The sequence below is a fragment of the Bacillus sp. FSL R7-0646 genome (genome assembly GCF_037969865.1).
Classification (GTDB): domain Bacteria; phylum Bacillota; class Bacilli; order Bacillales; family Bacillaceae; genus Bacillus; species Bacillus licheniformis.
Genome location: NZ_CP150217.1, coordinates 4,125,542 through 4,183,212, shown reverse-complemented (window position 1 = coordinate 4,183,212; position 57,671 = coordinate 4,125,542). Strand labels below are relative to the sequence as shown.

51 protein-coding genes, 4 tRNA genes and 4 pseudogenes (2 of these 59 running past the window's edge) are annotated in these 57,671 nt (G+C 45.7%); 33 read left to right on the top strand and 26 right to left on the bottom strand.

Going from position 1 to position 57,671, the window contains the following annotated elements:
* Nucleotide 1: a 1-nt sliver of an MFS transporter gene (locus tag MKY62_RS21575; protein ID WP_009330030.1), read on the bottom strand. It extends 1,301 nt beyond the left edge of the window; only 1 of the gene's 1,302 nt is visible here; the start codon is cut by the window's left edge — 1 of its three bases falls inside, at nucleotide 1; its stop codon lies off the left edge, out of view.
* Between the two features lie 215 nt (nucleotides 2-216).
* Here MKY62_RS21575 and MKY62_RS21570 point away from each other — a divergent pair, with 215 nt between their 5' ends.
* Both MKY62_RS21570 and MKY62_RS21565 read left to right on the top strand, forming a co-directional pair.
* Nucleotides 217-1,683 carry a SulP family inorganic anion transporter gene (locus tag MKY62_RS21570; protein WP_003178015.1) on the top strand — a complete coding sequence of 489 codons (1,467 nt, stop codon included), beginning with the start codon at nucleotides 217-219 and terminating at the stop codon, nucleotides 1,681-1,683.
* A gap of 17 nt (nucleotides 1,684-1,700) precedes the next feature.
* Nucleotides 1,701-2,120 carry a universal stress protein gene (locus MKY62_RS21565; RefSeq protein ID WP_003178013.1) on the top strand — a complete coding sequence of 140 codons (420 nt, stop codon included), beginning with the start codon at nucleotides 1,701-1,703 and terminating at the stop codon, nucleotides 2,118-2,120.
* A gap of 42 nt (nucleotides 2,121-2,162) precedes the next feature.
* Here the strand turns inward: MKY62_RS21565 and MKY62_RS21560 are convergent, their stop codons facing one another.
* Nucleotides 2,163-2,639, bottom strand: coding sequence for a spore coat protein (locus MKY62_RS21560; RefSeq protein ID WP_009330029.1), 477 nt, complete (start codon nucleotides 2,637-2,639; stop codon nucleotides 2,163-2,165).
* A 157-nt stretch (nucleotides 2,640-2,796) separates the two neighbouring features.
* On the opposite strand from MKY62_RS21560, the gene MKY62_RS21555 reads away from it, so the two are divergent.
* From MKY62_RS21555 to rplI, 4 genes are all read left to right on the top strand, one after another.
* On the top strand, nucleotides 2,797-2,937 hold the full coding sequence (locus MKY62_RS21555; RefSeq protein WP_003178008.1) for a hypothetical protein: 141 nt from the start codon (nucleotides 2,797-2,799) through the stop codon (nucleotides 2,935-2,937).
* A 213-nt stretch (nucleotides 2,938-3,150) separates the two neighbouring features.
* Complete coding sequence (locus MKY62_RS21550; protein WP_009330028.1) at nucleotides 3,151-4,080, top strand: YybS family protein; 930 nt, start codon at nucleotides 3,151-3,153, stop codon at nucleotides 4,078-4,080.
* A gap of 35 nt (nucleotides 4,081-4,115) precedes the next feature.
* Nucleotides 4,116-6,098: a DHH family phosphoesterase gene (locus MKY62_RS21545; protein ID WP_009330027.1), complete on the top strand. Its 1,983-nt coding sequence runs from the start codon at nucleotides 4,116-4,118 to the stop codon at nucleotides 6,096-6,098.
* On the top strand, nucleotides 6,095-6,544 hold the full coding sequence (rplI, locus tag MKY62_RS21540; RefSeq protein ID WP_003178003.1) for a 50S ribosomal protein L9: 450 nt from the start codon (nucleotides 6,095-6,097) through the stop codon (nucleotides 6,542-6,544). The genes MKY62_RS21545 and rplI overlap by 4 nt, the downstream gene beginning before the upstream one ends.
* Before the next feature lie 36 nt (nucleotides 6,545-6,580).
* Here the strand turns inward: rplI and nagE are convergent, their stop codons facing one another.
* From nagE to MKY62_RS21505, 7 genes are all read right to left on the bottom strand, one after another.
* The gene (gene nagE, locus MKY62_RS21535) at nucleotides 6,581-7,954 is read right to left on the bottom strand and encodes an N-acetylglucosamine-specific PTS transporter subunit IIBC (protein WP_003178000.1); all 1,374 of its coding nucleotides are present in this window, start codon (nucleotides 7,952-7,954) and stop codon (nucleotides 6,581-6,583) included.
* 2 nt (nucleotides 7,955-7,956) lie between these two features.
* Nucleotides 7,957-8,853, bottom strand: a complete 897-nt coding sequence (gene murQ / locus MKY62_RS21530; RefSeq protein WP_009330026.1) for an N-acetylmuramic acid 6-phosphate etherase — start codon at nucleotides 8,851-8,853, stop codon at nucleotides 7,957-7,959.
* On the bottom strand, nucleotides 8,850-9,581 hold the full coding sequence (locus MKY62_RS21525; RefSeq protein WP_003177996.1) for a GntR family transcriptional regulator: 732 nt from the start codon (nucleotides 9,579-9,581) through the stop codon (nucleotides 8,850-8,852). The genes murQ and MKY62_RS21525 overlap by 4 nt, the downstream gene beginning before the upstream one ends.
* A complete protein-coding gene (nagB, locus tag MKY62_RS21520) occupies nucleotides 9,578-10,324 on the bottom strand; it encodes a glucosamine-6-phosphate deaminase (RefSeq protein WP_009330025.1) in 747 nt (248 codons plus the stop codon). The genes MKY62_RS21525 and nagB overlap by 4 nt, the downstream gene beginning before the upstream one ends.
* Nucleotides 10,321-11,571 carry an N-acetylglucosamine-6-phosphate deacetylase gene (gene nagA / locus MKY62_RS21515; protein WP_009330024.1) on the bottom strand — a complete coding sequence of 417 codons (1,251 nt, stop codon included), beginning with the start codon at nucleotides 11,569-11,571 and terminating at the stop codon, nucleotides 10,321-10,323. Before nagA ends, nagB begins: the two co-directional genes overlap by 4 nt.
* A gap of 132 nt (nucleotides 11,572-11,703) precedes the next feature.
* Complete coding sequence (locus tag MKY62_RS21510) at nucleotides 11,704-12,909, bottom strand: MFS transporter (protein ID WP_003177989.1); 1,206 nt, start codon at nucleotides 12,907-12,909, stop codon at nucleotides 11,704-11,706.
* 70 nt (nucleotides 12,910-12,979) lie between these two features.
* Complete coding sequence (locus MKY62_RS21505) at nucleotides 12,980-13,117, bottom strand: YycC family protein (RefSeq protein ID WP_009330022.1); 138 nt, start codon at nucleotides 13,115-13,117, stop codon at nucleotides 12,980-12,982.
* 94 nt (nucleotides 13,118-13,211) lie between these two features.
* Between MKY62_RS21505 and MKY62_RS21500 the strand changes: the two genes are divergently transcribed.
* Nucleotides 13,212-13,478 carry a hypothetical protein gene (locus MKY62_RS21500; protein ID WP_016886318.1) on the top strand — a complete coding sequence of 89 codons (267 nt, stop codon included), beginning with the start codon at nucleotides 13,212-13,214 and terminating at the stop codon, nucleotides 13,476-13,478.
* Between the two features lie 37 nt (nucleotides 13,479-13,515).
* On the opposite strand, the gene MKY62_RS21495 is transcribed toward MKY62_RS21500, so the two are convergent.
* Nucleotides 13,516-13,713, bottom strand: a complete 198-nt coding sequence (locus tag MKY62_RS21495) for a DUF2188 domain-containing protein (protein ID WP_003177982.1) — start codon at nucleotides 13,711-13,713, stop codon at nucleotides 13,516-13,518.
* 193 nt (nucleotides 13,714-13,906) lie between these two features.
* On the opposite strand from MKY62_RS21495, the gene dnaB reads away from it, so the two are divergent.
* Entirely contained in the window at nucleotides 13,907-15,271 is a 1,365-nt protein-coding gene (gene dnaB, locus MKY62_RS21490) for a replicative DNA helicase (RefSeq protein ID WP_003177980.1), read from the top strand.
* Between the two features lie 17 nt (nucleotides 15,272-15,288).
* Here dnaB and MKY62_RS21485 read toward each other — a convergent pair whose 3' ends face one another.
* Entirely contained in the window at nucleotides 15,289-15,555 is a 267-nt protein-coding gene (locus MKY62_RS21485) for a holin (protein WP_011198496.1), read from the bottom strand.
* Between the two features lie 264 nt (nucleotides 15,556-15,819).
* On the opposite strand from MKY62_RS21485, the gene MKY62_RS21480 reads away from it, so the two are divergent.
* From MKY62_RS21480 to rlmH, 18 genes are all read left to right on the top strand, one after another.
* Nucleotides 15,820-17,112 carry an adenylosuccinate synthase gene (locus MKY62_RS21480; protein WP_003177974.1) on the top strand — a complete coding sequence of 431 codons (1,293 nt, stop codon included), beginning with the start codon at nucleotides 15,820-15,822 and terminating at the stop codon, nucleotides 17,110-17,112.
* Between the two features lie 63 nt (nucleotides 17,113-17,175).
* Nucleotides 17,176-17,586 carry an NUDIX hydrolase gene (locus MKY62_RS21475; protein ID WP_011198495.1) on the top strand — a complete coding sequence of 137 codons (411 nt, stop codon included), beginning with the start codon at nucleotides 17,176-17,178 and terminating at the stop codon, nucleotides 17,584-17,586.
* Between the two features lie 215 nt (nucleotides 17,587-17,801).
* Nucleotides 17,802-17,877 (top strand) — tRNA-Lys (locus tag MKY62_RS21470).
* A gap of 7 nt (nucleotides 17,878-17,884) precedes the next feature.
* A tRNA-Glu gene (locus MKY62_RS21465) sits at nucleotides 17,885-17,956 on the top strand.
* 88 nt (nucleotides 17,957-18,044) lie between these two features.
* A tRNA-Asp gene (locus MKY62_RS21460) sits at nucleotides 18,045-18,121 on the top strand.
* A gap of 26 nt (nucleotides 18,122-18,147) precedes the next feature.
* A tRNA-Phe gene (locus MKY62_RS21455) sits at nucleotides 18,148-18,220 on the top strand.
* A 418-nt stretch (nucleotides 18,221-18,638) separates the two neighbouring features.
* Complete coding sequence (walR, locus tag MKY62_RS21450; RefSeq protein WP_003177967.1) at nucleotides 18,639-19,346, top strand: cell wall metabolism DNA-binding response regulator WalR; 708 nt, start codon at nucleotides 18,639-18,641, stop codon at nucleotides 19,344-19,346.
* Nucleotides 19,347-19,353: 7 nt separating this feature from the next.
* On the top strand, nucleotides 19,354-21,198 hold the full coding sequence (gene walK / locus MKY62_RS21445; protein WP_009330019.1) for a cell wall metabolism sensor histidine kinase WalK: 1,845 nt from the start codon (nucleotides 19,354-19,356) through the stop codon (nucleotides 21,196-21,198).
* Complete coding sequence (yycH, locus tag MKY62_RS21440) at nucleotides 21,188-22,552, top strand: two-component system activity regulator YycH (RefSeq protein ID WP_003177963.1); 1,365 nt, start codon at nucleotides 21,188-21,190, stop codon at nucleotides 22,550-22,552. Before walK ends, yycH begins: the two co-directional genes overlap by 11 nt.
* On the top strand, nucleotides 22,539-23,387 hold the full coding sequence (gene yycI / locus MKY62_RS21435) for a two-component system regulatory protein YycI (protein ID WP_011198494.1): 849 nt from the start codon (nucleotides 22,539-22,541) through the stop codon (nucleotides 23,385-23,387). Before yycH ends, yycI begins: the two co-directional genes overlap by 14 nt.
* Nucleotides 23,388-23,401: 14 nt before the next feature.
* On the top strand, nucleotides 23,402-24,196 hold the full coding sequence (locus MKY62_RS21430; RefSeq protein ID WP_003177960.1) for an MBL fold metallo-hydrolase: 795 nt from the start codon (nucleotides 23,402-23,404) through the stop codon (nucleotides 24,194-24,196).
* A gap of 82 nt (nucleotides 24,197-24,278) precedes the next feature.
* Nucleotides 24,279-25,490, top strand: coding sequence for a trypsin-like peptidase domain-containing protein (locus MKY62_RS21425; RefSeq protein ID WP_003177958.1), 1,212 nt, complete (start codon nucleotides 24,279-24,281; stop codon nucleotides 25,488-25,490).
* A 296-nt stretch (nucleotides 25,491-25,786) separates the two neighbouring features.
* The gene (locus MKY62_RS21420; protein WP_016886319.1) at nucleotides 25,787-26,632 is read left to right on the top strand and encodes an S-adenosyl-l-methionine hydroxide adenosyltransferase family protein; all 846 of its coding nucleotides are present in this window, start codon (nucleotides 25,787-25,789) and stop codon (nucleotides 26,630-26,632) included.
* Nucleotides 26,633-26,887: 255 nt separating this feature from the next.
* Nucleotides 26,888-27,358 carry a membrane protein gene (locus MKY62_RS21415; protein WP_003177954.1) on the top strand — a complete coding sequence of 157 codons (471 nt, stop codon included), beginning with the start codon at nucleotides 26,888-26,890 and terminating at the stop codon, nucleotides 27,356-27,358.
* A 30-nt stretch (nucleotides 27,359-27,388) separates the two neighbouring features.
* Entirely contained in the window at nucleotides 27,389-27,907 is a 519-nt protein-coding gene (locus MKY62_RS21410) for a GNAT family N-acetyltransferase (RefSeq protein ID WP_011201784.1), read from the top strand.
* Between the two features lie 430 nt (nucleotides 27,908-28,337).
* The gene (locus MKY62_RS21405) at nucleotides 28,338-28,820 is read left to right on the top strand and encodes a DUF4234 domain-containing protein (RefSeq protein WP_009330015.1); all 483 of its coding nucleotides are present in this window, start codon (nucleotides 28,338-28,340) and stop codon (nucleotides 28,818-28,820) included.
* 198 nt (nucleotides 28,821-29,018) lie between these two features.
* Complete coding sequence (locus tag MKY62_RS21400; RefSeq protein ID WP_003177948.1) at nucleotides 29,019-29,177, top strand: CxxH/CxxC protein; 159 nt, start codon at nucleotides 29,019-29,021, stop codon at nucleotides 29,175-29,177.
* An 80-nt stretch (nucleotides 29,178-29,257) separates the two neighbouring features.
* Nucleotides 29,258-29,737 carry a 23S rRNA (pseudouridine(1915)-N(3))-methyltransferase RlmH gene (rlmH, locus tag MKY62_RS21395; protein WP_003177946.1) on the top strand — a complete coding sequence of 160 codons (480 nt, stop codon included), beginning with the start codon at nucleotides 29,258-29,260 and terminating at the stop codon, nucleotides 29,735-29,737.
* Between the two features lie 727 nt (nucleotides 29,738-30,464).
* Here the strand turns inward: rlmH and MKY62_RS21390 are convergent.
* The gene (locus tag MKY62_RS21390; protein ID WP_009330014.1) at nucleotides 30,465-30,623 is read right to left on the bottom strand and encodes a hypothetical protein; all 159 of its coding nucleotides are present in this window, start codon (nucleotides 30,621-30,623) and stop codon (nucleotides 30,465-30,467) included.
* 781 nt (nucleotides 30,624-31,404) lie between these two features.
* Between MKY62_RS21390 and MKY62_RS21385 the strand changes: the two genes are divergently transcribed.
* The 4 genes from MKY62_RS21385 to MKY62_RS21370 all read left to right on the top strand — a co-directional run bounded on the left by MKY62_RS21385 (nucleotide 31,405) and on the right by MKY62_RS21370 (nucleotide 36,116).
* Complete coding sequence (locus tag MKY62_RS21385; protein WP_003177941.1) at nucleotides 31,405-31,785, top strand: lactococcin 972 family bacteriocin; 381 nt, start codon at nucleotides 31,405-31,407, stop codon at nucleotides 31,783-31,785.
* 962 nt (nucleotides 31,786-32,747) lie between these two features.
* On the top strand, nucleotides 32,748-33,443 hold the full coding sequence (locus MKY62_RS21380; protein ID WP_003177927.1) for an ATP-binding cassette domain-containing protein: 696 nt from the start codon (nucleotides 32,748-32,750) through the stop codon (nucleotides 33,441-33,443).
* Nucleotides 33,440-33,796 (top strand): hypothetical protein, encoded by a 357-nt coding sequence (locus tag MKY62_RS21375; protein ID WP_009330012.1) that lies wholly within the window; start codon nucleotides 33,440-33,442, stop codon nucleotides 33,794-33,796. The genes MKY62_RS21380 and MKY62_RS21375 overlap by 4 nt, the downstream gene beginning before the upstream one ends.
* Nucleotides 33,797-34,142: 346 nt before the next feature.
* Complete coding sequence (locus tag MKY62_RS21370; RefSeq protein WP_016886320.1) at nucleotides 34,143-36,116, top strand: hypothetical protein; 1,974 nt, start codon at nucleotides 34,143-34,145, stop codon at nucleotides 36,114-36,116.
* 645 nt (nucleotides 36,117-36,761) lie between these two features.
* On the opposite strand, the gene MKY62_RS21365 is transcribed toward MKY62_RS21370, so the two are convergent.
* From MKY62_RS21365 to MKY62_RS21340, 6 genes and pseudogenes are all read right to left on the bottom strand, one after another.
* Nucleotides 36,762-37,364: a response regulator transcription factor gene (locus MKY62_RS21365; protein WP_011198470.1), complete on the bottom strand. Its 603-nt coding sequence runs from the start codon at nucleotides 37,362-37,364 to the stop codon at nucleotides 36,762-36,764.
* Nucleotides 37,361-38,504: pseudogene (locus MKY62_RS21360) on the bottom strand (sensor histidine kinase). The gene MKY62_RS21365 and the pseudogene MKY62_RS21360 overlap by 4 nt, the downstream one beginning before the upstream one ends.
* A 6-nt stretch (nucleotides 38,505-38,510) precedes the next feature.
* A pseudogene (locus MKY62_RS21355) lies at nucleotides 38,511-39,243 on the bottom strand (ABC transporter permease).
* 1 nt (nucleotide 39,244) lies between these two features.
* Complete coding sequence (locus tag MKY62_RS21350) at nucleotides 39,245-40,141, bottom strand: ABC transporter ATP-binding protein (RefSeq protein ID WP_009330007.1); 897 nt, start codon at nucleotides 40,139-40,141, stop codon at nucleotides 39,245-39,247.
* A gap of 281 nt (nucleotides 40,142-40,422) precedes the next feature.
* A pseudogene (locus tag MKY62_RS21345) lies at nucleotides 40,423-40,732 on the bottom strand (nucleotide pyrophosphohydrolase).
* A pseudogene (locus tag MKY62_RS21340) lies at nucleotides 40,729-42,371 on the bottom strand (DUF2075 domain-containing protein). Before MKY62_RS21340 ends, MKY62_RS21345 begins: the two co-directional pseudogenes overlap by 4 nt.
* A 184-nt stretch (nucleotides 42,372-42,555) precedes the next feature.
* On the opposite strand from MKY62_RS21340, the gene MKY62_RS21335 reads away from it, so the two are divergent.
* Nucleotides 42,556-43,572 (top strand): hypothetical protein, encoded by a 1,017-nt coding sequence (locus MKY62_RS21335; protein ID WP_009330005.1) that lies wholly within the window; start codon nucleotides 42,556-42,558, stop codon nucleotides 43,570-43,572.
* A gap of 67 nt (nucleotides 43,573-43,639) precedes the next feature.
* On the top strand, nucleotides 43,640-44,269 hold the full coding sequence (locus tag MKY62_RS21330; RefSeq protein WP_011198468.1) for a hypothetical protein: 630 nt from the start codon (nucleotides 43,640-43,642) through the stop codon (nucleotides 44,267-44,269).
* A 569-nt stretch (nucleotides 44,270-44,838) separates the two neighbouring features.
* Here MKY62_RS21330 and ahpF read toward each other — a convergent pair.
* The 7 genes from ahpF to MKY62_RS21295 all read right to left on the bottom strand — a co-directional run bounded on the left by ahpF (nucleotide 44,839) and on the right by MKY62_RS21295 (nucleotide 55,354).
* Entirely contained in the window at nucleotides 44,839-46,368 is a 1,530-nt protein-coding gene (gene ahpF / locus MKY62_RS21325; RefSeq protein ID WP_011198467.1) for an alkyl hydroperoxide reductase subunit F, read from the bottom strand.
* Between the two features lie 13 nt (nucleotides 46,369-46,381).
* Nucleotides 46,382-46,945 (bottom strand): alkyl hydroperoxide reductase subunit C, encoded by a 564-nt coding sequence (gene ahpC / locus MKY62_RS21320; RefSeq protein WP_003177913.1) that lies wholly within the window; start codon nucleotides 46,943-46,945, stop codon nucleotides 46,382-46,384.
* Nucleotides 46,946-47,409: 464 nt separating this feature from the next.
* Complete coding sequence (gene adhE / locus MKY62_RS21315) at nucleotides 47,410-50,013, bottom strand: bifunctional acetaldehyde-CoA/alcohol dehydrogenase (protein ID WP_011198466.1); 2,604 nt, start codon at nucleotides 50,011-50,013, stop codon at nucleotides 47,410-47,412.
* A gap of 273 nt (nucleotides 50,014-50,286) precedes the next feature.
* Nucleotides 50,287-51,690 carry a decarboxylating NADP(+)-dependent phosphogluconate dehydrogenase gene (gene gnd / locus MKY62_RS21310; protein WP_003177908.1) on the bottom strand — a complete coding sequence of 468 codons (1,404 nt, stop codon included), beginning with the start codon at nucleotides 51,688-51,690 and terminating at the stop codon, nucleotides 50,287-50,289.
* Between the two features lie 29 nt (nucleotides 51,691-51,719).
* A complete protein-coding gene (locus MKY62_RS21305) occupies nucleotides 51,720-53,066 on the bottom strand; it encodes a GntP family permease (protein WP_003177906.1) in 1,347 nt (448 codons plus the stop codon).
* A 22-nt stretch (nucleotides 53,067-53,088) separates the two neighbouring features.
* Entirely contained in the window at nucleotides 53,089-54,630 is a 1,542-nt protein-coding gene (gntK, locus tag MKY62_RS21300; protein ID WP_009329998.1) for a gluconokinase, read from the bottom strand.
* A complete protein-coding gene (locus MKY62_RS21295; RefSeq protein WP_003177902.1) occupies nucleotides 54,623-55,354 on the bottom strand; it encodes a GntR family transcriptional regulator in 732 nt (243 codons plus the stop codon). Before MKY62_RS21295 ends, gntK begins: the two co-directional genes overlap by 8 nt.
* Nucleotides 55,355-55,669: 315 nt before the next feature.
* Between MKY62_RS21295 and MKY62_RS21290 the strand changes: the two genes are divergently transcribed.
* Nucleotides 55,670-56,842 (top strand): ROK family transcriptional regulator, encoded by a 1,173-nt coding sequence (locus MKY62_RS21290; protein ID WP_017474422.1) that lies wholly within the window; start codon nucleotides 55,670-55,672, stop codon nucleotides 56,840-56,842.
* 36 nt (nucleotides 56,843-56,878) lie between these two features.
* Here the strand turns inward: MKY62_RS21290 and galT are convergent, their stop codons facing one another.
* Nucleotides 56,879-57,671, bottom strand: partial view of a UDP-glucose--hexose-1-phosphate uridylyltransferase gene (gene galT / locus MKY62_RS21285; protein ID WP_003177897.1) — the 3' portion only. It continues 695 nt past the right edge of the window; the window shows 793 of its 1,488 coding nt (coding positions 696-1,488); the start codon falls outside the window, past its right edge; it ends in the stop codon at nucleotides 56,879-56,881.

Below are 57,671 nucleotides of genomic sequence, written 5' to 3'. Positions count from 1 at the left end.
TGTTGAAACCCCCTCTAATCCTTAGATTGGACTCTTTTCAAAATTACATTCTTAATTTCTTCGTGTTTATTTCCACGGGAGTGCGGGGAGTAAACGGCCGCGGCAAAAAAAACCATATAGACATTTTGATACAGGTTTGCTAAAGTGAAACATGTTAAAAACAGATGGCTTCTATGAGAGTTAGAAGCAAATGATCACGAACGAGGTGTTGAATCTTTGAATGTTAAACAATTAAATAGCGAATGGTTTTCTAATGTACGGGGGGATATCCTTTCGGGTATCGTCGTAGCGCTTGCTCTCATTCCTGAAGCCATAGCGTTCTCCATCATTGCGGGTGTAGACCCGATGGTAGGTTTGTACGCATCTTTTTGTATCGCCGTTGTCATTTCCTTTACGGGCGGCCGTCCGGCGATGATATCAGCCGCGACCGGGGCGATGGCTCTTTTGATGGGAACTTTGGTCAGAGATCACGGGCTTGATTATTTATTTGCTGCTACGATTTTAACGGGAATCATCCAATTAATATTTGGGGTGCTGAAGATTGCGCGCTTTATGAAATTTATTCCGCGGTCGGTTATGGTAGGTTTCGTAAATGCGCTGGCCATTTTAATCTTTATGGCGCAGGTTCCTCATTTTGTTGGAGTTTCGAATATGACGTATGTTGTGGCCGGTATTACGTTGTTGATTATCTATGTTCTTCCCCGCTTTACAAAAGCCGTTCCATCTGCACTTGTTGCCATTATTGCGATGACTGTATTTGCCATTTTCGGTCATTTTGATCTGCGCACTGTCGGTGATTTGGGAGAAATGAAGCAATCATTGCCTGCCTTTATGATTCCCAATATTCCTTTCAATTTTGAGACATTGGCCATTATTTTTCCAACAGCCTTTGCGCTTTCCATCGTTGGCTTGCTTGAGTCATTATTAACCTCTTCTATTGTTGATGATATGACGGATACGGAAAGCGACAAAAACAGGGAAAGCCGCGGACAGGGCATCGCCAACATTGTCGCCGGTTTTTTCGGAGGCATGGCGGGATGCGCGATGATCGGCCAGTCTGTGATCAATGTAAAATCAGGAGGAAGAGGCCGCTTGTCCACCTTTGTTGCCGGTGTCTTCTTAATGTTTTTAATCATGGTGCTGGGCGACTGGGTCGTACAAATTCCGATGGCAGCTTTGGCTGGCGTGATGATTATGGTATCGATCGGGACGTTTGACTGGTCTTCGTTTAGCATGTTAAGAAAGGTGCCGCTGACGGATTCCATTGTCATGATTGTAACCGTCGTTACCGTTGTGGCCACCCACGATTTATCAAAAGGGGTTTTCGCCGGCGTGATTTTAAGCGCAATCTTCTTCGTAGCGAAAATCTCCAAACTAAAAATTGAAGAAAAGTCAGAAGAAAACGCGGTCAAGTACATCATCAAAGGACAAGTTTTCTTTGCATCGGTTCAAGATTTCGTAAACTCCTTTAAAACGGGAGAGCAAACGAAAAAGGTCATTCTTGATTTTTCTGAGGCCCATATATGGGATGATTCCGCTGTGGCGGCTATCGATAAAGTCGTTTTGAAAATGAAAGAGCAAGGAATAGATGTTGACTTGATTGGATTAAATGAATCCAGCTGGAAGCTGGTCGAAAAATTAGCAACCTATGATCAACCTCATCGTTCAGTGTCAAATCACTAAGAAACGGGTGATGAAGGGTGTATAGACATATACTGCTGGCTGCTGACGGTTCCAAGCATTCTGAAAGAGCTGCCGATCATGCGATTCATCTGGCTTCCATGTCAAACGAAGCGGTCGTCGACATGATTTATGTATTGGATTATGCGAGAGCAAAACATGAAGTCCTGCATAGCGAAAACCGTACAGAACTCGAACGCGAACGGCGCAGCAGGCTGCTGTCGATAGAAAATAAATTAAAACAGGCGGCCGTTCCCTATCAAATGACGATGCAGCACGGGGATCCGGGCCCGGCCATTGTATCGTACGCCAACCATCATGATGTTGATATCGTGATTATCGGAAGCAGGGGGCTGAACACTTTGCAGGAAATGGTGCTCGGAAGTGTCAGCCATAAAGTGGCGAAAAGAGTGAAGTGTCCGGTTTTAATCGTAAAATAGCAAAAAACAGAGCCAGTGAGGATTCTATCCTCGCTGGCTTTTTTATCTCATCGATATCGCTTTTTGCGCATGCATGGCGTCGCCTTTTAGCAGGTCGACGAGGTTATAGGCGGGATATAAGCCTCTTTGGTACATAAAATAAAAAACTTGTTCATGCAACTTAATGGCCGCATTGATTTGTTTAACAAGCACTCTCCTGAGCTCGGGCGTCGCCGTTTCCGTGATCGCAATCGCATAGTTTCGAACGGTCGTTTTCGCCAGCACCAACAGATCACCCGCATCAAAATACAAGTCAGCCCGTTCATCCTCCCGCTGAAATGCTGGAGCTTTTGGCAAAAAGGGAAGAAGCTCTCTTAAATTTTGCTCCAATGCTTTTGCTGACACGCTGTAAAGCTGTCTTAACTGAGGGTCGCTGATTTTCTTCATGCTTTTCTTGATCTTCACCAATCCGACAGACTGTGCCGCGATTAGTTCATGCAACTCCAACGTTTCATGCCAAGCCAATGTTTTTGTTGTCATTCATATTCTCCTTTATTGCTTTTTCTTAGTCAGCATATGCCCATTACCGTCTAAAGGTTAAGAAGAATCTGAGGGACGTTTTAGACCGTTTTGGAAAGGGGAAGTCAAATAATACGGGATTTTTGCATCTAAGTGACAACAGTGAGAGGTGATCAATGTGTTGGATATGTTGAAGGACTTTTTTCTATTTTTGAGCGGAGGGCTTCGCGTGACGCTTCTGGTCGCAGTTTTGATTATATTGTTGCTGATCAGAAAGGCGAGAAAGAAAAATAAAGAAAAATCGGGGTTTCTCGACTGACACTGTTTCACATGGAACATTCGCTCGCTTTCAAGCCTTATGATCGTTTTACTTGCGATTTGACCTTATGTTAGAATAAAGAAACAATGAGAGAAGGCCGAGACCTGCTCATCTCATCGTCTTTATTTGAAAATGAAATTGCGACGTTAGAAAAGAGCAGTCGTCTATGCTGCTCTTTTTGATTCATGACATTTCAACATACGAGGTGAACAAGTGAAACAAACAAGAGCTTTAGTAGAAGGCGCTATCATGGTCAGTATTTTTGCCGTTTTGCTGATGATCAGCCTCTATATTCCTTTCATCGGAACCATTCTTTTATTGACGCTGCCGCTGCCTGCAATGGTTCAAACGATCAGGCACGGTCTAAAGCCGGGGATTTCGGTGGGGTTGGTCAGTTTACCCGTTTCATTGATTGCCGGTTCCTTAGGCGGACTGATGTTTGCTATTCCAGTAAGTGCCGCGGGCGTGATCATGGGCTTTTACTACAGAAGAAAAGAGCCGGCCCAAGCGATTGCTGCAGCAGCCGTTACATATATGGTTTCGTTCGTCCTGCTGCTTATCATCAGCGTTCAGTTTCTTGGATTAAACTTAATAGAGACGGCCAATCAAGCATATAATGAAACATTCAAAACCTTTGAATCGAGTATCAAACAGTTTGGAAATGATAAAGAAGTGGCTAAGCAGATTGAATTGTTAAATGAGCAATTCAAACAGGCGCAATATTTATATCCAACGGCCATTGTGATATTTTCCGGAATCACTGCGTTTTTGAATCATCTGCTCGCAAAGCCGGTGCTTCGGCGCATCATACAAATACCGTCTCTGAAACCGTTCAGGGATATGAGACTTCCGCAAAGCATTATTTGGATCTATTTGTTGACGATTCTTCTGTCGCTGGCTCCCGTTGAAGAGGGCAGTGTATATTACTCTGTTCTGTTAAATGCGAGTCTCATCATGGGCTTTGTCTTGGTCATCCAAGGGTTTTCATTTGTGTTTTACTTTTGCCATGCCAAGAAACTGCCAACTGTCCTGCCGGTTCTTTTTTTAATTATCGGGTTGTTTTCGCCCCTGCTGTACCTTGTTCGCATCTTAGGTATAATTGATATAGGCTTTAACTTGAGAGAAAGAGTGAAAAAATCGTAGCCGCGATGTTCTCCAATGGTGAGGAGTTGATTTGAGTGCCAAGTTTTTATGAAAAACCGTTATTTCGATATCCCATATATTCTTTAATCGTCGTCACAATCATTTCTGTCCTCATCAACATTTATTTTAATTGGGTGGCAGGGGCGGCCGGCGTTCTGATTCTGGGTGTCATTTTGTACTTTTTGAAGCGGGCCGACTCCCAAATCAGAAAAGAGCTGGACGATTATATATCGACGCTGTCTTATCGTCTGAAAAAAGTCGGAGAAGAGGCGCTGCTTGAAATGCCGATCGGGATCATGCTGTTTAACGATCAGTACTATATCGAGTGGGCCAATCCTTTTATGGCGTCATGCTTTAATGAAAATACGCTCGTCGGCCGGTCGCTTTATGATACTTGTGAATCTGTCGTCCCTTTGATTAAGCAGGAAGTGGACACAGAAACGATTACGCTGAATGAGCGGAAATTTAATGTGGTCATCAAACGGGAAGAAAAGCTGCTTTATTTCTTTGATGTCACAGAGCAGACGCAGATTGAAAAACAATACGAAAATGAAAGAACGGTTCTTGCCTACATCTTTCTCGATAATTACGACGATGTGACGCAAGGGCTTGATGACCAGACCAGAAGCTCGATAAACAGTGAAGTAACATCGCTTTTGAACCAGTGGGCCCAAGAGTACGGCATTTTCTTAAAACGGGTTTCCTCTGAGCGGTTCATCGGCGTATTAAACGAACATATTTTAAGCGAGCTAGAAGCATCAAAGTTTTCGATTCTTGATGAAGTTCGGGAGAAGACATCCGTTCATACCATTTCCTTGACGTTAAGCATCGGAATCGGTGCATCTGTTGCCTCGTTGAAAGAGCTCGGCGATTTGGCGCAATCCAGCCTTGACTTGGCGCTGGGACGCGGAGGAGATCAGGTGGCAATCAAGCAGCCGAACGGGAAAGTGAAGTTTTACGGCGGTAAGACGAATCCTATGGAAAAACGGACGCGCGTCAGAGCCCGGGTCATTTCACACGCGCTCAAGGAGATTGTCTCTGAAAGCAGCAATGTGATAATCATGGGTCATAAGTTTCCCGATATGGATTCGATCGGATCAGCCATCGGGATTTTGAAGGTCGCACAGGCAAACGGCAAAGACGGCTTTGTCGTGATCGACTCCAATCAGATCGGTTCAAGTGTTCAAAGACTGATCGGGGAGATTAAAAAATACGAAGAACTGTGGTCCAGGTTTATTACGCCGGAAGAGGCGCTTGAGATCGCAAAAGACGACACGCTGCTCGTGATCGTTGATACGCATAAGCCTTCTTTTGTCATTGAAGAAAGGCTGGTCAATAAAATTGAAAATATCGTCGTTATCGATCATCATAGAAGAGGGGAAGAGTTTATTAAAGACCCGCTGCTTGTCTATATGGAGCCGTACGCTTCATCTACAGCGGAGCTTGTGACAGAGCTGCTCGAATACCAGCCGAAGCGCTTAAAAATCAACATGATCGAAGCAACAGCTCTTTTGGCCGGGATTATTGTCGATACGAAGAGCTTCTCGCTGCGCACCGGCTCCCGTACGTTCGATGCGGCGTCTTATCTGCGCGCAAAAGGCGCTGACACTGTATTGGTGCAAAAGTTTTTAAAAGAAACGGCCGATCATTATATTAAAAGGGCGAAGCTTATCCAGCATACCGTTTTTTATCAAAACGGCATCGCCATTGCATCGCTGCCGGACGATGAGGCGGACGAATACTTTGACCAGGTTATCATTGCACAAGCCGCGGATTCTCTTCTGTCTATGAGCGATGTCGAAGCGTCATTTGCTGTGGCGAGAAGAGACGAGAACACGGTATGTATCAGCGCAAGATCGCTCGGCGAAGTAAATGTTCAAATCATTATGGAAGCGCTCGAGGGCGGCGGTCATTTAACCAATGCTGCGACACAGCTGACCGATATCACGGTTGAAGAAACGCTCCGCCGACTGAAAGAAGCGATTGACGAGTATTTCGAAGGAGGCATTCAGAAATGAAGGTAATTTTCTTACAGGATGTTAAAGGCAAAGGGAAAAAAGGCGAAGTGAAAAATGTAGCGGATGGATACGCGCACAACTTTTTGATCAAAAAAGGGCTGGCTGTTGAAGCGACATCCGCCAATATCAGCGCGCTTGAAGGTCAGAAGAAAAAAGAGAAGAAAGAAGCGGCTGAAGAACTGAAATCTGCGAAAGAGCTGAAAAAACAGCTTGAGGAGATTACGGTGGAGCTTTCAGCCAAGTCCGGAGAAGGCGGCCGTTTATTCGGCTCCGTGACAAGCAAACAAATTGCAGATGCGCTGCAAAAAGGCCATCAGTTAAAAGTCGACAAACGCAAAATCGAATTAAACGATGCGATTCGCTCATTGGGATATACGAATGTTCCCGTGAAGCTCCATCCGGAAGTACAAGCAACACTGAAAGTTCACGTGAAAGAGCAATCATAAAGTAACAAAGCCCCTTCCTCAGAAGGGGCTTATCTTTTATTCCGTACGTTTTCTCATTTCATTCGCCAAGAATTCGACGTCTGTACCGATGATCACCTGCACCTCGTGCTGATTGAGCTTGACGAATCCCTTCGCTCCCATGGATTTCATCGCGCTTTCATCCAGCTTGGAAGCATCGCGGACCTTGAGGCGGAGGCGGGTCACGCAGTTGTTCAGCGTCTCGATGTTTTCTTTTCCGCCAAGCGCTTCGATGTATTTGTCCGCAAGGGTTTCGTATTTAGACGATCCTGTGTCAGGGCTGACAGCGGTGTTTTCCTGCTCATCGTCATCTTCTCGTCCAGGCGTTTTCAAATTGAGCTTCGTTATCAAGAAATAAAAGATGATGAAATAAATAATGCCGTAAACAAGACCAAGCGGAAGCAAGAGCAGCGGCTTTGTGGCGATTCCAAAGTTTAAGAGATAGTCGATCGTCCCGGCTGAAAAGGTAAAGCCGTGATGGATGCCGAGCATATTGGTCACGGTCATGGCGCTTGCGGTTAACAAGGCATGAATACCGAAGAGAAGCGGCGACAGGAACATGAATGTGAACTCAATCGGCTCTGTGATTCCGGTTAAAAATGATGTGAACGCCAATCCGATCAGCAACCCGGCCGTTGCTTTGCGGCGATGCTTTTTCGCAGCGGCAATCATCGCCAGACACGCCGCAGGAAGACCGAACATCATGATCGGGAAGAACCCTGTCATAAAGGCGCCGGCGCTTGGATCTCCGGCAAAGAACCGGTTCATGTCACCCGTTTTGCCTGCAAATTCTCCAAAGACCATCCAGACCATGTTGTTTAAGATGTGATGAAGGCCGAGCGGCAAAAGCAGCCTGTTTAAAAGACCGAATATCCCGACCCCTAATGCCCCCGCATGAATGATCCATCCTCCAATGGCGTCAATTGCCTGCTGTGCATAAATCCAGACGAAGCCGAAAATGCCTGCAAGAATGATGGAACAGAAGGCTGTCATAATCGGAACACTGCGTTTTCCGCCGAAGAAACCGAGCCAGTCAGGCAGCTTTGCATCTTTAAAGCGGTTATACATGACGGCGGCGACAACGCCTGCAATAATCCCGCCGAGAACTCCCATGTTCAGGTCCTTATTGATGGCTGCTAAGCCGCCTGTCAGGACAAAATAACCGATGGCTCCGGACAGAGCGGCGGCCCCGTGGCCATCCTTTGACAATCCGATCGCAACGCCTATCGCAAAGATAATCGGAAGTTGGTCAAGAATTGATTGTCCTGAAGCAGCGATAAACGGAATGTTTAACAGGTCTTCCCGTCCCAGTGCGAGCAGGAGGCCCGCAGCAGGAAGAACGGCAATCGGCAGCATGAGCGCGCGGCCGATATTTTGAAGAAATCCCAACATAGTTAAAACCCCTTTCGATGATATTGAATCGCTTTTTTCAAATGTCCATTTTCATGGGATAAACAGCGGCGGGCAACTTCAAGCGTTCCGTTTGTCAACGTCATAAAGATCGCTGCCTTGATGTCATTGCCGCTTTCTTTTAAAGCTTGCAGAGCCTCATCCTCCGATAACCCGGTGGTATTCATCAGAATGGTGACAGCGCGCCCGGCTAATTTTTGATTGAGCAGCCTCATATTCACCATCTCGTTTTGATAGACGCGGCCAAGCCTCACCATTGCCGCTGTTGACAGCATGTTCAAGATCATTTTCTGAGCGGTTCCTGCTTTCAGCCGCGTTGAACCGCGGATAATTTCCGGTCCTGTTTGAACCTCAATCGCGATATCGCTTAATTTGCCCGCTTCTGTATCCGCGTTGCAGCTGATCGAAACAGAAGCGGCTCCGATCTGTTTGGCATAGGATAAAGCGCCGAGGACATAAGGGGTCGAACCGCTCGCAGTGACTCCGATTAAGACGTCATCTTTCGAGAATGATTGCGCTTTCAGGTCAGCGACGATTTTTTCACGGTCATCTTCATTTTCTTCAAGAGGCATCCACATTGCGTCATATCCGCCGGCGATCAGGCCGGTCCAACGGCTCTCGTCAATAGAGAAGGTCGGCGGCAGTTCCGCGGCATCAAGAACTGCGATTCTGCCGCTTGTGCCGGCGCCTGCGGTAAACACTCTTCCGCCTTGCTCAAAACGGCTGACAATCGTCTCCGCCGCTTCAGCGATCAGGGGAAGGCAGGGCGTAATGGCGCGAGGGACTGTGTGATCCTCCTCATTCATCAAGGTGACGATATCTAAAGCATTCATTTCATCAAGTGCTGTGCTTTTGTCGTTCGTATTCTCTGTCTTCCTCATTGGTCTTTCCTCTTCATATCAATGACGAATTTATAGCGGTCGCCTCTGTAAACGGATTTGACCACTTCAAACGGTCTGCCGTCGTCCAAATAGCTCAAGCGTTCAATGAGCAGGACTGGTGCGCCTTCCTCTATGTCGAGAGGCTCGCTCTCTGCCTGAGAGGCAATCGCCGGTTCTAGTGTTTGCGCGGCCCGGTCGATCGTAAGGGAGAGCGTATTTTCGACATAGTCGTACAAAGATGCGCTCATAATGTCTTCGGTCAGGCCGTTAATGAAGTCGGCGGGCAAATAGGAGATTTCATAAGCCATCGGGATGTCATCGGCGAGGCGGATCCGTTTGACTTCATAGACGGAAGCCCCTTCACGTATCTCCAGTTTGCGCGCTGTGCTCTGGTCGCACGGGATGACGCCGAAGCCGAGCATTTTCGTGCCGGGCCTCATGCCCCTTGATTTCATGTCCTCGGAAAAGCTTGTCAATCCTTTGAGAGGCTGCTCAATTTTTGGCTCGGCAATAAATGTCCCTTTTCCCCGCTGCCGGACGAGAATGCCTTCATTGACGAGATTGTTAACCGCCTGTCGAACGGTCATCCTGCTCACCTCATATTTTTCTGCGAACTCTCTTTCAGAAGGAATGAGGTCGCCGGGTTTCAAATCTTTTGTTTCGGCAAGCTTTTTAATTTCGGTCTCAATCTGATAGTAAATCGGAATGTGGGAATCTTTTTTGATCAAAAGGCCATACCCCTTTCTTTCACGATTGATAAAGCATCGCTGTCCGCTATGATGACGACGTCTTGGTGCGTTTTTAAGACGGAAGCGGGGGTGTCTTCATTTGGTTCTTCAGTGAGCAGCTTCGCCAAGATGCCGGCTTTTTTCTCTCCTGAAACGAGCAGCAGGATCTGCTTGCTTTTCATGATCGTGGAAATGCCCATCGTTATTGCTTGCGACGGGACGGCGTCATAGGAATCAAAATAGCGGGCATTGGCTTCTTTCGTTGATTGTGTCAGTTCAACCGTATGCGTTTTCGATGAAAATGGGGTGCCCGGCTCGTTAAATCCGATGTGGCCGTTCAAGCCGAGGCCGAGCACTTGAAGATCAATGCCTCCAAGCCGCTCGATCAGCGCTTCATAGCGGCTGCATTCGGCATCCAGGTCACAAGCCATCCCGTTCGGAAGATGGGTGTGGCTGAGCGGGATGTCAATGTGATCGAAAAGCTGTTTTTTCATATAGAATGTATAGCTGTTTTCATGATCCGGGGAAACGCCGACATACTCGTCTAAGTTAACAGTATAGACGTGCTTGTAAGTCGTTTTATTACGCGCATGATCTTCCCTTAAAACCTGATATGTGCCGAGAGGCGTTCCTCCGGTTGCAAGGCCGAGAACAGGTGCAGATAAGCGATTCACTTGCTCGATGATGAATCGGGCGGCTGATTGGCTCATGTCCTGATAATCTTTAGCTTCAATGATCTTCATGGTGAAACCTCCCTTTTGCTGAAAGCAATCACGCCTTTGCAAAGCGTCATCACAACTTCATTTTTTTCATTTAAAATGATCAAATCGGCATCTTTCCCGCTCCGTATGCTGCCTTTCCGGTCATAAATATGAAGCTGTCTGGCAGGATTGACTGCTGTCATGTAGACGATATCTTCGAGTGAACATCCCGTAAAATCCATCATGTTCAGTGCAGCCTGGTTCATCTTCAAGATGCTGCCGGCAAGCGTACCATCCCGTAAAACGGCTTTATCGCCTTTTACGAACACCTCCTGTCCGCCTAATGTATAGGTTCCATTTTTCAAGCATTTTGCGCGCATGGCATCCGTAATTAAAATGATGCCTTCTTTCTGTTTTTGCTGAAATGCCAGCTTGATGACGGCAGGGTGAACATGGATGCCGTCGGCAATGACTTCAGCCTTCAGTTCATCATGCAGAAGAGCGCTACCGGCAGTCCCCGGCTCGCGGTGGTGCAGCCCCCGCATGCCGTTGAACAAATGGGTGACATGGGAGAGGCCGGCCTTAATCCCGGCTTCCATCTCTTTGAGTCCGGCGTCGGAATGGCCTGCGGATGCGATGACCCCTGTTTCCTTCAAAAAGGAAATTAGTTCCAAAGACCCTTCCAGCTCTGGCGCAAGTGTGACTAATTTAATGTTATTCCCTGAGATGCGCTGCCATTCTTTAAATAACGAAAGATCCGGCGCTATAATGTCATCCGGCGGCTGGGCGCCGCACCGCTTTTCTGAAATAAAAGGGCCCTCTAAGTGAACGCCTAATACTTCGGCTGTTCCGGGCCGTCCGCCGGCTTCCTTATACCGGTGAACGTTTGCCAGCGCATGCTCGATCGTGGCTTTATCTTGGGTCATCGTCGTCGCCAGGAAGCTTGTCGTTCCTTCTTTCGGCAGGGCTTCAGCCATTGTTTGCAAAGCCTCGGCTGTTCCGTCCATGACATCTGCGCCGTTTGCCCCGTGAATGTGGACATCGATCATGCCCGGCAGCACTTTGAAGTTCTCCGGAAATGTCAGCTGTTCTGCCGTTTGTGCGGAAGCTGGAATATCAGCCATTGGTCCGTAAGCCTCGATTTTTTCTCCATTCGTCAGAAGAAAACCGTCTTCTATCATTCCATTTTCACTGTAAATATGAAGATGTTTAAAAATATAGCGTTGAGATGGTTTGGTTTTCACAGTCAAAAGTCCTTTCTTGAAAACGTTATCATCAGTATAGAACATTACAACTCTAGTTGTCTAGACCAATAAGTGAATTATTTTTGTCAAATCTGATCATACGGCATCACGGTTTATTTGGCCGCTGGTTTGTCAGGTTATATTCCAAAAAAAAAGCCGGCTTATCTGCCGGCTTCGTTATGCTGCTTTAGCATAGATATATTGATTTCTTCCCGCACCGAGTCCTGCACCGATCAAAGCGACCAGCGCGCCGATGAACAGTAAAATCGGTCCGTTCCATGAGTGCATGTGATCGTAAAGAAAACCGACAAAGCTTGGACCAATCGCTGCCAGCAAATATCCGGCGGATTGCGACATCCCTGATAATGCCGCGGCTTGATCGGCATTTTCGCTTCTCAGCCCGATTAAAGTCAAGGCTAAACTGATGCTGGACCCTTGTCCAATTCCGATTAAAATGACCCATAGCGTCAGCATCGCTGTACTGCCTCCGTACAATAGCCCTGACATCCCCGCCAAGTATAGGATGCCGAGGGCGAGCACGATGCTTTTCTGGTTTTGAAACCGCCCGGCGAGAACCGGAGTCAAAAATGTCGACGGGAGGCTGGCAAACTGCATCAGCGACAGCATCCAGCCGGCAAGCGACATGCTCATCCCGTGCGAGCGGAGAATTTCAGGCAGCCAGGCGATCGTGCAGTAAAACAAAAACGACTGTATGCCCATAAAGAATGTGACCTGCCAGGCAATTTTCGAGCGCCAGACCGTTTGGCCGTCTGCCTTTAAGCTGACCGTGCGGTTTCCCGTATCATGATAGCGGAGCTGGGGAACCCAGATCAAAATCGCAACAAACGCGAGGCCCGCCCAAACCATGAGCGACGCGCTCCATCCCCACGCTAAGCCGTGCGACAACGGAATGCTGATCCCTGATGCGAGCGCCGCAAAAATCGACATGGCTGTTGTATAGAAACTTGTCATAATTCCCGCTTTGTCAGGAAATTTATGTTTGATCAGGCTGGGCAGCAGCACATTGCAGATTGCGATGCCGACTCCGATCAATGCGGTTCCTGCAAATAATGTAATAGATTCTCCGTAAGAGCGCAGCAAAATTCCGATCAATAAGATGACCAATCCGACCCAGAGGGTTCTCTCATTGCCAAGCTTCTGTCCGAGCTTAGGGGCGACCGGGGACAGGACGGCGAACGATAACAGCGGCAGCGTCGTCAAGAAGCCGGCCATGCCGTTCGTCAAATCCATATCCGAGCGGATCGAACTGATCAATGGCCCGACAGCTGTAATAGCCGGTCTTAAATTAAAAGCGATAAATATGATTCCTGCAATCAAAAAGATATTGTTCAAACGGGCGCGTCGAGCGTCAATGTAATGCATGCTGTATTCTCCTTTGCTTCCAGGTGGAAAAGTGACATGAAAAAGAAACCCGGACCATCATCCAAGGTTACTATTGATCTTTCTTCTGAATTTCGGCAATTTTCGCAAGCAGGATATGCTGCGGCAAATGCATGATTTGTTCAAGAGGAAGATTTAAGGTTTCCGAAAGTTTTTGCGCCGTTTCGGCAGAAATTTGTAAAGGTTTCATAAAGTCCTCCATTTTATATTGTACCCCAGCGCGCAGAGTACGCAACAGTGAATATTGACTCCAATATATATTGTAACATCATATGACAAGTGAGTTGGAAGAAAAAGAAAAAAGCGATATAAATAAAGCGGAGGTGATCGTCTTGAAATCGACGATATCGGAGCTGAAAAAGAAATTGTATGAACAGCAGATCAGAGCAAAAGGGCTTTACACATTTGAAGAGTACAAAGATATGCGCAATGTGCTGCAAACGCTGCGGATGAAATTTGCGGCCTATGAAGAATGGGATTTGTACCAACATGCGACCGATTTGATGGTCAGCATTCCCTTGAAAAACAGTTGGAACAGCCGGGTGGATTAATTGTGGAATCTTTAAAAAAACACCTCGGCCGAGGTGTTTAATAAGACCGTTCGTCTTCTTTGTTGTCCTGCCGGTCATAGATGACAAGCTTCGCAGGACGGTTCTCTTTCGCCATCTCTTCTCCTTTTTCCACGGCCTCTGTCCTTGTATCATAAAGCTCAACAGGCGCCGTATCTTCCAGTTTCAAAAACCACCCGTCTGTCTCGGCATTTGGTGATACCGTATAAACCTTCATGAAAAACAACCTCCCGAAACTTGTTTACTGATTTGTTTCCCGTATAGATCAGGGAAGCAAACATTCCGACAGCTGTTCTCCCTTTCTATGAAAATATTTCTACAACATGCGATTCTGCAAGAGTCTATTTTTTTTCTGTAAAAATGGTAAAATAGACGTTGGGTTATTTTTAAATGGGAGGACGGTGCTTAACATGACAGATCTTCTGAATGACAGGCTGCCGCCGCAAAATATCGAAGCCGAACAGGCCGTGTTAGGTGCTGTTTTTTTAGAACCATCAGCTTTAACTTTGGCGTCAGAAGTCTTGATTCCAGATGATTTTTACAGAATGTCGCACCAAAAAATATTTAACGCCATGCTTGTTCTTGGAGACCGCGGCGAGCCTGTAGACCTGGTGACGGTGACATCAGAGCTTGCGAACACGGACCTTTTGGAAGAGGTTGGCGGCATTTCTTATTTGACGGATATTGCAAATTCTGTGCCGACTGCGGCTAATATAGAGTATTATGCAAAAATCGTGGAAGAAAAATCGATTCTCCGCCGCTTGATCCGTACAGCAACGACGATTGCCCAAGACGGATATACAAGGGAGGATGAAGTCGAAGACCTCTTAAGCGAAGCAGAAAAAACGATTATGGAAGTCGCCCAGCGCAAAAACTCCGGGGCCTTTCAAAATATTAAAGATGTTCTCGTTCAAACCTACGATAATATTGAACAGCTCCACAACAGAAAAGGGGACATCACCGGGATTCCGACAGGTTTTACCGAGCTTGACAGGATGACGGCGGGCTTTCAAAGAAACGATTTGATCATCGTAGCCGCCCGTCCGTCAGTCGGCAAAACCGCTTTTGCCTTAAACATCGCCCAAAACGTGGCGACGAAAACCGATGAAAGCGTCGCGATCTTCAGCCTTGAGATGGGCGCCGAGCAGCTGGTCATGCGGATGCTCTGTGCGGAAGGCAACATCAACGCCCAGAATCTCCGGACCGGAAACCTGACGGAAGAGGATTGGGGCAAGCTGACAATGGCGATGGGAAGCTTATCAAACAGCGGAATTTTCATCGATGACACACCGGGAATCCGCGTCAGCGAAATCCGTTCCAAGTGCAGACGTTTAAAGCAGGAGAACGGCCTCGGCATGATTTTGATCGACTACCTGCAGCTGATCCAAGGAAGCGGCAGATCAAGTGACAACCGCCAGCAGGAAGTATCGGAAATATCCCGTGCGCTGAAAGCGCTGGCGAGGGAGCTTGAAGTTCCGGTCATCGCCCTTTCACAGCTTTCCCGGGGCGTCGAACAGCGCCAGGATAAGCGTCCGATGATGTCGGACATCCGGGAATCGGGAAGTATCGAGCAGGACGCCGATATCGTTGCGTTCCTGTACCGTGATGATTACTATGACAAAGAATCTGAGAATAAAAACATCATTGAAATCATTATTGCAAAACAAAGGAACGGCCCGGTCGGGACCGTCTCACTCGCTTTTGTAAAAGAATATAATAAGTTCGTCAACCTGGAACGCCGGTTTGATGACGCGGGTGTTGCGCCTGGTGCATAAATCCCTGAGACATGTTCTCAGGGATTTTTCTTTTTTCTTGCATTGCGGTTTTTACCGATTTCAAATAAACCCGTCGCTGTTAATCCGGCCAGTCCTCCTGACCATAAACGGAGCACCAGTTCAAGGTCTGTAAAAGGATATGCTGCGGCACCGATCAGCAAACCTATCAAGAGTGAAACGAGCGGAATCAAATTTTTCGGCATTTTGACCGTCTTCTTCACCAATTCGACCAAAGCCAAAATGATCGGCGATAAAACTGATGCAAAAATTAATACCGTCTCCATCGGCATCTCCCTCCTTACTTATTGAATATTTGCGTTGTCGGTTTTTTATGTATCTTTGTCCAAGAAAAACGGTTTTTTTAAGATTTGACTTACAGACTGTCTATTAAAAAGAAAATATATGAAATTCGCTTTATAATAACGAACAAAAATGTTCAACGTTAAAATTAATGTTCGGATTTACAATTGACTTTACGGGATGACACTGATAAACTGAATGTGTTTGATATTGATATCGTTTGAAAAGGTTAACGGAGGTGCACGGATATGTCTTCAGTAGTTGTTGTAGGTACGCAGTGGGGTGACGAAGGAAAAGGCAAAATCACCGATTTCCTTTCCGAAAATGCAGAGGTAATCGCACGGTACCAAGGCGGAAATAACGCAGGACATACGATTAAATTCAACGGGGTAACGTACAAACTGCATTTGATTCCATCCGGTATTTTTTATAAGGATAAAACGTGTGTGATCGGCAACGGAATGGTTGTTGATCCGAAAGCATTGGTAACGGAGCTGGCTTATCTTCATGAGCGGAACGTCAGCACGGACAACTTGAGAATCTCCAACAGGGCCCATGTCATTCTGCCGTATCACTTAAAGCTTGATGCGGTCGAAGAAGAGCGGAAAGGGGCCAATAAAATCGGCACGACGAAAAAAGGAATCGGCCCGGCTTATATGGATAAAGCCGCTCGCGTCGGAATCCGGATCGCCGATCTGTTGGACAGGGACGTTTTCGAAGAAAAGCTCGCCCGCAATTTGGAAGAAAAAAACCGTCTGCTAGAAAAAATGTATGATGCGGAAGGATTTAAAATAGAAGACATTTTAGACGAATACTATGAGTACGGCCAGCAGATCAAACAATATGTCTGCGATACGTCCGTCGTCTTAAACGACGCACTTGATGACGGCCGCCGCGTCTTATTCGAAGGGGCGCAAGGAGTTATGCTTGATATCGACCAAGGGACATATCCGTTTGTCACGTCTTCAAACCCTGTCGCCGGCGGCGTGACGATCGGCTCAGGTGTAGGACCGACAAAAATCCAGCACGTCGTTGGTGTGTCGAAAGCTTACACAACGCGTGTCGGAGACGGTCCGTTCCCAACAGAGCTGAACAATGAGATCGGAGACCAAATCCGTGAGGTCGGCCGCGAATACGGAACAACTACAGGTCGGCCGCGCCGCGTCGGCTGGTTTGACAGCGTGGTTGTCCGCCATGCCCGCCGCGTCAGCGGAATTACCGACCTTTCATTAAATTCAATTGACGTATTGACCGGTATTGAAACATTGAAAATCTGTGTCGCTTACAAATACCGCGGCGAGATCCTGGAAGAGTTCCCGGCAAGCTTAAAAGCGCTCGCTGAATGTGAGCCTGTCTATGAAGAAATGCCGGGTTGGACCGAAGATATCACGGGCGCGAAAAGCTTGAGCGACCTGCCTGAAAATGCCCGCCATTACCTTGAGCGAGTTTCTCAGCTGACAGGCATTCCGCTTTCCATTTTCTCAGTCGGTCCTGACCGCTCTCAAACAAATGTGGTGAGAAGCGTTTATCGTCCGAACTAAATTCTAGAAGAGCCTCTGCAGTCCGCAGGGGCTTTGTTTTTCAATGACAAGGAGGGCAAACGGATGGAACGTGTCGATGTTGTATATTCATTCGCGGAAGAGAACAACATTCTGATGGTGAAAAACAAGAAAAATCAATCATGGACATTGCCGGGCGGCAAGGTGGAAGCTGGAGAATCGCTGACGGAAGCTGCGGCGAGAGAAATGAAGGAAGAAACTGGCTATGGAATTCAGCCTCTTGATATTTTAGCCGTAAATGAAGCGGTGATCAGCAGCGAGCATGTATATTTCATCGTCTTTAGAGCACGGATCACCGACCGTCCGGATGCCATCACGTTTGACGAGAACATTGTTGAAGCCAAGTGGGTGCCGCTTCATGAAGCTGACCGGCTGTTGTCTGTATTCCATCCGAATGGAATCATGCACTGGCTGAACCGCGAAGGGGCGGAGTATCATCACGAAGGGAAAAAATAATAGAAAAAAATAAAAAAATATATTGCCACTTCTGTTCGTTCTATGATAATATAAATCTCGTTGTTGCGAAAACAACGAGACGAGCCATTAGCTCAGTTGGTAGAGCACGTCCGAATACGCTTCGGAGAATTCGCTTCAGCGTACACATCGAGAGACATCCCGAAAAAGCTTCCTGAGATGTGGACGTCGTTATTTTAAGGGTGTCATTTAATCTTGAGCCATTAGCTCAGTTGGTAGAGCATCTGACTTTTAATCAGAGGGTCGAAGGTTCGAGTCCTTCATGGCTCACCATTTCCCTGGCCCGTTGGTCAAGTGGTTAAGACACCGCCCTTTCACGGCGGTAACACGGGTTCGAATCCCGTACGGGTCATTGATTTACTTTAGCGTTATTGCTAAATCCCCGCTTGCTCCGGAGGAGACCACGATTCTTCTCCGCAGCAGGTACTGTAATCATGCAAGGTCCGGTAGTTCAGTTGGTTAGAATGCCTGCCTGTCACGCAGGAGGTCGCGGGTTCGAGTCCCGTCCGGACCGCCATTTTATAAAAAGTTACATACATACCCGGCTCGGTAGCTCAGTTGGTAGAGCAACGGACTGAAAATCCGTGTGTCGGCGGTTCGATTCCGTCCCGAGCCACTCTAAAAAGCGCGTCTGTTTTTAAGCAGATGCGTTTTCTTTTAGCTGAAATCAATGAAATAAAAATGCTGAAGGAATGAAAAGGAGAAAAAAAGGGAGGCCGGTAACCCGGCCGAAGAAGAAGACGTTACTATATAGACGGCTTTGAAGCATAAAATGTTTCATTTTTCAGTAAAAAAAGTCACAAAAATTTAATTGTTGTGATAAAAGCGGAAAAATAAAGCGTGGATTTAATTTCCAAACGTTTTCCTTTGAACTATTTTTTTAACTTTTGCTTCATAAACGTTATAATGTATAAGAAATCTATTTCGATTTCTAGAAAGTGTTTTTTTAATGATGACATGCAGTGTACTTTGATATAAAACATAGACAGCCATCCGCTGGCTGTATCCAAACTCTGAACCAGGAGGAATGAATAATGGAAAAAAAGATACTAGTTGTAGATGATGAAAAGCCGATTGCTGATATTTTAGAGTTTAATCTGAAAAAAGAGGGCTATGAAGTCCATTGCGCATACGACGGCAATGAAGCGCTTCAGATGGTTGAGGATCTCAACCCTGATATGATTCTGCTCGACATCATGCTTCCGAATAAAGACGGTGTGGAAGTGTGCCGTGAAGTCCGCAAAAAATATGATATGCCCATCATTATGCTGACAGCAAAGGATTCGGAAATCGATAAAGTCATCGGCCTTGAACTGGGCGCTGACGATTATGTGACAAAACCGTTCAGCACCCGCGAACTGCTGGCGCGTGTCAAAGCGAACCTGAGAAGACAGAACACAGCGGCTCCTGCCGAAGAAGAATCGTCTTCAAACGAAATTCAAATCGGATCGCTCGTCATTTTTCCGGATGCCTATGTCGTTTCAAAACGCGACGAGACAATCGAGCTGACACATCGGGAATTCGAACTGCTGCATTACCTTGCAAAACATATCGGGCAAGTCATGACGCGTGAACATCTTCTGCAAACCGTGTGGGGATACGACTACTTTGGGGATGTCCGGACAGTTGACGTTACGGTTAGACGCCTTCGCGAAAAAATCGAGGATAATCCGAGTCACCCAAGCTGGATCGTTACAAGGCGCGGTGTCGGCTACTATTTGAGAAATCCGGAACAGGACTAATACACAAATGAATAAAGTAAGTTTTTTTCGCTCGATTCATTTTAAGTTTACCTTAATATACGTTCTGCTGATTATCGTCGCCATGCAGATTATCGGCGTCTACTTTGTCAATGAGATGGAGAAGTCACTTCTTAAATCATATAATGACTCTCTTGATCAGCGGGTGAACAACCTATCGTATTATCTGGAACAGGAAATGACGAAGGATAGAAGCACATCTTCCTCGTCTACCTTGAAGGAAGATGCAGAGCGGATTCTAAATGATTTCAGCAAAGAAGGCGAAATTCTCGAAGTCAGTCTGATTGATAAAAGCTATGAAGTCATCGCGACCTCCAATCCTTATAACCGGGAGGTGGCGGGGAAAAAGACAACAGAGGGCATTATCAAAAGGACGCTGCTTGTCGGCATTCCATACGAAAATAAATTTTTCGACCCGGAGCGGGACAGCAAAGTGCGGATTTCGGTCACACCGATTAAAAAATCGAATCAAGAGACAATCGGGGCCATTTACGTCGTGGCATCGATGGATAATGTCTACAATCAAATCCGGACGATCAACACCATTTTAGCGTCTGGAACTTTTATTGCGCTTGGAATCACTGCTTTTCTCGGGATTTTTGTCGCGCGAACGATTACACATCCGCTGTCAGATATGAGAAAACAGGCCATTGAACTGGCGAAAGGAAATTTCTCAAGAAAAGTCAGGAAGTACGGAAACGACGAAATCGGCCAGCTGGCCACAACGTTTAATTATTTAACAAGAGAGCTGAAAGAAGCTCAGTCCATGACAGAAGGCGAACGAAAAAAACTATCTTCTGTTATTGCGTATATGACAGACGGAGTTATCGCGACTAACCGAAATGGCGCGATTATTTTGCTTAATACGCCGGCGCTGGAGCTTCTAAATGTTTCACGTGAAACGGCTCTTGAAATGCCGATCACTTCGCTGCTCGGCCTTGAAGACGAATACACGTTTGAAGATTTGGTTGAACAGCAGGATTCCCTGCTTCTTGAAATTGAACAGGAAGAACGGACGTCTGTGCTCCGCGTCAATTTCTCGGTCATCCAAAAAGAACACGGAAAGATCGACGGATTGATTGCGGTCATTTACGATGTCACAGAACAAGAGCAGATCGATCAAGAGCGGAGAGAGTTTGTTGCAAATGTCTCCCACGAGCTCAGAACGCCGCTCACAACGATGCGAAGCTACCTAGAAGCGCTTGCGGAAGGGGCATGGCAGGATCCAAACATTGCGCCGCGCTTCTTGAATGTGACACAGAATGAAACAGAGCGCATGATCAGGCTTGTCAACGACCTGCTGCAGCTTTCAAAGTTTGATAGCAAAGATTATCAATTCAATAAAGAATGGATTCATTTTATCCGTTTCTTCTCATTGATTATTGAACGCTTTGAAATGACGAAAGAGCAGCATGTTGAGTTTATCAGCAATCTGCCGGATAGAGAATTGTATGTTGAAATCGATCCGGACAAGATTACGCAAGTGCTGGATAATATCATTTCAAATGCATTGAAATATTCCCCTGAAGGAGGCCATATCACGTTCTCTGTTGATGTAAATGAAGAAGAAGAGCTTCTTTATGTCAGTGTCAAAGACGAAGGTGTCGGCATTCCGAGAAAAGACGTGGAGAAGATCTTCGAGCGGTTCTACCGTGTAGATAAAGCCAGAACAAGAAGACTCGGCGGTACGGGACTCGGTCTTGCGATCGCAAAAGAAATGGTACAAGCCCATAGCGGCGACATCTGGGCCGACAGCATCGAAGGAAAAGGAACAACGATCACATTTACCCTGCCGTATAAAGAAGAACAAGAGGATGATTGGGATGAAGCGTGAAACAATTAAAACGATAATACTGTCCCTTTTGGTTTTGATCAGTCTTCTTTTTACTTTTAATATTTGGGGATTTCAGGGGAATTACGAAAAAGTTGAAGACTCACAGGCTCAGGTCAGCGACAAACAGCCGATTACAAACCAGACAAAGTTGTTAAATGAAGCCGTCAAACCGCAGCAAATGTTCATTCATGAGAATGGACAGCATTATTTGCTGAATGACACGACGCTCTATTCTCAGCTCTGGGATGACATGGGACGATGGGAAGTCAAATCGTTAAAGGATATCTCGGACAAATTTGACAGGCAGCAGTTCAAAAACTGGCTATACGCTAAAAATAAAGACTCCAAATTGGATCTCGTCTTCAGCGACAACATTCCGATCGATGTGCTGCAGCCGCTTTTCAAATGGTCCGCCAATTCTTATGAATACAACTCTTTTGACAGAATCGTTCTTCCTTTCAATGAAGGACGGGGCATGAAGAAGATCTATTTTGTATCCTTCAGCAAAGAGACGGTTGTTGAAGCGGTGATTGAATCGGCAAATTACCGCAACATCCTTTCAGACATTGAAAAAGAAAAGTCGCAGATGCCTCTTTATGAGGATTTTGCAATCAATTCGCGCAGAGATGTCTTGCTTCCGGTTAATCGGCTGAAGCTGTCTGAAAAAGAGTATTTTACAGAAACGATCAGCCCGACGCGTTTTAAAAAAGCTTTATTTGATGATCCGCAAACCGTGCGGCAGGAAACCAACTTAAACAGACCGGTATATACGGATGGAACAAGCCTTTTGGAGATCTACTCGAACAACAGACAGATTAAGTTCCAGCACCGCAACCTGGAACCGAGTACTTCTTATCAAAATGGAGAGCTGATCAATAAAAGCTTCAAATATTTAAACGACACGGGAAGCTGGACGGATGATTATCAATTTTTCGGTTTGAATGAAAATCAGCAGATCAACTTTAATCTGTTTATGGATCAGCTGCCGGTCGTTAACAGCCAAAACCAGCCTTTCGGAACGACATCGATTGAACTTCGCTGGGCAAACAACGACATATTGGACTATAAACACCCGACATATGTCTTGGGCGCAAACGCAAATCCGGTCAGCAAAAAGGATAAAGAAATCATGAGCGGAGAAGAATTGATTCAGTTCCTGCAAGACAATGAAGAGTATGACTTTGATAAGATTGAGCAAATTTTCCCCGCCTATGAAATGGTCTCAGTATCAGAGGAACAAGACCCTCTTGTCAAACTTGTGCCGACATGGTGCATTAAAATAAACGGTACGGTAAAGCCGGTATCAAAGAAGGATTCAGCGGTGAAGGAGGGCATAGAAAATGGAGTGGAATAGAACAAAAACAATCTTCATTATCGTCTTCCTCATCCTTGATATCTTTTTGGCCTTTCAATACTTTAATAAGCGCAGCAACAATCAGTTTCCGATTTTAGAAAAATCAACGCTGCAGGAGGATATGAAAGCAGACCATATTTCATACGGCAATTTGTCTAAAGAGACGTCAAAAGGCTCCTCAATCTCTGCACAAAAGCGAGTCTTTAAGCAAAGCGAGATTAAATCGTTAAAAGGGCAAAAGCCGAAGGCGTTAATGAATACCGCAAAAGAGAACGCTTTGACAGAAATAGAAATGGAGTTTGAAACACCCATTGCGCTTCCGAAAACGGATATGAAGACAAAAGCAAGGGAAATCGTGAATGAAGAGATTATCGACGGCAATAAGTACAAGCTTTGGAAGGTCGATAAGTCCGGAAAACAGATCGTTTTCTTCCAAACCTATAATGGGAATTACATTTTTCAGGACCGGCAAAATGATGATAACAACGAGATGGGCGAAGTCGTTCTGTACCTGAATAATAAAAACGAAGTCGTGTCTTATAAGCAGTCAATGCTGCAGGATATTAAAGAAGTCAAAACGGAAAATCTGATCTCTGCAGTCGGCGCGGTTGAAGCTTTATACTACCCGGATTATTTGAAGAAGTACAGCAAAATTAAATCAGCCGAGCTTGGCTATTTCACGCAGTATCCGCTGGCAAGCGCTCAAATTTTCGTGCCCGTTTGGCGGATCGAAGTGGAGCGCAAAACGGACGATAAAACCATTCACGAAGAATTTATCGTGGATGCACGGGACGGAGCGCTTCTTCAATCACAAGAGAAAAAGGAAAAATCATAATGGAGTGAGAAACCATGAGCCTGCAATTTAGCGTACTTGCGAGCGGGAGTACCGGTAATGCTTTATATTTGGAAACCGATGACCACGCTTTTTTAGTTGACGCAGGACTTAGCGGGAAGGCGATGGAAGGGCTGATGGCGCAAATTGATCGAAAGCTTGATCAGCTCGACGGCATCTTTGTTACACATGAGCACAGTGACCATATAAAAGGGCTTGGCGTGCTGGCAAGAAAATATGAGCTGCCCGTTTACGCCAATGAAAAAACGTGGAAGGCGATGGAAGGGCATATCGGCAAAATGGATAACGGCCAAAAGTTCGTTTTTCCAATGGAAACCGTCAAGTCATTCGGCTCCCTTGATGTCGAATCGTTCGGGGTATCCCATGATGCCGCAGAGCCGATGTTTTACGTTTTTCATTACAATGGCCGAAAGCTCGCTTTGATTACGGATACGGGCTATGTCAGCGACAGAATGAAAGGCATCATCCGCTCGGCAAACGCTTTTGTTTTTGAAAGCAATCATGATGTCGGCATGCTGCAAATGGGCCGCTATCCGTGGAACATCAAGCGCCGGATTCTAAGCGACGTCGGACACGTATCCAATGAGGACGCGGCACTCGCAATGACCGATGTAATCGGCGATGAGACATCGAGAATTTATTTGGCTCATTTAAGCCAGGACAACAACATGAAAGAGCTGGCGAGAATGTCTGTGCAGCAAACGCTGGCTGCCAAAGGATTTGCGGCAGGAGAAACGTTTGACTTATATGATACCGATCCTAAGAAACCGACGCCTCTCGTAGCGGTGTAAATTTTCCTGATTGAATGATTAATCTGCAGGCAGATGATCCACACTATATACATATATCGTTCCTTGAAAGGATTTGAATATAGTGGAGTTTAATCATGATGAGGAAAAATTCGTTCGGGAAAAGCCGGTGAGAAGTTGGAGAAGCTTTTTGTTTTCAAGCCTGGTCGGCGCCGTCATCGGCGCTCTTTTAACAGTGTTTGCCTTGCCGTATCTCTCGCAGCAGGGATGGCTGCCGTATAATCTGCAAGTCATCGAAGCGCGCGGCGGCCAAGGAGCACAGCAGGGCGGGACGGTCCGCAATGTATCCGTCAACGTGAATAATGAAGTCACGCAAGTGGTCTCTAAGGTTTCTGATTCTGTTGTCGGCGTTATCAACATCCAAAAGACAGGTGTATGGGATGGTGACAGCGAAGCGGGAACAGGCTCGGGCGTTATTTATAAAAAGGACGGCAACACATCCCACATTGTGACAAACCACCATGTCATTGAAGGGGCGTCCCAAATAGAAATCAGCCTGAATGACGGAACACGGATTCCGGCAAAACTGATCGGCAGCGATAAGCTGATGGATCTGGCCGTCCTGCAAGTCAACAGCAACAAAATAAAAGCAGCTGCCGAATTTGGAGATTCTGATAAAGTGAAGACAGGCGAGCCTGTCATCGCGATTGGAAACCCGCTCGGCCTGCAGTTTTCAGGATCTGTTACACAAGGAATCATCTCAGGAACCGAACGCGCTGTTCCGGTCGATTCCAACGGAGACGGACAGCCGGACTGGAACGCCGAAGTACTGCAGACGGATGCTGCCATTAACCCGGGTAACAGCGGAGGCGGGCTGTTTAATATTGATGGAAAAGTCATCGGCATTAATTCGATGAAAATCGCTGAATCAGCCGTCGAAGGCATCGGTCTGAGCATTCCGGCCAACCTTGCCATTCCGGTTATCGAAGATTTGGAAACGTACGGTGAAGTGAGACGGCCGTATCTCGGAATTGAGATGAAATCACTTGGCGATATCGCAAGCTATCACTGGCAGGAAACGCTTAAACTGCCGAAAAACGTAACATCAGGCGTAGTTGTGATGGGTGTTCAGCCGGTATCTCCTGCAGGCAGAGCCGGTCTGAAAGAGCTCGATGTCATCGTCGAATTTAACGGTGACCGTGTTTACGATATCGTTGATCTGCGTAAAAAGCTTTACACCAAAAACGTCGGCGACAAGGTAAAAATCAAATACCTGCGGGGCGGAAAAGAAAAGACAACAGAAGTAAAGCTGACCCGATCCCAATTAGGAAGCTGATAAAGACAGTCTGGCCGGTACGGCCGGGCTGTTTTTTTATTATGAAGCGCCCAACGAATGATCGTCAAAAGGAAAAAATGTGATTTTTGGAGAGTGAAATGAGATTTTTTCTGAGTGAATAATCGAATTTTTGGGTGTGAATTCCAAGTTTTTGCCCTGCAAAAATTATAGTTTGTAAAAAATGGACAAAGCATCATATTGCGTTTCAATTTTGCGTACGATATGATGACTTTAATATTCTGACAAATGGCCGATTTAATGCAGGATTTAAAGATCAGGGCGGAAAGGGAGATAGGATGAGTCAGCATGCACTTGTATTACAATCTGATTTTGGCCTTGATGACGGGGCGGTAAATGCGATGTACGGTGTGGCTTATTCGGTTGACAGTTCAATTCGGATTTTTGATTTGACGCACAACATTCCCGTTTTTCACATTTGGGAAGCTTCCTATCGGCTGCTGCAGTCCGTTTCTTATTGGCCTGAAGGCACTGTCTTCGTGTCGGTCGTCGATCCAGGGGTCGGCTCAGAACGCCGCAGCGTCGCAGTCAGAACCTCTTCCAATCAATATATCATCACACCAGACAACGGAACACTCACCCACATCAGCCGGCAAAATGGAATTGCCGAGGCGCGCTATCTTGATGAAGCGCAAAACAGGCTTCCAAAATCAGGCGAATCACATACATTCCATGGACGCGACATTTACGCCTACACCGGGGCAATACTGGCAGCCGGCGCTCTCAGCTTCGACAGGATCGGTCCGGAAGTTTCTATAGATTCCATCGTCAAACTGCCGGTCATGGAAGCGTACATCGAAAATGATTGGATAACCGGAACGATCGATATTTTAGATGTCCGGTTTGGAAACCTTTGGACGAATATCAGCCGGACGCTCTTCAAGTCACTTGATGTTCAATACGGAGATCCAGTAGAAGTCGTCATCAAGCATGAAGACACAAAAGTCTATCAGCAAACGTTGGCATTTGGCCGGTCGTTTGCCGATATGCCTGTAGGCAAGCCGGTTGTTTATATCAATTCATTAGACCGCTTGGGCATTGCCCTCAACCAAGGATCATTTGCTAAAACATACCATATTGGCACAGGCATCAACTGGCGGATTTCTCTTCGAAAAAGTATATAGCGTTAGACAAAAGAGCCTGATTTTCCAGTCAGGCTCTTGCTTTTGTGTCATTCTTATGACATAAAAACGGTTGTCACACATTTTTCAGCTAATCGTGAAGACAGCAACCTCTTCAAAAATGGTTCTTTTGTCACATTGGTACCTAAGTCATATTGTCTAAAACAAGAGAAAAGAATATATTGAGGGGGTGTGCCGCTGCTATGAAAAAATTCATTCAATTCATTTGTTTGGAAAACGAGTGTCCGGAGGAATGATATGAACGACAATGTGCAGGCTGCGTTGAAAACGCTGTCTAATGTAAAGAGCAGAAGTATCTTGTCCGTTTTTGTGCTATGTCTGATCACACTGGGGGTTTACATACCATACTGGTTTCTATCCAGGAAAAAAAGCTTCGATTTGCTGCCTTATCATGATATTCCCTACACCACGTTAAAAGCTATCATATTTTATCATTTATTTTCTATTCCAATTAGAATATCAGCAAAAATCGCTTTTCCTGACATGCATTACAGCCTTTATATGCTGCTCGACCGCGTGATTTTGATTCTGTCCGCAGGTGTTTTGATATACTGCGCACTGGTGGTGACTGCTTCATTAAACAAGCTTTCAGGCAAAGAACCTGCGAATGGATCGATTTTTGCCTTCCTTTTGAATATCATTTACATTCAGCACAGAATCAATAAACTTTCCGAGCCGAAAAGCGAATGGCTGAGCAAAGCATCATGATCTATAAACAAGGAAGTGAAGTACAATTTGATGTTGAAATCGAAAATTAAAATTGACTTGAACAAACCGAGAAAAAAGCCGGAAATCCGTTTGACGCCAATGACGGAAGAGGACTTTAAGATATACCAGACCTATTCCATCCAGCATTACGCCATGGAGAAAGTAAAAGCGGGCACATGGACAGTGGCGGAAGCGATGGAGAAAGCAGAAGAGCAGTTTGCGGCCCTTTTGCCAAACGGCATTGAAACGATCAACCATTATCTATGGTCAATCATGAACGACAGCGGGAACGCCGCAGGCTGGGTTTGGATCTACGCTGATCCGCACCACCCTCAAAAGGAAGCGTTTATTTACGATTTCGGGCTTTATGAAGCGTACCGCGGCCAGGGAATCGGCCAGCAGGCTTTAGCCGTCTTAGAAGAGGAGGCAAAGCAATTAGGAGTCAAAAAGCTGTCCCTGCATGTATTCGCCCATAATAAAAAAGCGAAGCGACTATATGAAAAAATGAATTTCGAGACGACAGATTTGCATATGAGCAAGAGACTGTAAGATCAAAGCTGTGAAAGCTTTGATCTTTTTTCATATCCAATGTTCCACATGGAACATAGCGTGTCATTATTCCTAGTTGAGAGATACGAAAAATAACGAAAAAAAGACAAAATGATTCGATAGAACCCCTTTATGTTGCGTAATGACAGATTGCATATTACAAAGGTAAAAATATGACGAATAATGTCCTATTGATTGTCGAATTTCTGCAGATGAACACGAAATAAGGAACGGGCAAAAGGATATAGTTTTTTTATTCTAGTCAAAAAAAAGAATCCATATACCTAAGAAAATCCCAATTTAACACTTCAATGGATTTTGATTTATTGGATTCAATATAGTACATTTTGATATGGAAAGTGGAAAAGTATAGATGACAAGGATAAAAAGACCTGGAAGAACAGTTTTAAGGAAAGAAGAGTGTTTCAGCATGAGTAAGGAATTAGAGGAATTTCCGAAAATAAAACCCTTATATGCGGTGTTATTAACGATCATAACGTCCGGCATATACATCCCGTATTGGTTTCTCTCAAGAAGAAAGAATTTAGAACGATGCCAAATTAAGCTCCCGTATGTCGCCATTAAAGTGACGCTGCTGTTAAGCGTCTTTTCAATTTTGGAGCCTTTTTGGACTTTTTATTCAATCACATTTCAAAGTGAAGACCTGCTGCCATACAGCAACAGCATTTTGCTTCTCCCGCTGCGCCCCGGACACAGCTTTCTCCCGCAGCTCTCATTCCTCCTTTTTTGGACGGTAAATTTATATAGTGCATTTAAGGTTAGAAAAGCGTTTATTGGGCTGTCGGAAAAGCAGGTTAACGGGTTTTGGACTTTCATTCTTAACGTTTCATATTTGCAGTATATTACAAATCAGCATTCTTTAGTTGTTCAGGAAAAAAGAGAAGCAGTATAAAAACAAGATTAAAGCATCAGCGAGATTGGCTGGTGTTTTTTATTTGGAGAGAACAGAGTTATCCAGAGGAATATAAAAGCTTGTGGATAACCGCGTGAAGTCATGCTAAAACCTACTAACATGTGCATAAATAGGGTATATTGAATAAGGAGCTTTTTTATAAAAGAGCCCAATGATACAGATATTGGAGGGACTTTTATGAAGTCTTGCGAAGAGCATATTGAAACGGTCATTGACATGTATGTGGATGAGGAAGAATTGGCCCCGGAAATCAGAAAAATCGAACATACACACAGTTTATCCACAACCTGTGAATTGTGTGATAAGCCTGCAGTATATATAGTGGGGAACGAATGATCGGACACTAAATACACAACCTTTATCCACAATTGTGGATAATGCATCTGAATAACTTGTTCTTAAAGTGGGGATGACCTGTGAATATATCAATCGTAGCAATCGGAAAACTAAAAGAAAAATATTTAAAACAAGGAATCGATGAATACATAAAACGGCTTTCGGCATACGCAAAAGTCGACATCATCGAACTTCCGGACGAAAAAGCACCGGAAAACCTAAGCGACCAGGACATGAAAATCGTCAAAGACAAAGAAGGCGAACGAATTCTCTCCAAAATCAGCCCAGACGCCCACGTCATCGCCCTGGCGATCGAAGGAAAAATGAAAAGTTCGGAAGAATTAGCCGATAATATGGATAGACTCGCCACATATGGAAAGAGCAAGGTAACCTTCGTCATCGGCGGCTCGCTCGGCTTAAGCGACGCCGTCCTGAAGCGCGCAGATGAGAAGCTGTCGTTTTCACGGATGACATTTCCGCATCAGCTGATGAGGCTGATTTTGCTCGAGCAGGTTTATCGGGCTTTTAGGATTAATCGAGGGGAGCCTTATCATAAATGATGGAAAATTTTAATTTGAACTTATCCATATTACCTTAAGAATAGGAGAAACACACAATTACTCAGGAGACAAGCAATTAGGCTTGTCTTTTTTTACACCTCTCAAATGCAAATAGAAAATCCCCAACAATTTGCTACATTAAGAATACATTAAAACAGTCTACAATTTTCTGAATCGGTTAAGCATTTAAAGGAAGATGGGAATTTAAGTTTTCATTTTTATATAACAAAAAGGGAAAATAATCTAAATATCCATTCTGATACCCTCTAAGAGTTTTATACATTAGCAAATCTAATACATTTTGACCAAAATTTTTAAAAAATCAGGAAACCTCTTGAATCAGTTTTGTTTTACAATTATTATAAAATTAGTTAATTTGAGTTAAAGAGAGTTGGTGTTAGGGTCCCCGGACCCAAATAAAAACTGCTTTTGTCATATGGATTCTTCGTTTATTTGCTCTCATTTAGGTATCTTGTTTGATTTGTTTCTTTGGCAGGATGTTTTCAGGACTATAGTGTTTGGCATCCGCAGTAGTTGTTTGGCGTTTCACCTGTTTTGTCTCTATATTATCCAGGACACTGTCCCAAATCATCCGGAAGCTTCTGCTGTTATTCTTTTCTAGGCCAAATCATATGCCTTCAACACCGACTTGTGAATTATAGGCTTTTTGAGACAGGATATGGGACGCTAATCATCAGTAAAATTGATTTGATCTTTGTAGCGTTGGCTATTTTTCTTCAGGTGTGCGTTCTTCCAGTTCTTGTAATGCCGCGTTGGCTTTTGCAAGCCGATTTCTACGATATTGAATTTTGCGGCGGATCGTCTTCGGGAAAAGAGAGAGCAGTCCTTCATCTTTGACATCCGCTTCTTTGACTTCTTCCACCATCTGCTTGACCTCTTTTTCGAAACGCTGAGATTACCATTTTATCTGCTTACATAACGATTTATCTGTTTTGCGTGAACAATTTTGGAACACATCCAGATTGCTTTTCCGAAAATCGCTGATAGTGCGAAAACCACGACGCTCCCCTTTTACAACCAGTGAACAGATTTAAGGATAGCCGTCTGAATTTTCCGGAAGCTGAAACACCCGTGATATATATAACCATAAATTAAACAGCATAGGCGGATTGTACGAGTTCCTCCACATTCGGAGTATTTCTGAATGATAGAGCCACACGGTCCACGTTCTCACTGGCTAACCGGATCAAATGATCTTCAGGAGTCAGCATAATACATCCAGTTCAGGTAGATAAGATTTGAATTTGGTGACTTGCTTTTGTTCTTCTTCTTTCATTTTCTGACTAATCCAAACTGGAAAAAGCAGGTCTTTTAACAGATTAGGAGGTTTCTGACATGCACCATTCGGTCACTAACCGAATGCAGTAAAGGACACTGTGGTGCTTGCCAGCCATTAGGGTATTGAGGAGGTGATCAAAATGCTAGGTGACAGTATTTCGTCGAAGTGGACAAGTCGTGACCAAATGACCTCGGATCGAGGGTTGGTCATGGAGGAAAAAATTGATGTCTGGTGACAAAGAGGAGTCATGATCATGGCACCGCCAACGAGGGAAAAAACTCTTCCCGCATCGACACGGTATGTGGGCGGTGACAAACTAACTTATAGAGTAAATTTATTAGTCGAATGAAAGAGGAGGAATGAAATAATGAAAAATCATTTGTATGAGAAAAAAAAGAGGAAACCTTTGACTCGGACAATTAAAGCGACGCTCGCCGTGTTGACAATGTCCATCGCTTTGGTGGGAGGCGCTACGGTGCCTTCATTTGCATGGGTGAATCCGGGTTATCACTACCAGTACCCATCGGAAGGTGGTACATGGAGGTATGGATTCGTAAACGCCGGGCTCCGTTCAGAGTACAACCACCCGACAAAGGTCCACGGCTCGACAGTGCAAAAGCTCATCGATGGAAAAGTGGATAAAACGAATAGAAGTATTGATACGGCTGCGGGCCGCTACTCTAATGCCTATGTCGGAGCCATAAACTCACCTGGTCTTAAGGGTCGTTACTACTATCGCACCAACTAATCAAAGGGAAAACGGTTGCTGTCAACGGGGCTAGCATGGCAAGACCCAGAAAAGTTCTGGGAGATCCCGCTTTGCATAAGCGTATTATAGTGGATGACGCGGGCTTTGTTGTTTACACTTCTTGCACCTGCTGACGGCAATCATCCCTATCTATGAAATCGAGATTTCAGCAGGCCGTTATTTTCGAGAGAGTTAAATCTATATTCATTGTTTTTATTTTGGTAAGGACATACCGGATTTTAGGTTTGGATTACCGGTCGAGTTAGCTTGTCTTTTCGCCCACTACCGTGTCGATGCGGGAGCAATTTACCAGAAGCACTTACCGATTGATAGTTTTTTATTCCGGTGATTGCAAAGTTTCATAAACTCTGAGAATTCAATAGGGGTAATACCCCGCTTTGAGGGGCGCGGCATTTTATGCGCCCCGAGTATTTATTCTTAAAATTTTTAAATTAATGTATCTATATAAAAAGGAGATGCTTTCGGTGTACTGCCAAAGCATCTCCACAAAAGATAGTGCATATCTGCAGGAAAAAACATAAAATGCAACTAACATTTTTTGGAAAGCAATAGGTTTATTTAATTTTGTAGTTTTATCTTGGTAGCCTTAGCAGTAAGTTATTTTATGCGGTGCAATCCTCTACTTTTCCAGGTTTAGTGTTGATGCCGGCCGTTATTCAGCAAATTTGACAAGAAACAAATTCTTTGTGCCCCGGCAGTCAATAGGTTACTTATGGTACAACAAGTGAAATTTGCTAGTTGTAAAAGGAATTAATGTTTGTGACGAAGAAGAGATAGTATGTCACGACACTGTCTACAAGAGAGAAAAAAACGTTCCCCTATTAATGTGGTAGGTGGGTGATGATTAATCGGCTTGAAGAGTAAAAATAGTTAAGTAAATGAGGAGGAATGGAATAAATGAGTGCCGCTTTTTATAGCGTAGAATTTGATGGGAGGTACAGATGTTGATTGAAGCACAGGGCATTTCAGTAGCAATTGGTGGGCGGACCGTGCTTGATGGTGAGACCGTTCAGTGCCCGCCAGGGGTCATGACAGCCCTCGTTGGTCCAAGCGGATGTGGAAAGACTACACTTTTGCACTGCCTCGGGCTATTGCTCCCGGTTAATCAGGGACGCATCTTGATAGACGGACACGATGTCACAAGCTACGGTACTGCGGCGCGGCGGCGGTTTTGGCGTGATCATGCGGCGTTCATTCTTCAGGATTACGGCATTATGGATGAGGAGTCGGTGGCATTCAATGTCACCATGCAGGCGAGCATCCTTGGGCGGCGTGTCACGGGAAACCAAGAGCGGTTGGCGCAGGTGCTCGAGCAGACGGGTCTCCAGGGTCGAGAAGGCGAGTTGGCTAGCCACCTTAGTGGGGGCGAGAAGCAGCGACTCGCACTGGCTCGTGCCATCTACAAGGACGCTGCATTCTTGTTTGTCGATGAGCCGACCGCCTCGCTTGACTCAACCAATCGGCGAAAGGTTATCGATCTGTTTGCGGACTTCGCTGCGCGTGGCCGCACGGTTATTGTGTCTACGCACGACTCTGAGATGATCAACGCGTGTGGTGCTCGGCATAAGGTCGGTTCCAGCAGTTCGTCAAAACCATTGTCGACCAACGATCCCGGCAACTTAGGAGGTAACTCATGAAATCAACCACGAAGATCATTATCGGTGTCGTCATAGGATTATTGCTTGCAGTTGGAACAATTGCATTCCTAAACGGATGGATCACAGTGTCAAGAGACACTCATCCGCCGTGCGATCAGCTGCCGAACGTAACAGAGGCCAATGCAGCGCTTTCCAGACATCAAGACCTCGTCGAGGAGATTAAAGCTTTGGGTGATGACATTACGGTCGAAGTAGGAAAGCCGTGTCCTGATGACGAGAACCGAGGGCTGGTCATGGTTAGCTATGGTTCAAGATCCGAGCATGACGCAATCTCCGACCTGCTCAGCCGCCGTGACGGGTTTGGGGTCCCAGTGCACCTGGTGAAGCGCTAACTCAACTTCTACACAATTCACTCGGTGTAATCGTTTCCTGCTGTTTACGGCAAGACTGGCTCCCCGTTTTTGTCAAGCAGTATGAACCTGATGCAGACCAACTACGCCAAGCAAGAGGCGCTGGCTAGGCTTTACATATGAGCCCTTGGAGGATTGATTGGAGGCAGAGACAAACGAGTTGAGGAGCAGAAATATTGACAAAAATAGTTGAATAAATGAGGAGGAATGAAATGAAGGGGGAACATTATCTGTTAATCCAGGCAATTACGCCAGTCCCCGGCGATACCGGTTGTGTTCGCCGGGGCTTAGCATGGCAATTTTCAAATAGTTCTTGGAGGTCCAGCTTGTGTATAAACGTATTATAGTGGCTGTCGCGGGCGCGTTGTTTGCTCTGCTTGCGCTACTGGCGGCGATTATCACCGACCTATATGATCGAGACTTTCCTCAGGCGATTGGTGCCGAGAGCAGGTTAAACCTTGATTTCAGCGAATCGGGGCTTTCTATTACTGAAGCGTTTGCGAAGCTGGAGAAGCTCGATGCACGCTGGAATCTTGGGCTGGTCAAGGTTGCGCCAGACCTTGCAAGCGACGGCGATGGCCAGGTCTACGTAGCACTTAACGATAGAGATCTGCCCGACGAATTTACTTGGTTTGGCGGCGATGGTGCAGGCAAGATTGTCGGTAAGGACCGGCTTGAAACCTCCTACCCCGATGGGTTCTATCTCGTGACCGGTGAAAAGGCTCACTTGAGCGAGTTTGAGGACACGCTGAAAAGTGAAGGCGTGAAGGTCGGTCGCGGGGATGCGTCCATTTTTAAAAGCCTTGAATTCGTTGTGCGAGAAAGAGGATTTGCTGCCGCTGTTCTTGCAGCATTTGCGCTGATTGCGGCGCTTGCGTTGTTCTGGTTGTCGTTAAGAGCGCGTGGGCGTGCTCTTCGGGTTCTGGGCGGGTGCCCGACCTCGCGGATTCAGGTTCAGGACCTGGCCGGGTTCGGGGGGGCGCTGCTGGTTTCGGCGGTGGCTGTAGCACTGGTTGCGTCTTGCTACGTAGGTTTGTTTCATGGCTGGATATATGTCGGTACCTTCCTCAATGCGCTGTTCAGTCTGCAGGTCGCTGTTATTACCGTATCCCTGTTGGCTACGCTGATCATGTCAGCTTCCGCATGGCCTAGCGCTACCATGATCGCCACCAGACAACCTGCTGTTAAAAGCTTGCGTTCAGCTGCCATCGTGATCCAGGCGTTAACGTTCCTCCTGGTGGTAGCTGCGGCTGGACCTGCTTGGTCCGCATACAAACATTCCTCAGCTATAGCTGCTGAAATGGCTCAGTGGAAGAAACTCGCAGATCAAGTTGCGATTGTGTTTGCGACAGACGTTGACGAGATGAACCACATGGAGCCGCTGATTGGTAAACTGGTAAAGGATGCGGAATCGCTTGATAAGGTAGCTTTTTCCTACACATATACTCAAGAAATGCCAATGCCAGCCGATTTTGGAGAGTACTCGGCCATCTCTTACGTGAACCAGCGTTGGCTTGATATGGTGACCATGGATGCACCACAGCCTGCTGTTACAAAGGTGCCTTATCATAGCATTCCAAAAGGGCTTGTCAAAATGATTCGAGAAGAGGCCGAGCTTTTGTCGAGGAAAGAGCTTTCCGATGAGCAGTTCGGTAAGTTCAAGTTCTTGCGGCCGATCGACGGATTCCGGTTGCCGGTAGCCCAAGGAGGAGGAGGGGAAAGACTTCACTTTGCGGACGATGTCCTAGTTGTTGTCGTGCCCTCGCTCTACGATACTTATAACGATTCTGCTTTGACTTCCATGGTCTCAGGTAGCAACATCGTATTCACTGGTGTAACTGCTACGCAGGAATTGTTAGGGAAACACGGCCTTGACGTGAAGGCACTGCGTGATCGAGATATCAACGGTGAACTGAAAGTTGTCTATGTTGCCGAAGAGGGGATTCTCCGCGCGCAGTTCGCAGCGTACGTTGTATGGTTGTTGAATCTTGCGCTGATTGCATTAGTTATTGCTTTCACTGTCGCTGCTGCGATTAGTGCATTGATAACCGCGCTGCTGCAGGCGAAGCGTGACTTTCCGCTGCGGGTGGCAGGCCAGTCATGGGTACGGATTCTCCGGAGCCGTGTAGCCAAAGAAATGCTTGTTGGGGTCGGCCTTGTGGGCGTTGTTGTTTTGCTCCAAAGGCCTGATGAGATAGGGGCTGTACTAGTGGCCGCGGTGTATGGGTTGCTTGTTGTGCCGCTGAGTCATCTGTTTGCTGTACGTTGGTGTGTTGATAGAGCCAGCAAACGGCGAATTTGACCGGAGGTAAGATGTCGGATGAAGCCCAGGGCGTTTCAGTACAATTGGCGGTCGGTCCGTGCTTGACGTCACGGACCGTTCGTCTTTCGCCCGGGATCATGACGGCACCCTGGTTGGTCCGAGCGAAATAATTTTCGATTAGTTATACGGTGATTATTACAGATAGGAAAGAGAAATTTCTGAATAGTATTTTTAATCAAAAGCTTATAAATGAAGAAGCTGAATATTGTCAATCGTTTCAAGAAGGACTAATAAAAATAGTTGAAGAAAATGGTTGTATTGATTTCGAAAAGGAGAGGAGAAGACAGAGCTTAATCATATTAAGAGTATGTATAAGATAAGCCGTTGATATGTCAACACAGGTACGAGATTTTAGTAAGGTAGTTTCTAAATGGATTGAATGGGATACCGAGTATGCATATGAGTATTGGACTCCAATCAAACAAGGTATATCACTGAGTGATACAGAGAAAAGAGCGACATTGAACAACCAAAAGAATATTCTGGTGAATTAATCGACTAAGGAAATACCTCTTAAAACAGGAGTGTGAATGTTAAAAGGAGTTAGTTGATAAGCTATAAGGCCAATGTCAAAGCTCCTAAAATACCATTGTACCATGATGGCTGCTTATCTCAAGACCCCACTCAAATCCATCCTTTCCCCTCCGCAATCCTTGCCGCTTCCATCCGGTTTTTCGCATCCAGCTTCTGCATAATCTCAGAAATATAATTCCGGACGGTCCCTGACGACAAGAAAAGCTCCTCAGAAATTTCTTTTGTCGTCTTTCCGATATATGCCAGTCGCAAGATGTCCTGTTCGCGTTCGGTGAGCGGGTTTGTTTCGCGGACAGCGTTGAAGGTAAGTTCCGGACTAAAGGTTCTTTTGCCTTCCGTGCATTTTCGGATGGCGTCTGCGAGATCGTCGATTTCCCCGTCCTTGAGCAGGTAGCCGTGGACATTGCTTTTGACGGCGCGTTCGAAGTAGCCGGGACGCGCAAACGTCGTTAGGATGATGATTTTCGTTTTTGCGCCTTGCTTTGCGAGCTCTTCGGCCACTTCCAGTCCGCTTTTGACCGGCATTTCGATATCCATGAGGCAGACGTCCGGTTCTAGCTTCAGAATGGCGGTGAGCGCTTCTTCGCCGTTTGTCGCCTGGCCGATCACTTCCATGTCTTCTTCAAGATCAAGCAAGGATCCCAGCGCGCTTAACAGCATTCTTTGGTCTTCGGCAATAAATAAACGAATCATTGGATTGCTTCCTTTCCTTCAGCTTTCTTTACATTTGGAACGGCGATGCTTAAAACTGTGCCGTCATGGGTTGAAACGTCGAGAGCGCCGTCGATTAATGCAAGTCTTTCCTTCATTCCGCGCAAGCCGTTACCAAATGGTGTTTTTTGCTGATCCATCCCCATTCCGTCGTCTTTGATGGTAATGCTTATTTTATCATCTGTTTGAGAGATGGAAATGGTGCAATGGGTGGCGCGGCTGTGTTTGACGATATTTGTGGCGGCTTCGCGTATACACATGCTGACAATGTTTTGTGTGACAGGAGGGATATTTGAAAAATCGGAACCTCCCATGTATTCGAATGTGATGTCTGCAGCCCGCAGGATTTGCTGGATGTGGATGAGCTCTTCTGCAATAGTTGCCGTTTTCATATCAGACACGAGTTCCCGGACTTGTTTTAAGGCTGCTCTTGATGTGGTTTCCATTTCTCTTGCTTCTTTTCGCGCCCGTTCGGGGGCGCTGGCGATGATGCGCTGGACAAGCTGGCTTTTTAATGTGAGCAGTGAAAGAGTATGGCCAAGTGTATCGTGCAGATCGCGGGCAATTCGTACACGCTCCTCGCGCTTGACCAGTTCCTTAATATGCTGATTTGCTTCATCAAGCTTTTGTTCCAGTTCCATGCGGCGGTTCATGGAGCGGATGCCGTATGGTGAAATGAGCATAATCACAAGAAAGGGCAGAAAATAAAAGAGCCGATTAAGCAGGGATGGATCTTTCAGCAGATGATAGATAAAAGGGGCGACCAATACAACAACCAGGCTGGCAAGGCCGCACCGGAACGTCTTTTTTTCCCGGTAATAGCCGATAAAGTTCGCTGAAAAAAAGCCTAAAAATACTAAGTTGATATCATAAAATACAGTGTAGATTAAAATGATTGAAAGCTGGATGGCCAGCCAATAAGTAAATAATTTTTTTTGCGGCGGAATAAAAAAAAAGCTGGCGGTACGTCACCAAGAAAAGCAGCACGAGTCCAAAACCGATCAGCTGTTTGATTCCCGAGGTCTGATTTGTCAAATAAGAAATGGGCAGCAGTAAATAGATTAAAAAGATATAAGGAAAAAAGCCGTACCGTTTCGGAAACATGCTGAAGTTTTTTTTCATTCTTGTTCACACCGCTTCTTGTTTTCTTCTTATATATTTAGATAGTAGCATAATAACGATTGAATAGGCTAATAGGAAGAGAATATTTTTCCAGTTTGGCATTTGACCTCGAGCGATTTCCCAGGCGCCGCTGCCATAATGATAGGACGGCAGCCAATGGCCGATATTCTGCATCATTTTTGGCATAATTTCAAGCGGCATCCACATCCCTCCGCATACGGCGAGCCCCATATACAGCACATTGCTGATTCCGGCTGCTGTATCCACTTTTTTCATCATCCCGATCAATGTCCCGATCGCCAGAAACGGGAGCGAGCCAAGCAGGGCCCACAATCCGCACAGGAACCATTCCAATGGGGATAAAGAAACGCCGTTGATCAAGGCGCCGGCTAAGAAGATTACTGTGATCGAAAGAATATGAATGACGCTTTGCCCCGACATTTGAGCGATAAAATAAATGTGGTCGGGAAGAGGCGTTACGCGTATGAACGTCGACCAGCCTTGGGTGCGTTCTTGAACCATGCGGATGCCGAGTGATCGAAGAGCCCATGACGCTGAATGTTGTCATCGACATTAAATAATGCGCATTCCATGCCGCAGGGTCTGGAGCATTCGTATTGACGACATTTGTAAAAATATAATAAAAAGCAATCGGCATGGCCAATGACCAAAAGACAAAATAGCGGTTTCGAAGCATTCTTTTGATTTCCATTCTGCACTGCATCTGAAATACATTCATTTTACTCGTCTCCTTTGCTTGTCAGCTGGCGAAATGCCTCTTCGAGATTTCCGCGCTCAATTTGAATATCATAAGCGCCGATCTTTTCTGAGAAAATGAGTTCCAGTATTTTGTCCGTATTGGCCGTGTCGATGTAAACCCGGTTGTTTTTACGAAAAATCTGTTCGGTTTCTGGGTGCTGATACAGCTTCTCGAGTGACTGTTCCGGATCAACTATAAATGAAACCGAATGCTTCGATATTCTTGATTTTATTTGGAGCGGCGTTCCATCAGCTACTATCTTGCCGTCTTTAAACAGCAAGATTCGTTGCGCGGCATCATCTGCTTCCTGTAAGTAGTGTGTAGAAAAAATGATCGTTTTTCCTTGCTCTGCGAGCGATTGAACCGTTTGCCAAAAGCGGTTTCTTGAAGTGATATCCATGCCGACCGTGGGTTCGTCAAAGATCATCAGTTCTGGATCGCCGGCAAGTGCCAAGGCAAAGCCTAGACGCCGCTTTTGCCCGCCGGACAACTTTTCTGCCTGTGTTTTTAAATCCTTGTCTGTCAAACCTGTCAACGTTCTAAGCTTTTGAAAGGATAGAGGCTTTGGATAGTAGCTCCGGATGAGTTCGATGATTTCACCTGCACGCAAACCAGGCATGACGCTGACTTCCTGGAGCATCGTGCCGATTTTTTCACGCACCCGTTTTTCATGCGGCATGGAATCGAATAATGTGATGTTGCCAGCCGTCGGTTTTAACAGCCCCAATATCATTGAAATCGTTGTTGTTTTCCCGGCTCCGTTTGGCCCTAGAATGGCTACAATTTCTCCTTTTTTAATTGAAAAATCTATCTGATCAACCGCCGTTTTTTGGCGGAATGTCTTTGTCACATTCGTCAAGCTTACAACATTGCTCATGGCTACAGGCCACCTCCTGATTTACTCATTTCATTGTATAAGTTGAGGGAGGCGGATTTTAGTAAGTGATGTCATGAAAATCGGATGACAAATGTCATTTTTTCAAAAATAACAGGGAGCCAGCGAACGGTGCAGAAAGAATCAAAGGGTGTTAAAGCATATGAAGTGGAGGGGTTACGGTAAGATAACAAAGCAGGATGCCATAATAACCAACGCATCATGGAGATAGAGAGAGCGGTCTTCAATTGTGAAAGAAGCTCTCTCTTCTTAAAAGGAGATTCTTAACTATTATGATGAACCGGATACTTCCTCCCATTCTTCACAATCTTCTCTTCCACAATCTCTTTCACGTCCAATCCAAGATCGTTGCACAGCATGAAAGAGTAGATCAAAATATCTGCGATTTCTTCACGGATGTTTCTTTATTTGCTTTGAGTGCTTCTTCACTGCTGATCCATTGGAAGTCTTCGAGCAGCTCTGCTGCTTCGATGGAAATTGAGATGGCGAGGTCTTTTGGGTATGGTATTGCCTCCAGTTTCGTTCATCTCTGAATTCGTTGATTGCGTTGATCAGGCTTTGGATATCGTTCATGACCATTTTCCCCTTTCTAACTCGAGTAGTCTCTTTTTTAATTTAGGATCTGTCGCATAAATATAGAGGCCTTGTATGCCCCGCTTCATCAGGACATTTATTGAATTTAGGATGATTTGTTCTTTAATTTGTTCATTCTGTTCTGGAGACAAATCTGTACGTAACACGAATGCCCCTGTATCTTTGTATTTGGAAGTATCAATTACCAGTTCGTCTTTTTCTTCATCATAGCTTACGGAAGGGCCGAGAACGACGCCGACGTAATTTAAATCAAACCCTTGAACGGTATAAATGGAGCCGACTTCTTTAATAGAATTCGGATTTTCCGCCCATGTCACTTTATCTTGGGTGCTGTTCCAGGGCATGTTAATCCCTTCTTCATCAACGATGTAAGTCTTTTTATCTTTTTTATGTAAATAATCAAAGGTCGAGACAATCCGGGAGAGACCGTCTTCACTGTTTTTGCGTTCAATAGCTGTTTTAAACGCAGCAGCATCTTCAAATATTTTAAGCTCGAAGGAGGAGTCTTCAGTCGGAAAGGGAAGAACTTTCTTTTCAACAAAGCTGTCAATCCACTTGATTGTTTCTGGATTGGCGTTCATTCTCATTTGGTCTGTCAGTTTTACGGTTTTCGCATCATACTGATTAATGATTTCCTCGAGCAATCTTTCGTTCCAATAACTTTTAATCTTTAAGACTTGTTTTGGGTCAAAGATCACCACAGTGATTTTACTTCGCTTAATGATTTCATACAGCTGGTTTTGGTAGCGGAAATGGTTATAGGAATCTTCCTTTGTCAGAAGCAGGTGAGCTTCATCTACTAATACGATATCCGCTGTTGCTCCCGTCTTGGTCTTCTCATTAATAAATGGTGTCGGCTTCATGAAACTCTTTTTCTTTAAATTCGGTAAGCTGTTGGCGATGCTCTTATAAGTCTTCAGCATTTCGCTGTGATTTACCAGCAAGTAATTATCTGTTTCTTTCAAAAAAGAGTCTTCACTCTTAGCCAAATCTTGAATCGTATTAAACAGAGAGCTTAACAGGACACTTTTACCTGTGCCGGCATCTCCTTCAATAACAATGACATGATTTCCTTCTTTTTGTATACGTTCTTTACAGAAATCAAGGATCTTATTTTTAATATCAAGCTGCTGAGGCGAGAGCTCTTTATAAGGAGATAACTTATAAATGTCTTTATTCCTAAGGTTTTAAAGAGAATCGTTCACAATTTTCTCTTTTCTCAGCTTCTCCCAAATGACTTGAAAGATATTTTCATTATAAAAGGGTTTCTGATAGTAATTGTGCATTTCCCTAGACCTGGTCTGGCTTACGTTTTGCAGCTGGTAGCGGTTATCGGCGATAAAATAGTTAATTAAATTTATTCAATATTGTATGTCGCAGACTGATGAAATTTCTCATGGCCGATTAAAATAAAGCGATTCAAACTCTTTCGCTTTTCATCATCTATATGATTTTTCAAACGCCGTGCAGCTTGAACCGTTTGTCCAATATATGCAGTCGGTTTCTTTTTCTCGTTATAAAGGATATAAACAATCGGATAGTTATTTATATGCATTGCTTTTACAACATTCACATGGTCTTGAGTAAATTCTCTCTTTTCAAACACAAGTTCATTCATTGTTTCAGCCTCTGAATCTCTTTTTTAAAATAATAGTACCATATTTATGATAAATTAATCTAAATTTTAACAAACAGGAAGCTTTCTGAGGGCATATTGCATAGAAAGGAGGGGGACATCAATCTTATATTGACGCAATATTCCTTCAAGGATATAATATGGAAATCATTTAAGGGGGGATGGCATGGTGTTTAAAAAACCAAAAGTTTTCATAGCAGCGGTTATCTTAGCTCTCAGCAGCTTTGCGGGGACGGCTGCATATGCGCAATCAGGCTACTTTAATACGTATACCGATTATGTTTCCATGTCTAAGTCGGGGTATTTCACGGCGATGCAGGGGATGTGCGTCGACCGCAATAACAATGTGATCTACGCTGCAAAATTGAATAACACGAATCACACGACGCAGTTATTCTCTGTGAAAATGAGCGGTACGGCAAGCAATAGAACCGTTGCACTTCTTAAAAATTCGGATACCAATACTACGAGCTATGATTTAGGGCACGCCAATGACTTGGCTGTCAAAGCATCTGCGGGCGATAAAAGCGTCAGCGTTTATGTGGCGCCGATGTCTGACGGCACTAAGTATGCCAATAAAATCGTGAAGCTCAGCGTCGATACAACGAAAAATACTTATAAAGTGGCTAAAACATATGTGCTGAATTATCAAGGTTCGAATTTGTCGATTGGCGGTATCACATACTCGGTTGGGACGGATAAATTTATCGTAAGATCGGGAAAAAGGTTCTTTATTGGGACATTCAATGATACAACCGGAAAATTCGACTATGAAGCAACGTTTAAATTAAACTATTCGAAAGCTGTTGTGAATCATCAGACAATGGATGTTTCGCATTTCATTCAGCAAGGAATTTCCTTTTACCAGGGGACATTGTATGTGCCGCTTACAAAACCGGACAGCAATGGCAATGCTTCAAATGTGAGCATTATATTGACGTACCCTTTAAATATCAATGAAATGATTAAAGAGCAAAAAACAAACCCGATTCAGGACTTTTCGAAGGAATTGTTTACTCGCAGCGATTTATCTTTCAGAATTACCAGCAGTGCATACACGCTTTTTGAAATAGAGGCTGTCGATTTTGATGACGGGACGCTTTACTTTAATACGAATCGCGGAAAAAGCGGGACGCAAAACGATATGATCGCGACATTTAATGATTATAATTATTATAAGTAAATGACGTGTTGTTAGGTGCAAGGGGGCGGTCTCTTGCGCCGTTTTTGTTACGCGAAGGGAGGTCAATATGTATTTTTCGGCAAAGAAAAAAATAAGAGGCTGGAAAAGACTGAAACGAAGAATAGAATGGTGGAAATCAGACAATATTCAATTGAATATGGAATATTTAAGAGATCATCATAGAGATTACGTTAAATTATGGATATCCCCTTTTTACGGGCTTCAAACAGTGACTCCTCCATTATGGTATAAACGCTTGCTTTTGGAGGCGATGATCGATGTCTATCATGAATGGCATAAGCAATTGAAAGCTGAAAATGAAGATTTCTACTTGAAAATTTGGTTGTATGAGCCTGATTTTATCCGTTCACAAATTGTGGCTGCTTATAAAGAAGCGATTGATTTTTACAGTGGTTCTTTCGACAAGCAAGAAGAAAAAGAAGCGTTCTCTTTGAAAATATACGAACCTTTAGAACATGAGCTGAATGCATTTGAATGGGAACCTCATATTCATACCGTGTATTACCGGCTATCTGATCTGGAGGAGGACCTCGAACTAGGATTGAGAAGCAGCGGCGATGTGCTGCGCATAAAAGAAATGTCCTATTCAAAAGATAATGACGGAAAAGATGAGTGGTATAAAGTGAGCGCAGGAACTGTATGGGTTGGTTCATTAAAAGAGGTGCCGCAGAAATAAGGCCGGTTGTATTGACGCCGGCCTTTCGCTTATCAAAACTGAGGCTGTTCATCAATTGAAAGAATGCTCGAATGTAATGCTTGGGCGATTAAGTCTCCAATTCAAAGTACTTCGCTTCTTCCACGTTCAACTGCATGAAGGAAAAACCTGATAAGCTGAGATGGCTGATATAAGTTGATATGACATCGTGGACTAATGTCTTCTTATACGTATACTTCTCAGTAATATAGATCTAAAGTTCATGTCACTTCGTTAAAAGAAAAAGTATCCCGCCTAACATACAAATGATGATAAAGAAAGCAGTTGAGTTCATAAAAGACTGTTCTTTTCTCATTTCAAGTAACCTCTATTCATGATGACTAATATTAAAACTACTATATTTATAGTACCAAATTAAAGAAGATGAGAAAATGAATTCTATTATAAGGGGTTATGACTACAAAGAGGGCGCCTCCGTGCCGAGGTGCGCTGCTTGAGGGATGCTTCCATTGCCAAAATCGAATGAGCCGTGGTTGCGGGAATACAGAAAAACGCTATGCTGAAAACTTCAGCATAGCGTTTTTTATAGATTAATTCCGAATCAGGTAGTCAAACGCGCCTAAAGCAGCGTTTGCTCCGGATCCCATGGAAATGATGATTTGGTTGTACGGGCTGTCTGTGCAGTCGCCGGCAGCGAACAATCCAGGGATGGTTGTTTCGCCGCGTTTGTCGACTGCGATTTCGCCGATGCGGTTGCGTTCGACGGTTTCAGGCAGCCATTCCGTGTTCGGCACAAGACCGATTTGGACGAAGACGCCTTGGAGCTCGACGTGTTTTTCTTCTCCTGTTTCACGGTCTACGTAAGTAATGCCGTTTACGTTTTCATCGCCCGTGATTTCTTTTGTTTGGGCGTTTTTCACGACAGTCACGTTGGGGAGGCTGTAGAGACGTTTTTGCAGAACTTTGTCTGCTTTCAGCTCCGGCGCAAACTCAAGAACAGTCACATGGTTGACGATGCCTGCAAGGTCAATCGCCGCTTCGATGCCGGAGTTGCCGCCGCCGATGACGGCGACGTCTTTGCCTTCAAACAATGGTCCGTCACAGTGAGGGCAGTATGCGACACCTTTGTTTTTGAACTCTTGTTCGCCGGGTACGCCGATATTGCGCCAGCGTGCGCCAGTTGAAAGAATGACGGTTTTGCTCTTCAGAACAGCGCCGTTTTCGAGTTCTAGATGGAAAAGGTCTTTTTTCTCGAGGCCTTTTGCTCGTTGCAGGTTCATGACGTCGATATCATAATCCTTCACGTGTTCTTCAAGGCTTGCCGCAAGCTTAGGCCCTTCGGTGCGCTTCACGCTGATGAAGTTCTCGATGCTCATCGTGTCAAGGACTTGGCCGCCGAAGCGTTCGGCAACGATTCCCGTACGGATGCCTTTGCGCGCCGCATAGATTGCTGCGCTGGCGCCGGCAGGCCCGCCTCCGACAACGAGTACATCGAACGGTTCTTTATCAGAAAGCTCAGACGCATCTGTGCCGCTGCCCATCTTCGCAAGAATTTCTTCAAGCGTCATTCGGCCGCTTCCAAAGGATTCGCCGTTCAAGTATACGGTCGGCACAGCCATAATGTTTTTGCTTTCGACTTCTGACTTGTATGCCGCACCGTCGATCATTGTGTGAGAGATGTTCGGGTTGAGCACGCTCATCATGTTCAATGCCTGCACAACATCCGGGCAGTTGTGGCATGTGAGGCTGATATAAGATTCGAAGCGGTACTCGCCGCTGATGTTCTTGATTTGATCGATGATTTTTTGATCGACTTTCGGCGGTCTGCCGCTTACTTGCAAGAGTGCCAGCACCAAAGATGTGAATTCGTGACCGAGCGGAACCCCGGCGAATGTCACGCCTGTATCTTCTTCGGCACGATTGACGCTGAAGCTTGGCGTTCTGTCGAGCTGCGCCTTTTCAACAGTGATTTTTGATGACATGGAAGCCAGCTCTTCTACAAGAGCCAGCATATCCTTAGAGACACTGTCATCGCCTGCACTGACTTTAAGGACGATGTCATTTTCAATCATCTGCATGTATTGGTTTAATTGTGCTTTGATATTTGCTTCAAGTACCAATTGAATGCACTCCTTAGATTTTGCCTACTAGGTCAAGGCTTGGTGTCAGTGTTTCAGAACCTTCTTCCCATTTAGCCGGGCAAACTTCGCCTGGGTTTTGGCGTACGTATTGAGCCGCTTTTACTTTGTTGATCAGGATGCTCGCATCACGGCCGATACCGCCTGCGTTGATTTCAACAGCTTGGATGACGCCGTCCGGATCGATGATGAATGTTCCGCGGTCAGCAAGACCTTCTTCTTCGTTCAGCACTTCAAAATTGCGGGAGATCGTTTGAGATGGGTCGCCGATCATCGCGTAAGTGATTTTGCCGATTTTCTCAGAGCTGTCATGCCATCCTTTATGTACGAAGTGAGTATCTGTAGAAACAGAGTATACTTCGACACCTAGTTCTTTTAGAGCTTCGTAGTGGTTTTGAAGGTCTTCAAGCTCAGTCGGGCAAACAAATGAGAAATCCGCTGGATAGAAGCAGAAAATGCTCCATTGGCCTTTCAGATCTTCGTGTGTAACATCGATAAACTCACCGTTTTTGTAAGCTTTTGCTGCGAATGGTTGTACTTCTTTTCCGATTAGAGACATAATATCGTCCTCCTGAATGTAGTTTAAGAGAAATAAAATTGTAAACTTTATTTCTCTATAATTATTATAATTATATACAAATTATCAAATAATAAATATTTTTTGTCAAGGGGAAAGACCTTTATTTTTTTGTTAAGTATTTCAGCTAAAGAAAAGAGTTGGAGTTTCATTTTCATATAGTATGATTGGCACAAATGATAGAGAAGTGAGAATAAAGAGGCCTAATTGAAAATAAAGAAAAGCCGTCGGAATGACGGCTTCAGCGTGTCGACAAATCCTCGCATTCGTTGTCAGGCCTGCGCGTCGGTGCTCACGAATTCCAACATTCGCTGCGCTCCGATGCTCGGCCTTCCTAGACTGCAAGGGTTTTCAATCACGCTGAAAGGATGACAAAATCCCAAAACTAAAAGTCGTTTTGGGATTTTGTCAACAAACTAAAGCCGTCGGAATGACGGCTTTTTTGGCTAAACTCCTTTATACGCGGAACGGTAAATCTCAGCCAGCTCTGAAACGAGCGGCAGCTTAGGATTGGCTGTCGTGCACTGATCTTCAAAGGCGCGCTCGGCCATGAGATCTACTTTGCTTTCGAATGCGGCGGCATCCACGCCGTTTTGTTTAATGCTCATCGGAATTTTAAGCTCTTTGGCAAGCGAGATGATCTCCTGGATGAGGCTTTCAACACCTTCTGCAGTTGTTTTTGCAGGCAGGCCGAGCGTTCTGGCAATCTCCGCGTAGCGCTGGTCGGCTATGAAGTGGCTGTATTTAGGAAATGCCGTGAACTTTTTCGGCTTCGCTGCATTATAGCGGATCACGTGCGGCAGAAGGATGGCGTTTGCCCGTCCATGAGCGATCTGAAACTCGGCGCCAAGCTTATGGGCTAAGCTGTGGTTGATGCCGAGGAAGGCATTGGAAAATGCCATTCCGGCAATCGTTGATGCATTATGCACTTTTTCGCGGGCCAGCTCGTCGCTGCCGTTTTTGTATGCTCTTGGCAGATATTCGAAGATCAGCTGGATGGCCTTCATGGCCAAGCCGTCAGTATAGTCGTTGGCCATGCACGATACGTATGATTCAATTGCGTGTGTCAATACGTCCATTCCTGTGTCGGCCGTGATATGTTTCGGCACGGTCATGACAAATTGCGGGTCAATGATCGCGACATCCGGTGTTAATTCATAATCGGCCAGCGGGTACTTTGTATTCGTTTCTTTGTCTGTAATGACAGAGAATGAAGTGACTTCAGAACCTGTGCCTGATGTCGTCGGGATTGCGACGAATTTTGCTTTTCCTCCCAGTTTCGGGTATTTGACGATGCGCTTGCGGATGTCCAGAAATTTTTGCTTTAAGCCAAAGAATTCAGCATCAGGGTGCTCGTAGAACATCCACATTCCTTTTGCGGCATCCATTGCCGAACCTCCGCCGAGGGCGATGATGACATCCGGCTGGAATTTGGCCATCATGTCGACGCCGTTCATCACCGTTTCGATTGAAGGATCAGGCTCGACATCAGAAAAAATTTCGCAATGAACGTAATCCGGGCGCCTTCTTAAGTAGTGAAGGGCGCGGTCTACATATCCGAGTTTCACCATTCCCGGATCAGTCACAATAAACGCTTTTGAGATGTCAGGCATTTTCGCTAAATATTGGGTTGCGTGTTTTTCAAAATAGATTTTTGGAGGCACTTTAAACCACTGCATATTGACATTCCTTTTCGCCACTTTTTTCGTGTTGATTAAATGAACGGCCCCTACGTTTGACGAGACGGAGTTCCCGCCATATGTGCCGCAGCCGAGCGTTAAAGAAGGCATATAGGCGTTGTAAATGTCGCCGATCGCTCCTTGTGACGACGGTGCATTGACAATGATCCGGCCGGCCTTCATCCTTAAGCCGAATTCTTTAACGGCTTCTTGATCGTTCGTATGAATCACCGCCGAGTGGCCGGTTCCCCCGAACGCCAGCATCTCTTCGGCGCGTTTTAATCCTTCTTCAAGCCCGCTGACTTTGTAGCACGCTAAAACAGGGCTCAGTTTTTCTCTGGACAGCGGGTCATCCGGACCTACACCTTCTAATTCGGCGATGAGGATTTTTGTATCTTGCGGCACTTTGATACCGGCCATTTCAGCAATTTTGAATGCCGGCATGCCGACGATATCAGCGTTTACCGCGCAAGTATTTTCATTGATGACCAATTTTTCGACCTTTGATTTTTCGGTTTTATTTAAGAAATAGCAGTTGTTTCTTGTCATTTCGGCTTTGACGTCTGAGTAGATGCCTTTGTCTATGATGACGGCCTGCTCTGATGCGCAAATCATGCCGTTGTCAAATGTTTTGGATAAGATCAGATCATTGACGGCTTGCTTCAGGTTGGCAGACTTCTCGATGTAGCACGGAACGTTTCCAGGTCCGACGCCAAGGGCCGGTTTTCCGGAGCTGTAAGCGGATTTCACCATGCCTGCGCCTCCTGTTGCGAGGATCAGGGAAACGTTCGGGTGGGTCATTAGGGCTTGCGTTGCATCCAGAGAAGGCGTCTCGATCCATTGGATGCAGTTGTCGGGTGCTCCTGCTTTGACGGCTGCGTCCCGAAGGATTCTCGCCGCTTCGCGGCTGCATTTTTGGGCGGATGGATGGAAAGCAAACACGATTGGATTTCTTGTTTTAATTGATATCAGGGACTTGAACATGGTGGTGGAAGTAGGGTTGGTCACCGGCGTCACGCCGGCGATGACACCGACAGGCTCCGCGATTTCAATGACTCCGTCGTGTTCGTTTTCATTGATGATGCCCACTGTTTTATCGTATTTGATATGATGGTAGACATACTCTGTGGCAAACATGTTTTTAATGATTTTATCTTCATAAACGCCGCGCTTCGTTTCTTCGACGGCAAGTTTGGCGAGAGGCATGTGCTGATCAAGGCCGGCAAGCGCCATCTGTTTGACGATCTCATCAATCTGCTCCTGATCAAAGCTGCGGAATTCTTCCAATGCCTTTAGGCCTTTTTCGACTAGCTGATCAATCATGTTTGAGGCATTTTGCTTTTGTTTCATGTTCTTTTCTTCGATTGCCATTGTAAACCCTCCAGTGAATGAATAGGAATTTGATTACAACAGGATGTCCAGGGATGAATGAAGTCGGTAAAGTTTGTGAAACATTTCACAAGTTAGGTTAAAAATTTTTATCCCTGAAGCGGATATCTGGTTTATTTTGGCATCAATCCTCCTTTTCTGTTGTTGAATTTATCATAGCACGAATTTGAAATATAAGTTTGTGAAATGTTGAACAAAGTATGAAAATCCATTTGAGTGAAATAAGAATGCACCCCGAGATCCGGGGTGCAGTTTTTAATACCAGTCCGTATGAAACACGCCTTCCATATCCGTCCGCTCATACGTGTGAGCGCCGAAATAATCGCGCTGGGCCTGCAGGAGGTTTGCGTTTGAGCGGCCTGTGCGGTAGCCGTCGTAATAGGAAAGGGCAGTGCTTAGGCACGGGAATGAGATGCCTGAGCTGATGCCTTCGCAGACGACCTTCCGCAAGCCGGACTGGTATTCTTTTAGTTTTTCAGCGAAGTCAGGTGCGACCAGCAGGTTGGACAGGTCCGGCTGTTTGTCGAACGCCTCGCTGATGAGATTTAAAAATTGTGCGCGGATGATGCAGCCGCCGCGGAAGATGAGGGCGATGTCCTTTAACGGCAGGTTCCATCCGTTCAGGTCAGATGTCATTTTGTATTGAGCGAAGCCTTGTGCATAGGCGCAGATTTTGCCCATATATAATGCCTGTCTGACGCGGTCGATCCACACGTTTTGATCCAGGCGCCGTTCTTCTGTTGCAGGTCCGGCCAATACTTTTTCCGCAGCTGTCCGTTCGTCTTTTAATGATGACAGGTAACGGGCAAACAGGGATTCCGTGATAATCGATGATGGAATGCCGTTGTCGACGGCCTGCAGGCTCGTCCATTTGCCCGTGCCTTTTTGGCCGGTTTTGTCGAGGATGACGTCGATGAGTGGAGCGCCCGTCTTCTCATCCTTTTTCCGCAGGATCTCCGCCGTGATTTCGATTAAATAGCTGTTCAGCTCTCCTTGATTCCACGTGTCGAAAATGTCAGCGATTTCATCTATCGGCAAAAGAAGCTTTTCTCTTAAAAACGTATATGCTTCGGCGATGAGCTGCATGTCTGCGTATTCGATGCCGTTGTGCACCATTTTGACAAAATGACCCGCGCCTTTCGGACCGATGTAGACACAGCATGGATCTCCATCCACTTGGGCGGCGATTTTTGTGAGAATCGGAGCGGCTTTTTCGTAGACGTCCCGGTCTCCGCCTGGCATAATGGATGGGCCTTTTAAAGCGCCGATTTCGCCGCCGGAAATGCCGATTCCCAAGTAGCCGATTCCTTTCACTTTCAAACTGTCATATCGTCGTTCTGTATCTTCATAGTGGGAGTTGCCGCCGTCCATGATGACGTCCCCTTCTTCAAGCAGAGGGACGAGCGAGTCGATGACAGAATCGACCGGTTTGCCTGCTGTGACCATAAGAAAGATTTTTCGCGGCTTTTCTAAAGACTGTACGAAATCTTCAAGCTCATAGTATGGCTTGACTGTTTGGCCTCCCGTTTTTTGGACGAGTTGATCGGTTAAATCCCTTGTGTAGTTATAGACGGCGACTTGTTCGCCTTTGCTTGCCATGTTCAGGGCGATATTGCTCCCCATGACCCCCAAACCTATGACACCGATTGTATTGCACATGTAGTACCTGCTCCTTCACTAAAACTTTTTTATACAAATAGACTTAACAATAAAGTAAATCCTAATCCGGCCACCGCGATAATTGTTTCAAGCAGTGTCCAGGTGGCGAATGTTTCTTTCATGCTCAGGCCGAAATACTCTTTGAACATCCAGAAGCCCGCGTCGTTGACATGGGAAGCGATTACACTTCCTGCCCCTGTTGCAAGCACAACCAGTGCAAGATTGACATCGCTTTGTCCGAGCATCGGAAGAACGAGTCCGGTCGTGCTTAATGCAGCAACTGTCGCGGAACCTAAAGAGATTCGCAGAATCGCGGCGATGACCCAGGCGAGCAAGATCGGCGACATGGCCGTTCCTTTGAATAATTCAGCTACATAGTCGCCTACTCCGCCGTTGATCAAGACTTGTTTGAATGCGCCGCCGCCCCCGATGATCAAGAGCATCATTCCGATTTGAGTAATGGCGGTTGAACAGGAATCCATCACTTGTTTGATCGGGATCTTTCTGGCGATACCCATCGTATAAATCGCGAACAACAGGGAGATGACCATCGAAGTCGAGGCATTCCCGATTAAACGAATCGCTGCCAGGAAGCTGTTGTCTGCAAGTCCCATTGTTTCTTGAATGAGAGTAATAATAGTCGAAATCGACATGATAATGACTGGAAGCATAGCTGTGAAGACGCTGATGCCAAAGGCTGGCGTCTCTTCAAGCTTGAACGTTTTCTGTTCACCGAGTGAAGCGATGCTGCCCATTTTCTCAAATGATTGCGGTACGATTTTTTTCGCCAGTTTCGTAAATAAAGGTCCGGCCAAAAGAACGGTTGGAATTGCAACAATGATACCGTAGAGCAGCACTTCCCCGATATTGGCGCCGAGTTCTCCCGCGATAGCCGTCGGTCCCGGATGCGGAGGCAGGAAGCCGTGTGTGACGGATAAGGCCGCCGTCATCGGAATTCCGAGGTATAAAATAGAAATCTTCAATTCTCTTGAAATTGCGAATACAATTGGAATCAATAAAACCAATCCGACTTCGAAGAATAAAGCAACCCCGATGATAAAGGAGGCGATGACGACCGCCCATTGGATGTTTTTCTCCCCGAATTTGTTGACGAGGGTCATCGCAATGCGCTGAGCGCCCCCTGAATCCGCGATCAGCTTGCCCAGCATGGCGCCGAGCCCGAAGATCAATGCGATATGGCCGAGCGTTCCGCCAAGGCCTTGTTCAATCGTTTTGACGATGTCGTCAAACGGCATTCCAAGTGCCAATGCAACACCGAACGATACGATAATCAAGGAAACAAACGTATTCAGTTTTAACCCCATAATCAAAAGCAATAATGCGACAATCCCGATTGCTACGATTAATAATGGCATGATAACGCCTCCAATTCTTCCCCTATTTTTTGCTGGTTAAGCTTCTTTGATAATTTGCAATTTGTGTATACTCGTTTTCCAGTGCTCGAGATAAGTTGATAAAGATCGGCATTAATTTTCTGTATTCTTTGGCCGATTCTTCTTTCGGCGCGTGTCTGTGCGTGCTTCCGACCATGTCGGAGACGACATCGAACGAATCGATTTTTCCCGTCGCGTACAGTCCCAAAATGCAGGCTCCGAGACAAGAGCTTTCATAGCTTTCCGGCACGACGACTTCCGATTCGAAAATATCGGCCATCATTTGCCTCCACACATCAGACCTTGCGAAGCCTCCGGTCGCCTGAATTCGGGCAACTGGACCGTCCATGCATTCTGTCAACGCCAGGAAGACGGTGTACAGATTGTAAATAACCCCTTCCAATGCCGCGCGGATCATGTGTTCTTTTTTATGGGACATGGTGAGGCCGAAGAATGAACCGCGCACATCCGGATTCCAGAGCGGCGCCCGTTCGCCAGCGAGGTATGGATGGAACAGCAGTCCGTCGGCACCCGGTCTGACGCGTTCGGCAATTTTGGTCAAGACATCATATGGATCAATGCCGAGGCGTTTTGCGGTTTCGATTTCTGATGAAGCAAATTCATCTCTGATCCAGCGAAGGACGATCCCGCCGTTGTTGACTGGCCCGCCGATGACCCAATGGTTTTCAGTTAAGGCATAGCAAAAGATTCTGCCTTTTTCATCGGTTTGCGGCTCATCGATAATCGTGCGAATCGCGCCGCTTGTCCCGATGGTGACGGCGATTTCGCCTTTTTTAATCGCGTTGACGCCGAGGTTGGACAGCACGCCGTCGCTTGCGCCGATGACAAACGGCGTTTGCGGATCGATTCCCATCATCGCCGCCAGTTCCGGATTGCAATTATGGAAAATTGCTGTTGTCGGAACGAGCTTTGATAAGTGGTCGGGCGTGATGCCGGCAATCGCAAGTGCTTCTTCGTCCCAGGCCAAGGTTTTGAGATTCATCATTCCCATCGCCGAAGCTAATGAGTGATCAACGACATATTGATCAAATAGTTTTTTGAAAATATATTCTTTGATTCCGATATATTTTTTCGCTTTGGCAGCGGTTTCAGGATGTTCGTTCACAATCCACGTGATTTTGCTTAGCGGCGTCATCGGGTGAATCGGCGTTCCCGTCCGTTTGTAGATATTGTGCCCGTTCATTTCTTCTTTGATTTTATGAGCCCAGCCTTCGCTTCTGTTATCTGCCCAAGTGATGCAGGAGGTGAGCGGCTTGTCGTTTTCGTCCATCGCAATCACGCTGTGCATCGCACTGCTGAATGAAATGAATGACGGCTGTTTGTCGGGATGCTGCTGCATGATTTTCGCCGTTGACTGGATGACGGCCTGAAAGATCTCATCCGGGTTTTGTTCAGCGGTCGAGATGTCCGGCGTGTGAAGCGGGTAGCCGATGCTTTCCTTTTGGATCACGTCCCCTTTTTCACTGAATAAAACCGCTTTCGTGCTTGTCGTACCGATATCTATGCCTAACATATAACTAGTCATTTTGTTGTTCGGCTCCTTTCGCCAGCATTTGTTGCGACAGCCATAGATCTTCAACTTTACCTTGTACGTCATCGAAATTTTGATGTAGGGATTTAAGCATCAGATCCCTGTCTTTCGTTTTGATCGCTTGAATATAAAGTTCATGGTTATCGAGAATTCGTTCAAAGTCTTCGTATTTTTCTTTTAAGCGGGCCCGCATGGATAAAAGAATAAAGCTTTCCATCACAGGTTTGAGATTGTTCCATATCATCAAAATGTAAGAATGATTGATGGAGCGGACAATCGTTTCGTGAAATAAGACGTCTTGAAATGAGAACTCGTCGGCATCTTTGTATTTGATGGAGACTTTCATCATCTCCAATATTTTGCTGAGGTCTGTTACCAGTTCGTCGACATTGGCCTGTCCAAGCCGTTCGAATACGAATGTTTCCATCACCAGGCGCACATCATAAATTTCTCCTATTTCTTTTTCGGTTAAACCGATGACAACGGCCCCCATCCGTTCCAAACGGATGATTTTTTCCGATGCCAGTATTTTTAAAGCCTCGCGGATGGGAGACCGGCTCACCGAGAATTCCGCAGCCAATTTATTTTCAGATAAAATGGTACCGCTTTCAATCAAACCGGAAATAATGCGCATTCTCAGCTCGCATGCGACGCGAACACCAGTTGAAGCTCTAGAAAGCCACTTCTCCGGATATAAAAGGCCTTTAGATTCGCTCATACACTCACCTTCCTAGTTATACGAGTATACTTGTATACAAGTATGATAACGCGATTATTTTGATTATGCAAACACTTTCATTTTAAATTTTTCGAAAAATTTTTCCATTTAGAAACCATTTGTTTTGCAGAAGCGCTTTGAAAGCCCCCCTGAAGCAAAAAAGTAAAGGGAGCAGGTGCCCTTTATGTTTTGACCATTTCTGTGGCAATGTTGTACAAAGCCTTCGGAAACACCTATCTTGTTTTCGTTTGTTAATTTAATTAATTAACCATGGTACAATAAAACCTACGATATGGTGTAAATGGAGGATTTCACATGCAGCGCGGTACATTTCAATTAATGAAATCGGTGAACAAATCGATCATTCTTAATAAAATCAGAACATCAGAGCCGATTTCGAGAGCTGAGATCGCCAAGGAAACAAAGATCACCCCTCCCACGGTCTCAAGCATCGTCAAAGAGCTCATCGGACAAGGACTCGTTAAAGAAAGCACGCTCGGTCATTCGAGCGGCGGAAGAAAGCCGACCATGCTCCACATCAACACGGGTGCCTATTATGTCATTGGCATTGATGCCGGGCCTGAGACGGTGGAGTGCGTCTTAACCGATTTAGCCGGAGGGATTTTGCAGCGGACGTCCAGCCTGCTGAAAAAACCGCTGACAAACGAGAGGTTCATGGAAGTTTTAAAAGAAAGTGTCTATGCCATTTTGGGACGTGCCGATGTCGAGCAAGAAAAGATCATCGGGATCGGCATTGCAATGCACGGTGTGGTCGATGCTGAAACGGGAATGTCGCGCATCGCACCGATTTTAAACTTAACCAATATCCCCATCAAAGATGTGCTGGAACAAGAATTCAACTTAACCGTAAGAGTTGAAAACGATGCCCGGGCGATGGCGCTTGGCGAATCGTGGTTCGGCGGCCGCGATGACGCAGGGAGCATGGCTGCCGTGAATATCGGCCGCGGCGTCGGTGCGGGGATCGTCATCAACGGAAAACTGTACCATGGAGCTGAAGGGATCGCGGGTGAACTGGGCCATATGATCATTGATATCAATGGAGAAAAGTGCGAGTGCGGCAACCGCGGCTGCCTGCAGACGATTGTGAGCGGAAAAGCAATTGCCGAACGGGGGAAAAAGCGGTTGAAAGAAAGCACTGACAGCCTGACAGCCAAAGATTTGTTTGAAATGGCCGAGAACGGCTGCCAAACATGTATCGAACTTTTTCAGGAAACCGGTGTGATCATCGGAATCGGGCTGACCAATTTCATTCATCTTGTCAATCCGGGCAAAATCGTGCTGGGAGGAGGAGTGATGAAGGGCGGGAGGTTCATATTGCCGGCGATACGAGAAACGATACAGCAGAAAGCTTTAACAGCCGAAGCGAGGCAGACAGAAGTGACGATAACGAAGCTCGGCGATGAAGCGACGCTTTACGGAGCCGTTTCATTGCTGCTGGCGGAGCTGTTTGATCCGGTGCTAAAATAAGCTTATTTTTTCGCCTATTTTAACACCGGTGAAGCCTTACCCCTGATGATTGACTGTGCGGATAAAGCGCATGAAAGCTTCGCGGTCTTTGAATACTCCGGCGTCCTCAAGGGCTTTGACAAATTTCTTGCCAAGTTCTTTTCGTACAATTGATTCAGCCTGCTCCGGTTCGGACATCTCTCCGTATTCGGTTTTGAGCTGTTCGGCCCATTCCCGGTGATGCGCTTCAACGGCATCTGACTGACCGAGCAGGAATTCTTTCACTGCCGCCAATTCGGTCTTTAAGCGGGGAGGAAGGACGGCCAGGCCCATCACTTCGATTAAGCCGATATTCTCTTTCTTAATATGGTGAACGTCAGCATGCGGATGGAATATGCCGTATGGGTGCTCGGCAGATGTCCGGTTGTTTCTGAGCACAAGGTCGATTTCATAAACGCCGCTCACGTTTCTTGCGATAGGCGTAATCGTGTTATGTGGCGTGCCATCTGTAAAAGCCGAGATATCCGCTTGTTGATCCGAGTAGTTTTTCCAAGTCTGAAAAATATGGTCCGCCGCTTCAACAAGGCTGTTGATCGCAGTTCCTTTCAAGCGGATGACGGACATCGGCCATTTTAAAACGGAAGCTTCGATGGCCGGATGCTGTTTGATTTGAAAGGAGAACGCGCCTTCCGCGCGCGTCATCGCAAACTCATATCGTCCGGCCTGATAATGGTCATGGCTTAAAATAGACCCGCCGACGATCGGCAAATCGGCATTCGATCCGATAAAATAATGCGGAAACAGCTCAGTAAAAGCAAGCAGCCTGTGAAAGGCAAGCTTATCAATTTTC

What these genes read in the sequence shown, in the direction of transcription:
- MKY62_RS21560 (WP_009330029.1), bottom strand. Translation starts at nt 2,639, where the DNA reads ATGACAACAAAAACATTGGCTTGGCATGAAACGTTGGAGTTGCATGAA.
- rplI (WP_003178003.1), top strand. Translation starts at nt 6,095, where the DNA reads ATGAAGGTAATTTTCTTACAGGATGTTAAAGGCAAAGGGAAAAAAGGC.
- nagE (WP_003178000.1), bottom strand. Translation starts at nt 7,954, where the DNA reads ATGTTGGGATTTCTTCAAAATATCGGCCGCGCGCTCATGCTGCCGATT.
- murQ (WP_009330026.1), bottom strand. Translation starts at nt 8,853, where the DNA reads ATGAGGAAGACAGAGAATACGAACGACAAAAGCACAGCACTTGATGAA.
- nagB (WP_009330025.1), bottom strand. Translation starts at nt 10,324, where the DNA reads ATGAAGATCATTGAAGCTAAAGATTATCAGGACATGAGCCAATCAGCC.
- nagA (WP_009330024.1), bottom strand. Translation starts at nt 11,571, where the DNA reads ATGTTCTATACTGATGATAACGTTTTCAAGAAAGGACTTTTGACTGTG.
- MKY62_RS21510 (WP_003177989.1), bottom strand. Translation starts at nt 12,909, where the DNA reads ATGCATTACATTGACGCTCGACGCGCCCGTTTGAACAATATCTTTTTG.
- MKY62_RS21505 (WP_009330022.1), bottom strand. Translation starts at nt 13,117, where the DNA reads ATGAAACCTTTACAAATTTCTGCCGAAACGGCGCAAAAACTTTCGGAA.
- MKY62_RS21495 (WP_003177982.1), bottom strand. Translation starts at nt 13,713, where the DNA reads ATGAAGGTTTATACGGTATCACCAAATGCCGAGACAGACGGGTGGTTT.
- dnaB (WP_003177980.1), top strand. Translation starts at nt 13,907, where the DNA reads ATGACAGATCTTCTGAATGACAGGCTGCCGCCGCAAAATATCGAAGCC.
- MKY62_RS21485 (WP_011198496.1), bottom strand. Translation starts at nt 15,555, where the DNA reads ATGGAGACGGTATTAATTTTTGCATCAGTTTTATCGCCGATCATTTTG.
- MKY62_RS21480 (WP_003177974.1), top strand. Translation starts at nt 15,820, where the DNA reads ATGTCTTCAGTAGTTGTTGTAGGTACGCAGTGGGGTGACGAAGGAAAA.
- MKY62_RS21475 (WP_011198495.1), top strand. Translation starts at nt 17,176, where the DNA reads ATGGAACGTGTCGATGTTGTATATTCATTCGCGGAAGAGAACAACATT.
- walR (WP_003177967.1), top strand. Translation starts at nt 18,639, where the DNA reads ATGGAAAAAAAGATACTAGTTGTAGATGATGAAAAGCCGATTGCTGAT.
- walK (WP_009330019.1), top strand. Translation starts at nt 19,354, where the DNA reads ATGAATAAAGTAAGTTTTTTTCGCTCGATTCATTTTAAGTTTACCTTA.
- yycH (WP_003177963.1), top strand. Translation starts at nt 21,188, where the DNA reads ATGAAGCGTGAAACAATTAAAACGATAATACTGTCCCTTTTGGTTTTG.
- yycI (WP_011198494.1), top strand. Translation starts at nt 22,539, where the DNA reads ATGGAGTGGAATAGAACAAAAACAATCTTCATTATCGTCTTCCTCATC.
- MKY62_RS21430 (WP_003177960.1), top strand. Translation starts at nt 23,402, where the DNA reads ATGAGCCTGCAATTTAGCGTACTTGCGAGCGGGAGTACCGGTAATGCT.
- MKY62_RS21420 (WP_016886319.1), top strand. Translation starts at nt 25,787, where the DNA reads ATGAGTCAGCATGCACTTGTATTACAATCTGATTTTGGCCTTGATGAC.
- MKY62_RS21415 (WP_003177954.1), top strand. Translation starts at nt 26,888, where the DNA reads ATGAACGACAATGTGCAGGCTGCGTTGAAAACGCTGTCTAATGTAAAG.
- MKY62_RS21410 (WP_011201784.1), top strand. Translation starts at nt 27,389, where the DNA reads ATGTTGAAATCGAAAATTAAAATTGACTTGAACAAACCGAGAAAAAAG.
- MKY62_RS21405 (WP_009330015.1), top strand. Translation starts at nt 28,338, where the DNA reads ATGAGTAAGGAATTAGAGGAATTTCCGAAAATAAAACCCTTATATGCG.
- MKY62_RS21400 (WP_003177948.1), top strand. Translation starts at nt 29,019, where the DNA reads ATGAAGTCTTGCGAAGAGCATATTGAAACGGTCATTGACATGTATGTG.
- MKY62_RS21390 (WP_009330014.1), bottom strand. Translation starts at nt 30,623, where the DNA reads ATGGTGGAAGAAGTCAAAGAAGCGGATGTCAAAGATGAAGGACTGCTC.
- MKY62_RS21385 (WP_003177941.1), top strand. Translation starts at nt 31,405, where the DNA reads ATGAAAAATCATTTGTATGAGAAAAAAAAGAGGAAACCTTTGACTCGG.
- MKY62_RS21380 (WP_003177927.1), top strand. Translation starts at nt 32,748, where the DNA reads ATGTTGATTGAAGCACAGGGCATTTCAGTAGCAATTGGTGGGCGGACC.
- MKY62_RS21375 (WP_009330012.1), top strand. Translation starts at nt 33,440, where the DNA reads ATGAAATCAACCACGAAGATCATTATCGGTGTCGTCATAGGATTATTG.
- MKY62_RS21365 (WP_011198470.1), bottom strand. Translation starts at nt 37,364, where the DNA reads ATGATTCGTTTATTTATTGCCGAAGACCAAAGAATGCTGTTAAGCGCG.
- MKY62_RS21350 (WP_009330007.1), bottom strand. Translation starts at nt 40,141, where the DNA reads ATGAGCAATGTTGTAAGCTTGACGAATGTGACAAAGACATTCCGCCAA.
- MKY62_RS21335 (WP_009330005.1), top strand. Translation starts at nt 42,556, where the DNA reads ATGGTGTTTAAAAAACCAAAAGTTTTCATAGCAGCGGTTATCTTAGCT.
- MKY62_RS21330 (WP_011198468.1), top strand. Translation starts at nt 43,640, where the DNA reads ATGTATTTTTCGGCAAAGAAAAAAATAAGAGGCTGGAAAAGACTGAAA.
- ahpC (WP_003177913.1), bottom strand. Translation starts at nt 46,945, where the DNA reads ATGTCTCTAATCGGAAAAGAAGTACAACCATTCGCAGCAAAAGCTTAC.
- adhE (WP_011198466.1), bottom strand. Translation starts at nt 50,013, where the DNA reads ATGGCAATCGAAGAAAAGAACATGAAACAAAAGCAAAATGCCTCAAAC.
- gnd (WP_003177908.1), bottom strand. Translation starts at nt 51,690, where the DNA reads ATGTGCAATACAATCGGTGTCATAGGTTTGGGGGTCATGGGGAGCAAT.
- MKY62_RS21305 (WP_003177906.1), bottom strand. Translation starts at nt 53,066, where the DNA reads ATGCCATTATTAATCGTAGCAATCGGGATTGTCGCATTATTGCTTTTG.
- gntK (WP_009329998.1), bottom strand. Translation starts at nt 54,630, where the DNA reads ATGACTAGTTATATGTTAGGCATAGATATCGGTACGACAAGCACGAAA.
- MKY62_RS21295 (WP_003177902.1), bottom strand. Translation starts at nt 55,354, where the DNA reads ATGAGCGAATCTAAAGGCCTTTTATATCCGGAGAAGTGGCTTTCTAGA.
- MKY62_RS21290 (WP_017474422.1), top strand. Translation starts at nt 55,670, where the DNA reads ATGCAGCGCGGTACATTTCAATTAATGAAATCGGTGAACAAATCGATC.